This window comes from Methylobacterium sp. E-005 (genome assembly GCF_022829725.1).
Lineage (GTDB): Bacteria > Pseudomonadota > Alphaproteobacteria > Rhizobiales > Beijerinckiaceae > Methylobacterium.
The window spans coordinates 1-55,007 of sequence record NZ_JAKSYG010000065.1 but is presented as its reverse complement, the minus strand read 5'-3'; the positions used below and the strand labels follow the sequence as shown (position 1 = coordinate 55,007).

General features: G+C 70.4%; 53 protein-coding genes. 21 read left to right on the top strand and 32 right to left on the bottom strand.

From position 1 onward, the window contains the following. The 3 genes from MKK88_RS07220 to gntA all read right to left on the bottom strand — a co-directional run. Window positions 1-1,431 (bottom strand): methyl-accepting chemotaxis protein (locus MKK88_RS07220; protein WP_243998311.1); only part of this gene is annotated, 1,431 nt, incomplete at its 3' end. A gap of 386 nt (window positions 1,432-1,817) precedes the next feature. Then, complete coding sequence (locus MKK88_RS07215) at window positions 1,818-2,414, bottom strand: DUF1989 domain-containing protein (protein ID WP_243998317.1); 597 nt, start codon at window positions 2,412-2,414, stop codon at window positions 1,818-1,820. A 58-nt stretch (window positions 2,415-2,472) separates the two neighbouring features. After that, window positions 2,473-3,237 (bottom strand): guanitoxin biosynthesis heme-dependent pre-guanitoxin N-hydroxylase GntA, encoded by a 765-nt coding sequence (gene gntA, locus MKK88_RS07210; RefSeq protein WP_243998309.1) that lies wholly within the window; start codon window positions 3,235-3,237, stop codon window positions 2,473-2,475. Between the two features lie 52 nt (window positions 3,238-3,289). Between gntA and MKK88_RS33765 the strand changes: the two genes are divergently transcribed. Further along, a complete protein-coding gene (locus MKK88_RS33765; protein WP_279602126.1) occupies window positions 3,290-3,418 on the top strand; it encodes a hypothetical protein in 129 nt (42 codons plus the stop codon). Window positions 3,419-3,525: 107 nt separating this feature from the next. Here the strand turns inward: MKK88_RS33765 and MKK88_RS07205 are convergent, their stop codons facing one another. Continuing rightward, entirely contained in the window at window positions 3,526-4,311 is a 786-nt protein-coding gene (locus MKK88_RS07205; RefSeq protein ID WP_243998307.1) for a gamma-glutamyl-gamma-aminobutyrate hydrolase family protein, read from the bottom strand. A 255-nt stretch (window positions 4,312-4,566) separates the two neighbouring features. Continuing rightward, window positions 4,567-5,499 (bottom strand): alpha/beta fold hydrolase BchO, encoded by a 933-nt coding sequence (gene bchO, locus MKK88_RS07200; RefSeq protein WP_243998305.1) that lies wholly within the window; start codon window positions 5,497-5,499, stop codon window positions 4,567-4,569. 207 nt (window positions 5,500-5,706) lie between these two features. Here bchO and MKK88_RS07195 point away from each other — a divergent pair, with 207 nt between their 5' ends. Then, window positions 5,707-5,853 (top strand): hypothetical protein, encoded by a 147-nt coding sequence (locus tag MKK88_RS07195; protein WP_167627783.1) that lies wholly within the window; start codon window positions 5,707-5,709, stop codon window positions 5,851-5,853. Between the two features lie 18 nt (window positions 5,854-5,871). Here the strand turns inward: MKK88_RS07195 and MKK88_RS07190 are convergent, their stop codons facing one another. The 16 genes from MKK88_RS07190 to bchF form a co-directional block, all read right to left on the bottom strand. Further along, window positions 5,872-7,563: a magnesium chelatase subunit D gene (locus MKK88_RS07190; RefSeq protein WP_243998302.1), complete on the bottom strand. Its 1,692-nt coding sequence runs from the start codon at window positions 7,561-7,563 to the stop codon at window positions 5,872-5,874. A 318-nt stretch (window positions 7,564-7,881) separates the two neighbouring features. Then, complete coding sequence (bchI, locus tag MKK88_RS07185; RefSeq protein ID WP_243998300.1) at window positions 7,882-8,892, bottom strand: magnesium chelatase ATPase subunit I; 1,011 nt, start codon at window positions 8,890-8,892, stop codon at window positions 7,882-7,884. A 176-nt stretch (window positions 8,893-9,068) separates the two neighbouring features. After that, window positions 9,069-10,286 (bottom strand): 5-aminolevulinate synthase, encoded by a 1,218-nt coding sequence (gene hemA / locus MKK88_RS07180; protein ID WP_243998298.1) that lies wholly within the window; start codon window positions 10,284-10,286, stop codon window positions 9,069-9,071. Window positions 10,287-10,398: 112 nt separating this feature from the next. Then, the gene (puhE, locus tag MKK88_RS07175) at window positions 10,399-11,193 is read right to left on the bottom strand and encodes a putative photosynthetic complex assembly protein PuhE (RefSeq protein WP_243998297.1); all 795 of its coding nucleotides are present in this window, start codon (window positions 11,191-11,193) and stop codon (window positions 10,399-10,401) included. A 1-nt stretch (window position 11,194) separates the two neighbouring features. After that, on the bottom strand, window positions 11,195-12,283 hold the full coding sequence (gene acsF / locus MKK88_RS07170) for a magnesium-protoporphyrin IX monomethyl ester (oxidative) cyclase (protein ID WP_243998295.1): 1,089 nt from the start codon (window positions 12,281-12,283) through the stop codon (window positions 11,195-11,197). Next, window positions 12,280-12,576, bottom strand: coding sequence for a hypothetical protein (locus MKK88_RS07165; protein ID WP_243998315.1), 297 nt, complete (start codon window positions 12,574-12,576; stop codon window positions 12,280-12,282). Before MKK88_RS07165 ends, acsF begins: the two co-directional genes overlap by 4 nt. Continuing rightward, a complete protein-coding gene (puhC, locus tag MKK88_RS07160) occupies window positions 12,576-13,076 on the bottom strand; it encodes a photosynthetic complex assembly protein PuhC (RefSeq protein ID WP_243998293.1) in 501 nt (166 codons plus the stop codon). The genes MKK88_RS07165 and puhC overlap by 1 nt, the downstream gene beginning before the upstream one ends. A 9-nt stretch (window positions 13,077-13,085) precedes the next feature. After that, on the bottom strand, window positions 13,086-13,736 hold the full coding sequence (gene puhB, locus MKK88_RS07155; protein ID WP_243998291.1) for a photosynthetic complex putative assembly protein PuhB: 651 nt from the start codon (window positions 13,734-13,736) through the stop codon (window positions 13,086-13,088). Further along, window positions 13,733-14,512, bottom strand: coding sequence for a photosynthetic reaction center subunit H (gene puhA / locus MKK88_RS07150; protein ID WP_243998289.1), 780 nt, complete (start codon window positions 14,510-14,512; stop codon window positions 13,733-13,735). Before puhA ends, puhB begins: the two co-directional genes overlap by 4 nt. An 18-nt stretch (window positions 14,513-14,530) precedes the next feature. Next, window positions 14,531-15,958, bottom strand: coding sequence for a BCD family MFS transporter (locus tag MKK88_RS07145; protein WP_243998287.1), 1,428 nt, complete (start codon window positions 15,956-15,958; stop codon window positions 14,531-14,533). Further along, window positions 15,955-16,848, bottom strand: coding sequence for a magnesium protoporphyrin IX methyltransferase (gene bchM / locus MKK88_RS07140; RefSeq protein ID WP_243998285.1), 894 nt, complete (start codon window positions 16,846-16,848; stop codon window positions 15,955-15,957). Before bchM ends, MKK88_RS07145 begins: the two co-directional genes overlap by 4 nt. Next, window positions 16,848-17,741 (bottom strand): ferredoxin:protochlorophyllide reductase (ATP-dependent) iron-sulfur ATP-binding protein, encoded by an 894-nt coding sequence (gene bchL / locus MKK88_RS07135; RefSeq protein ID WP_020095252.1) that lies wholly within the window; start codon window positions 17,739-17,741, stop codon window positions 16,848-16,850. The genes bchM and bchL overlap by 1 nt, the downstream gene beginning before the upstream one ends. Then, a complete protein-coding gene (locus MKK88_RS07130) occupies window positions 17,738-21,442 on the bottom strand; it encodes a magnesium chelatase subunit H (protein WP_243998283.1) in 3,705 nt (1,234 codons plus the stop codon). The genes bchL and MKK88_RS07130 overlap by 4 nt, the downstream gene beginning before the upstream one ends. Continuing rightward, entirely contained in the window at window positions 21,417-23,006 is a 1,590-nt protein-coding gene (gene bchB, locus MKK88_RS07125) for a ferredoxin:protochlorophyllide reductase (ATP-dependent) subunit B (RefSeq protein ID WP_243998281.1), read from the bottom strand. Before bchB ends, MKK88_RS07130 begins: the two co-directional genes overlap by 26 nt. A 4-nt stretch (window positions 23,007-23,010) precedes the next feature. After that, a complete protein-coding gene (locus MKK88_RS07120) occupies window positions 23,011-24,288 on the bottom strand; it encodes a ferredoxin:protochlorophyllide reductase (ATP-dependent) subunit N (protein ID WP_243998279.1) in 1,278 nt (425 codons plus the stop codon). Continuing rightward, entirely contained in the window at window positions 24,285-24,788 is a 504-nt protein-coding gene (gene bchF / locus MKK88_RS07115) for a 2-vinyl bacteriochlorophyllide hydratase (protein ID WP_243998278.1), read from the bottom strand. Before bchF ends, MKK88_RS07120 begins: the two co-directional genes overlap by 4 nt. Before the next feature lie 327 nt (window positions 24,789-25,115). Here bchF and MKK88_RS07110 point away from each other — a divergent pair, with 327 nt between their 5' ends. The 8 genes from MKK88_RS07110 (at window position 25,116) to MKK88_RS07075 (ending at window position 33,766) form a co-directional block, all read left to right on the top strand. Beyond that, window positions 25,116-26,024, top strand: a complete 909-nt coding sequence (locus MKK88_RS07110; RefSeq protein ID WP_243998276.1) for a B12-binding domain-containing protein — start codon at window positions 25,116-25,118, stop codon at window positions 26,022-26,024. A gap of 30 nt (window positions 26,025-26,054) precedes the next feature. After that, window positions 26,055-27,500, top strand: coding sequence for a transcriptional regulator PpsR (gene ppsR, locus MKK88_RS07105; protein ID WP_243998274.1), 1,446 nt, complete (start codon window positions 26,055-26,057; stop codon window positions 27,498-27,500). A 351-nt stretch (window positions 27,501-27,851) separates the two neighbouring features. Beyond that, window positions 27,852-28,736: a chlorophyll synthase ChlG gene (gene chlG, locus MKK88_RS07100; RefSeq protein ID WP_243998272.1), complete on the top strand. Its 885-nt coding sequence runs from the start codon at window positions 27,852-27,854 to the stop codon at window positions 28,734-28,736. Then, window positions 28,736-30,067 carry a BCD family MFS transporter gene (locus MKK88_RS07095; protein WP_243998271.1) on the top strand — a complete coding sequence of 444 codons (1,332 nt, stop codon included), beginning with the start codon at window positions 28,736-28,738 and terminating at the stop codon, window positions 30,065-30,067. Before chlG ends, MKK88_RS07095 begins: the two co-directional genes overlap by 1 nt. A gap of 4 nt (window positions 30,068-30,071) precedes the next feature. Further along, complete coding sequence (locus tag MKK88_RS07090) at window positions 30,072-31,298, top strand: geranylgeranyl diphosphate reductase (protein WP_243998269.1); 1,227 nt, start codon at window positions 30,072-30,074, stop codon at window positions 31,296-31,298. Then, entirely contained in the window at window positions 31,295-31,792 is a 498-nt protein-coding gene (locus tag MKK88_RS07085; protein ID WP_243998266.1) for a TspO/MBR family protein, read from the top strand. The genes MKK88_RS07090 and MKK88_RS07085 overlap by 4 nt, the downstream gene beginning before the upstream one ends. Then, window positions 31,792-32,151 (top strand): hypothetical protein, encoded by a 360-nt coding sequence (locus MKK88_RS07080; RefSeq protein ID WP_243998313.1) that lies wholly within the window; start codon window positions 31,792-31,794, stop codon window positions 32,149-32,151. Before MKK88_RS07085 ends, MKK88_RS07080 begins: the two co-directional genes overlap by 1 nt. Before the next feature lie 22 nt (window positions 32,152-32,173). Next, complete coding sequence (locus MKK88_RS07075; RefSeq protein ID WP_243998264.1) at window positions 32,174-33,766, top strand: c-type cytochrome; 1,593 nt, start codon at window positions 32,174-32,176, stop codon at window positions 33,764-33,766. 35 nt (window positions 33,767-33,801) lie between these two features. Here the strand turns inward: MKK88_RS07075 and MKK88_RS34235 are convergent, their stop codons facing one another. Beyond that, window positions 33,802-34,200, bottom strand: coding sequence for an autoinducer binding domain-containing protein (locus tag MKK88_RS34235; protein WP_409566626.1), 399 nt, complete (start codon window positions 34,198-34,200; stop codon window positions 33,802-33,804). A 608-nt stretch (window positions 34,201-34,808) separates the two neighbouring features. On the opposite strand from MKK88_RS34235, the gene MKK88_RS33760 reads away from it, so the two are divergent. From MKK88_RS33760 to MKK88_RS07065, 3 genes are all read left to right on the top strand, one after another. Next, window positions 34,809-34,931 carry a hypothetical protein gene (locus tag MKK88_RS33760; protein WP_279602124.1) on the top strand — a complete coding sequence of 41 codons (123 nt, stop codon included), beginning with the start codon at window positions 34,809-34,811 and terminating at the stop codon, window positions 34,929-34,931. A 160-nt stretch (window positions 34,932-35,091) separates the two neighbouring features. Continuing rightward, entirely contained in the window at window positions 35,092-35,265 is a 174-nt protein-coding gene (locus MKK88_RS07070; protein ID WP_243998262.1) for a YqaE/Pmp3 family membrane protein, read from the top strand. Between the two features lie 154 nt (window positions 35,266-35,419). Beyond that, window positions 35,420-36,163, top strand: coding sequence for a dienelactone hydrolase family protein (locus MKK88_RS07065; protein ID WP_243998260.1), 744 nt, complete (start codon window positions 35,420-35,422; stop codon window positions 36,161-36,163). Window positions 36,164-36,199: 36 nt separating this feature from the next. On the opposite strand, the gene MKK88_RS07060 is transcribed toward MKK88_RS07065, so the two are convergent. Next, the gene (locus MKK88_RS07060; RefSeq protein ID WP_243998258.1) at window positions 36,200-37,705 is read right to left on the bottom strand and encodes a murein L,D-transpeptidase family protein; all 1,506 of its coding nucleotides are present in this window, start codon (window positions 37,703-37,705) and stop codon (window positions 36,200-36,202) included. A gap of 154 nt (window positions 37,706-37,859) precedes the next feature. After that, window positions 37,860-39,026 carry an MFS transporter gene (locus MKK88_RS07055; protein WP_243998256.1) on the bottom strand — a complete coding sequence of 389 codons (1,167 nt, stop codon included), beginning with the start codon at window positions 39,024-39,026 and terminating at the stop codon, window positions 37,860-37,862. A 98-nt stretch (window positions 39,027-39,124) separates the two neighbouring features. On the opposite strand from MKK88_RS07055, the gene MKK88_RS07050 reads away from it, so the two are divergent. From MKK88_RS07050 to MKK88_RS07035, 4 genes are all read left to right on the top strand, one after another. Next, window positions 39,125-40,036 (top strand): LysR family transcriptional regulator, encoded by a 912-nt coding sequence (locus MKK88_RS07050; protein WP_243998254.1) that lies wholly within the window; start codon window positions 39,125-39,127, stop codon window positions 40,034-40,036. Window positions 40,037-40,190: 154 nt separating this feature from the next. Next, window positions 40,191-40,832: a DUF47 domain-containing protein gene (locus MKK88_RS07045; protein WP_243998252.1), complete on the top strand. Its 642-nt coding sequence runs from the start codon at window positions 40,191-40,193 to the stop codon at window positions 40,830-40,832. A 14-nt stretch (window positions 40,833-40,846) separates the two neighbouring features. Continuing rightward, window positions 40,847-41,836 carry an inorganic phosphate transporter gene (locus tag MKK88_RS07040; RefSeq protein WP_243998250.1) on the top strand — a complete coding sequence of 330 codons (990 nt, stop codon included), beginning with the start codon at window positions 40,847-40,849 and terminating at the stop codon, window positions 41,834-41,836. A 186-nt stretch (window positions 41,837-42,022) separates the two neighbouring features. Beyond that, window positions 42,023-42,241, top strand: a complete 219-nt coding sequence (locus tag MKK88_RS07035; protein WP_243998248.1) for a DUF1640 domain-containing protein — start codon at window positions 42,023-42,025, stop codon at window positions 42,239-42,241. A 9-nt stretch (window positions 42,242-42,250) separates the two neighbouring features. Here MKK88_RS07035 and MKK88_RS07030 read toward each other — a convergent pair whose 3' ends face one another. From MKK88_RS07030 to MKK88_RS07020, 3 genes are all read right to left on the bottom strand, one after another. Then, entirely contained in the window at window positions 42,251-42,982 is a 732-nt protein-coding gene (locus MKK88_RS07030; RefSeq protein WP_243998245.1) for a DUF1796 family putative cysteine peptidase, read from the bottom strand. Further along, a complete protein-coding gene (locus tag MKK88_RS07025) occupies window positions 42,979-43,941 on the bottom strand; it encodes an acetyl-CoA carboxylase carboxyltransferase subunit alpha (RefSeq protein WP_243998243.1) in 963 nt (320 codons plus the stop codon). The genes MKK88_RS07030 and MKK88_RS07025 overlap by 4 nt, the downstream gene beginning before the upstream one ends. A gap of 105 nt (window positions 43,942-44,046) precedes the next feature. Further along, window positions 44,047-45,255: a DUF2252 family protein gene (locus tag MKK88_RS07020; protein WP_243998242.1), complete on the bottom strand. Its 1,209-nt coding sequence runs from the start codon at window positions 45,253-45,255 to the stop codon at window positions 44,047-44,049. A gap of 281 nt (window positions 45,256-45,536) precedes the next feature. Here MKK88_RS07020 and MKK88_RS07015 point away from each other — a divergent pair, with 281 nt between their 5' ends. Beyond that, window positions 45,537-46,226, top strand: coding sequence for an MgtC/SapB family protein (locus tag MKK88_RS07015; protein WP_243998239.1), 690 nt, complete (start codon window positions 45,537-45,539; stop codon window positions 46,224-46,226). Window positions 46,227-46,244: 18 nt separating this feature from the next. Here the strand turns inward: MKK88_RS07015 and MKK88_RS07010 are convergent, their stop codons facing one another. Then, entirely contained in the window at window positions 46,245-47,618 is a 1,374-nt protein-coding gene (locus MKK88_RS07010; protein ID WP_243998237.1) for a PleD family two-component system response regulator, read from the bottom strand. A gap of 122 nt (window positions 47,619-47,740) precedes the next feature. Beyond that, window positions 47,741-48,112, bottom strand: coding sequence for a response regulator (locus tag MKK88_RS07005; RefSeq protein ID WP_007560977.1), 372 nt, complete (start codon window positions 48,110-48,112; stop codon window positions 47,741-47,743). 80 nt (window positions 48,113-48,192) lie between these two features. Here MKK88_RS07005 and MKK88_RS07000 point away from each other — a divergent pair, with 80 nt between their 5' ends. Beyond that, window positions 48,193-48,489, top strand: coding sequence for a DUF3572 domain-containing protein (locus MKK88_RS07000; RefSeq protein WP_243998235.1), 297 nt, complete (start codon window positions 48,193-48,195; stop codon window positions 48,487-48,489). A 224-nt stretch (window positions 48,490-48,713) separates the two neighbouring features. On the opposite strand, the gene MKK88_RS06995 is transcribed toward MKK88_RS07000, so the two are convergent. Both MKK88_RS06995 and MKK88_RS06990 read right to left on the bottom strand, forming a co-directional pair. Next, a complete protein-coding gene (locus MKK88_RS06995) occupies window positions 48,714-49,652 on the bottom strand; it encodes a cell envelope integrity EipB family protein (protein WP_243998233.1) in 939 nt (312 codons plus the stop codon). A gap of 143 nt (window positions 49,653-49,795) precedes the next feature. Then, window positions 49,796-51,640 carry an ABC transporter ATP-binding protein gene (locus tag MKK88_RS06990; RefSeq protein WP_243998231.1) on the bottom strand — a complete coding sequence of 615 codons (1,845 nt, stop codon included), beginning with the start codon at window positions 51,638-51,640 and terminating at the stop codon, window positions 49,796-49,798. 101 nt (window positions 51,641-51,741) lie between these two features. Here MKK88_RS06990 and MKK88_RS06985 point away from each other — a divergent pair, with 101 nt between their 5' ends. Next, window positions 51,742-52,320 carry a helix-hairpin-helix domain-containing protein gene (locus MKK88_RS06985; RefSeq protein WP_243998230.1) on the top strand — a complete coding sequence of 193 codons (579 nt, stop codon included), beginning with the start codon at window positions 51,742-51,744 and terminating at the stop codon, window positions 52,318-52,320. A gap of 366 nt (window positions 52,321-52,686) precedes the next feature. Here MKK88_RS06985 and trpB read toward each other — a convergent pair whose 3' ends face one another. After that, on the bottom strand, window positions 52,687-53,928 hold the full coding sequence (trpB, locus tag MKK88_RS06980) for a tryptophan synthase subunit beta (protein ID WP_243998228.1): 1,242 nt from the start codon (window positions 53,926-53,928) through the stop codon (window positions 52,687-52,689). 141 nt (window positions 53,929-54,069) lie between these two features. On the opposite strand from trpB, the gene msrA reads away from it, so the two are divergent. Next, a complete protein-coding gene (msrA, locus tag MKK88_RS06975; RefSeq protein ID WP_243998226.1) occupies window positions 54,070-54,786 on the top strand; it encodes a peptide-methionine (S)-S-oxide reductase MsrA in 717 nt (238 codons plus the stop codon). The last annotated feature ends 221 nt before the right edge of the window (window positions 54,787-55,007 follow it).

Genomic DNA, 55,007 nt, shown 5'->3' with positions numbered 1-55,007 from the left:
CTCGCCCTGGATCGCCGCGATCTGGCCGGCGATCGTCTCGGTCGCCTTGGCGGTCTGCGCGGCGAGGGCCTTCACTTCGCCTGCCACAACCGCGAACCCCTTGCCGGCCTCGCCCGCCCGGGCCGCCTCGATGGTGGCGTTGAGGGCAAGCAGGTTGGTCTGCCCGGCGATCCCGGCGATCAGGCCCATCACCTCGCTGATCTGCTCCGTCCCCCGGGCCAGGACCTGCATCAGCGCGTTGGTCCGGGCGACGTCGGTGCTGGCCCGATCGGCCATCGACGAGGATTGGGTGACCCGGGTCGCGATTTCCTGGATCGAGGCCGACATCTCTTCGCTCGCGGCCGCCACGGTCTGGACGTTGCTCGACGTCTGCTCCGAGGCCGCGCTCACGCGCACCGACTGCTCGGTGGTGCGGGCGGCGGTGCGCGTCATCTCCTGAGCGGTGGCCTCCATCTCAACGGCGGCCGAGGCCAGACCCTGCGTCAGCGCGCTGACCTGTGCGTCGAACCGGGCGGTGACCGCGTCCAGCACCTGCGCGCGGCGCATCTTGGCCTCGTTCTCCGCCACGGCGGCGGCATCGGCGGCGCGCTTGGCGATCAGCGCGTCTTTGAAGACCTGCACGGCGCGGGCCATCGCGCCGACCTCGTCGCCGCGCTGCTGATCCGCTACCGCGACCGCGAGATCGCCCTCGGCGAGGCCGCGCATCGCGGCGGTCAGGCGGATGATCGGGCGCGACAGGCCGTTGCCGATGAGGAGGAGCAGGGCCAGGACCGGCAGGGCGAGGCCGGCGGACCAGAGCGCGATCGTGGTCGCACGGGCGCGCACATCCGCGTAGACGTCGTCGCGATAGAGGCCGGTGGCGATGATCCAGCCCCAGGGCTTGAACATCTGCACGCTGGCGATCTTTTCGACCGGCTCGGTCCCGCCGGGCCGTGGCTTCATGTAATTCACGACGCCCGAGCCGTCGCGCTTGGCGGTCTCGACCATCTCGGCGAAGTAGCGCTTGCCGCCGGGGATGTCGGTCTGATCCAGGACCTGCTTGCCGACGTTCTTGGCGTTGAAGGCGTTGGCGATCAGTTTTCCGTCCGAGGACAGGACGAAGAAGTAATCCTCGCTGCCGAAGCGCAGGGCGCTGATCGCTGTCAGCGTGGCCTGCTGGGCCGCCTCGGTGGACATCTGGCCCGATTTGGCCAGCGCCTCGTAATGGACGACGAGGCTCTGGGCCACCTCGGCGAGGCGGCGGATCATCAGTTCCCGATCCTCCAGCGCCGAGGACCGGATGTCGAGGAAGCTGAGGGTGCTCAGGGCGCCCATGGCGATGACCACCAGGGCCATCACCGCCGCGAGCTTGTGGCGTAGCTTGAGGTTCGCGAGGCTCCGCCAGGGCGCGCTGCTGCGGGCGTACGTCCGGGGTGTCTGCGTGAGGGTCATCCGAGCACCGAAACGAGGACGGCGATGGCCGTCGAGCCACCCGCATCGGGTCGGGACGGACCGCCGATTCGCTGGGCCGAGTGAAGCTCGGCTATTCAGGTTAGTAAATGGCAAACATTGGTGCGGGCTTGCGGCGGATGACGATCGTATGATGATGCTTCGATCCGTCGTTCCGGTTTGGCTCGATGTAAACTGAGGATCGCCAGCCCCTAATCTGGATTAAATATCAAATTCTAGTCGTCGTACGCTTGCCGTCGGTGCCAGCGCTCCATGACAAGAATCGCGGCTTGGTTTCGTGCCTTCACCGGTCGCAGGGGCACCGGAAGCGGTTCCAAGCCCTCCGCTCAACGGCATCCCCTGCCGCGGGGACCGCTCGCGCGGATCCGTCAGCCCTCGACCCGGTAGTCGATCGGCTTGAAGCTGCCGTTGTTCGACTGCAGGGCCGAGCAGGCGGTCAGGCCGATGATCAGGTCGGTTTCGGCCACGAAGACGATCCGGTCCCCGGCCCGACTCAGCGGCGGCTCGACGGTGAGCGCACCGGTCGCGCTGTCGATCGGCACGTTCATGAAGCAGTTGAACGCCACCGGGATCGCGTCCGGCGCGATGCCGTAGGGAGCGAGCGCCGCCGCGAGGTTGCCGAAGCAGCCCCGATGCGGATCGGTGTCGCCGTAGATGATCCGGAACGTGTCGGCCGAGCACGGGGTCAGCAGGAAATCGTGCCGCCCCACTGTGTCCTCGACGATGCGCAACAGCACGTTCGAGCGGTTCGAGTAGAGCGGGTCGCCGGTGGTGAGATAGATCCGGCTGGCATAGTCGAGGGTCCGCCCGGACGAGATCACCTCGCCCGTGTCGTGGCGGTTATAGGCCACCAGATCGGCCACCTGCTCGCCGGTCGGATCGATCACCGTGAGGCGCTGACCCCGGTCGAGGGTGAAGGCGACCCCCGAGCGCGGCGCGATCCGCTGCGTTGCCGTCTGACCCATGCTGCCTTCGCTCACGCCATCCGCTCCCGCACGCCCATCCCCGCCCCAAGCGCCCGCTTCAGGCCCCGGTTCCCGGCAGGGACAGATCGAGGGGCAGGGTCGGCGGATGCCAAGCCGTGTTGGGTTTTCCGGCGTCGGGCTTCTGCTCTTGGCGCCCCTGGAGCGGGCAGCGCCAGTCCGGCCCGACCAAGCGGCCGCTGTACTGGCGGGCCTCCGAGGCCTCGCCATGGCGCGCCAGCATCGGGTTCACGCTGCCGGCGAGCGCCTGATCGCGCTCCAGGATCGAGGCGCGCAGCTTCTCGTAGCGGCCCTCCGCGCGCAGCCGCTCGAACTGGGCATGCAGGTTGAAGACCAGCACCGGGGAGGAGAAGCGCCGCGCCGGGCGACTGGCGTTCGGGTGGAGGCCGACCACGAAGAACGCCTCGCCGCCGAAGCTCAGGGAGAAGTGCGGGTTGTCGGGATCGTCCGCCACGCGGGTGTCGTGCGGCTGGCCGAGCCACGCGTCCTTGTCGGTGAGCGATTGCGCCCGGGCCCAGAGATTCTGCTCGAACCCCTCCTCCGAGAGGTTGCCCGGACCCTCGAACACCACCGCAAAGCTCTGGAACAGGTCCGGATTCAGCCGGTAGCGCGCCACGAAGGCGAGCAAAGCCGGATAGATCCGCATGTCATCCCAACCCGAGGTGATGTCCCGGGCGACCACGATGGTCATGCGCCCACGCGACAGCGCCGACTTGGCGCCGACGCAGGGAAAGGGCGGGTTGCGAATGAAGTCGCGGAAGGCCTCGGCACGGGGGTGCTCTCGGTCGTCGCGGGGAAACTGCATGCGGTCCGTGCCCGTATTCTGCGCAAGGCTGCCACGCGCGGAGGCAGCTTAGGTGCGGGACTCCGGCAACCCGATCATCCGCGCTCTGTTCCGCGCTGCGACAGGTCGTCCACAGGATGTGGTGATTCAAATCTCGGCGGCGCAAGCATTGACCGCGAGCAGCAAGGATTTTTTCGACTGAGCGCAGGGGGATGAACATATGTTAGCGCAAAAGGAAACATATGTTATCTTGATAAATGTTCCGGCACGGCGCGCTGTCATCGAAGCACCGCCCTGGAATATGCGTGTTCAATCCCGGCACGACACCCGCGATCGGCGGTATTCCGCCGCCGCATTCCCGAAGGCCGTGAACAACGTCCGGTTGATCGGGTTGGTGGCCGGATCGTGCTCGGCATGCCATTGCACCCCGAGGGCGAAGCCCTCCGCATCGCGGATCCGGATCGCCTCGATCGTCTCGTCCTCGGCCACGCCCTCGATCACCACCCGCGCGCCGGGCTCCAGGATGCCCTGGCCGTGCAGGGAGTTCACCCGGATCATCGCGCGCTCCAGAAGCCGCGCGAAGGTCCCGCCGGGCGTCAGGCGGACCTCATGGCGGTCGGCGAAGATCACCTCCAGATCCGGATGGATCTCGCCGTTCTCCAGGCGCGGCATCCGGTGATTGAGCCGGCCCGGGAGGTCGCGGATCTCCGGGTGCAGGCTGCCGCCGAAGGCGACGTTCATCTCCTGGAAGCCGCGGCAGATGCCGAACAGCGGCACGCCCCGGGCCACGCAGGCCTCGATCAGCGGCAGCGCCACGGCATCGCGGGCCTCGTCGTAGGGCTCGTGCGCCGGACAGGGCTCGGCCCCGAACCGGGTCGGGTGGACGTTGGCCCGGCCGCCCGTGAGCAGGATCCCATCCACCGTGTCGAGGAGGTCGCCGAGCTCGGTGATCGCCGGGGCGGCGGCGAACATCAGCGGCAGGGCGCCCGCCACAGTGGCCAGCGCGCGCATGTTGTTCTCGCCGACGATCTGCGCCGGGAACCGATTGTCGAGCAGGCGCGCATTGCCGATGACGCCGATCACGGGTCTCGCCATCGTCTCGGGGGCTCCTCAGTTGATATCCGGCGGGCTGTGGCCCGCAGCAGGCTCTATGGCCCAGGCAAGGGCGGCGCCAGTCCCGCGGTGGGCTGGACCAGGGGAACCCTGATCCTGGTTTCGAAAGGTCGAGACCTTTCGCGGGTCCAGGGCAGAGCCCTGGTGCCGGACTTCGCCCGCTCTCAGGGCTCTGCCCTGAGCACCCGCCCAAGGGCTTGCCCTTGGGGAACCTCGGACTCTCGGTCCGGCCCACGCTTACGCGGTGGTCTGAGGGTCGGATGGGCTCTCGGGCACGACGCCCATGGCCCGCGCCTCCGCGCGAAGCACCTCCGCGACCTTCTCGGGGGCCTCCTCATGGGCGAGGTGGCCGAGGCCGCGGATCAGCGCGACCCGGGCGTCGGGCAGGCGGTCGCGCACTCCGAAGGCGGTGTCGGGCAGGATCGCCCGGTCGTCGCCGCCGACAATCAGCACAGTGCGAGTCTTCAGGTCCGGCAGGGCCCGGTGCAGACTCTCGAGGTCCCAGTTGGCCATCATGCCCAGCGCCCCGCGGACATGGCCGGCGCGGGCGAAGAGCCGCCGATAGAGCTCGACGCTCTGCGGATCGAGGCGCGAGCCCGTCCCCTCGATCAGCCGCTTGGCCGCCGAGCGATCCGCCGTCCAGGCGAAGATCTTCGGGGTGAACGGGTTGAGGAACAGCAGCCGCGCCATGCTGGGGAAGAGCAGGCTCGCAGCCCCCGGCAGGGGCGCCAGGGCACCGTTGAAGGCTGCGAGCAGCCGGGGCGCGATGGCGCCGTCGAGGCACATCCGCGCCAGCACGGCCGCGCCCGCCGAGTGGCCGGCGGCGAGCACCGGCGGTCGGCCGAGCGCCGTCACCAGCCCCGCCACCGCCCGCGCCATGCCGGGCAGCGACAGGTCGGCACCCGGCAGCGGGTCCGTGAAGCCGTGACCCGGCAGGTCCGGGGCCGTGACGTGGAAATCCGCGGCCAGCAGCGGCGCCAGTCCGCGCCAGGAATGGGTCGCCGCCCCGGTTCCGTGCAGCAGCAGCAGCTCCGGCGCGTCCGGAGCCCCGAATTCCTGGACATGCCAGCGCAGGCCCGCCGCCTCGACGAAGCGGCTCGCCGCCCGGTGTGGCCAGTCCCGACCCTCGACGTCCCAGTCCGGCCGATCCGCGTCGAAGGGATTCAGCACGCCCGCGCCTCCCGCACCGCATCAAAACACGCGGCCGACCGCTCGCGTGCGCTATCCTGCAGCCGCGGAAGTATTTCGTAAACCATTGATTTTCCATGCGGTCGCCGCATGCCACGGCTGACCGAAACGCGTTTGTTGCGCTGCGGCAGAATCGGCATATTCCGTCCCGACAAGAACAACACACACCCCCCGACTTTGGAGCAGGCCATGATCCTCTTCACCTCCTCGACCCAGAACATCGCCGCCCCGGCTGCCGGCGGCTGGAACCTGCGCGCCATCGTGCGCGATATGCTGAATGCGTGGCTCGCCCACCACCAGCGCGTGGCCGATATCGGCGGCGCCGGCCACCTCTGAGCCCACCGGTCGCGGCGCTCAGAGCGCCGCCCGCACCGCTGCGCTGAGCTGTCCGGCTTCGGCGCGCGGCAGTTTGAGATAGCGGGCGCCCATCGCGTCCGCGACCGCCCGGGCCTCCTCGCCTCGGCTCCCGGTATCGACCACGAGGGCCGGCAGACCGGCGGCCCGCAAGGCCCGGGCCGCCTGCAGGGCCTCCGCCCCGGCCCGGGCGCGACCGCCCTCCCCCGAGCGTGCGACATTGGCGCGCCCGTCGGTCAGCAGCACGATCGCCGGCCGGCTGCCGCCCCGGCGCACCCCCAAAGCCACCGCGACCGCCGCGTCGATCCCGGCGGCCAAGGGCGTTCCGCCACCGCCCGGCAGTCCCGAAAGCCCGCGCTTGGCCCGGGTGAGCGAGCGGGTCGGCGGCAGGACCAGCTCGGCGCCCGCGCCGCGGAACGCCACCAGCGCCACCCGGTCGCGCCGGACATAGGCCTCCGCCAGCAGCAGCTCGACCGCGCCCTTGGCCTCGGCCAGCCGCTCCAGGGCGGCCGAGCCCGAGGCATCGACGCAGAACACCGTCGTGGTCTCGGTCCGCTGCCGCAGGACCCGGATCCGCAGATCGTCGCGCCGGACGACGATACGGCGCGTCTCTCCCTCTCTTTGGCGGATCGCCTGCCAGGGTGCCGCCGCCCGCAGGGTGCCGAGCAGATCGAGGCGCCCCCGCCGCGGGTCGCCCCGCCGGCTGCCAATCGGCCGCCCGGTCCGGGACGCCGCCGCCTGACCGACCCGGCCCGCCTTCGCGGCCGTGAGCCGTGGCCCGCCCGCCAGCAACTGATCGAGCAGGTTCGGCGGGATCGCCGCCCGCACCGCCTCCAGCACGACCGCGTCGGGCGAGTCCGCGGCGGCGGGTTCCGATGCCTCGTCCGGCGGGGGCTCCGCGCGTGGCTCCTCCGGCGGCGCCTGATTTTCGGAGGCCGGCTCCTCCGGGGCGGGCAGGCGCGTGGCGCGGGGCGCCAGGACGAGACGCGCGGCCGTGACGATCTCCCGTTGGCCGATCGGCCTGTCCCCCGCGAGCCTGCGCGCCACCCGGGCCGCCAGGATCGGGCCGCGCAGCGATGCGACGCCGAGGACCTCGGCCAGCGCGCAGAGATCGCCGACCGGATCGGGCGCTGCGGGGTTGGGTTCGGGATCCGGGGGCTCCGCCCGCGTCTCGGCGAGGCCGATCCCGCTCAGGTCGATCCGGAAGGCGAGGCGGTCGGCCAGGGTCTCGGCGACGGTCTCGTCGCCCTCGCCCTCATCGAGGAGGATCAGGCCGAACCGGGCGGGCCGGTCCGAGGCGGTGCCAGTGTCGAGGGCGGCCGCGAGGCGGGACGCCGTGCCGGGGGGCAGGCGCTCGGCCATGGGCACGACGACGATCCCGCCATCGGCCTCCGCCAGCAGGCCGGCCCGGGCGATCGCGCGGCCCGCCGCCAGGGTGGCGGCGAGGTCGAGCCCGCCGAGCAGGGCGTCGTCGCCGATGTTGGGCGGCAGGCGGCGCCAGGGTGTTTCGGGGGGGAGCGCGGCGCGTAAGATTTCGAGCCAGCGCTCGCGGATCGGGCCGGGGGCAGCGCGAATTACGGCGCCGCCGCAGGCGGGCGGGTCGGCGGCAAGCAACAAGGCGGCACGATGAGCATCGGCCCAAAGATCGGGCGCCGTCCCGCCCCCCGCTGCGGAGCTGCGATGGTCAGGCATTGGCTTGAGTCGAGCGCTGCGGAAGCCCTCTCCCGAGCGGACTACGCAGGCCACGCGTATCCATGGGACGAGGATGCAGGCGATGGCGCGCGACCTGCCCCCTCTCCCGTGCGGGAGAGGGTTGGGGTGAGGGATGAGAAGGCTCAGGATCGCGAACGCCATCGAAGTGCCGGTCGGCCGAGCCATGGTCTGAAAGTTCGCGCCCCTCACCCTGTCCCTCTCCCGAACGGGAGAGGGGACCCGCGCTCCGTCCGGACGCGGCTCGGCTCAAGCCGTGCGATAAACGCGCTCGCGCTTCGGAGACGCGCGGCACGCCCATCACAAAAAAACCTCCGCCAGCGCCCGCTCCACCCGGGCGGTGGAGCCGGATTCGTCGAGCGGATTGCGCCGCAGCCGGTGGCGCAGGGCGGCCGGGGCGATGCGGCGGAGGTGATCGTCGGTGACCGTCCCGGCGCCGTCGAGGGCGGCCAGCGCCCGGGCGGTGCGCATCAGGGTCAGCTCGCCGCGCAGGCCATCCGTCCCCAGCGCGAGGCAGAGCCGCGCCGCCCGCTCCAGGGCGGCATCCGGCACGGTCACGGACGGCAGCCGCTCCCGCGCCAGCAGGATCCTTTTCTGGATTTTCCGCTCTTCGCCAGCGCGCGCCGCGCAGAACCCCTCCGGGTCGCGCTCATAGGCGTCGCGGGCGCGCACCACGGCGATGCGGGTCGGGATGTCCTTCGGGGTCGCGACCTCGCAGGCCAGCCCGAACCGATCGAGGAACTGCGGGCGCAACTCCCCCTCCTCCGGGTTGCCGGAGCCGACCAGCACGAACCGCGCCGGGTGGCGCAGCGACAGCCCCTCCCGCTCCACGGTGTTGATTCCGGAGGCCGCCACGTCGAGCAGCAGGTCCACGAGGTGGTCCTCGAGGAGATTGACCTCGTCGATATACAGGAACCCGCGATTGGCCCGGGCGAGCAGCCCCGGCTCGAACGCCTTCACGCCGGCGCCGAGCGCCCGCTCCAGATCGAGGGTGCCGACCACCCGGTCCTCGGTGGCGCCGAGGGGCAGGTCCACCACCGGCACCGCTTTCTTGTGACTCTTGCGCGGGCCTCCGTCCGCGCAGTGCGGGCAGGATTCCGCCGGGCTGTCGGGGTCGCAATTGTATGGGCAGCCGACCACCGCCCGCATCGGCGGCAGCAGGGCGGCGAGCGCCCGGATCGCCGTGGACTTGCCGGTGCCGCGGTCGCCGAAGACCAGCACGCCGCCGACCGCCGGGTCCACCGCCGCGATCAGCAGCGCCTGGCGCATCTCGTCCTGGCCGACGATGGCCGAGAAGGGGAAAGTGGGCACGGGGGTGACTCGATGCTGCGGGGGGCATCCAACCCACCCCCCTCATCCTGAGGTGCCGCAGCGCAGCGGAGGCCTCGAAGAGGTCTCCAGGAATCGCGCGGCCGGCTGGAGACCTCCTTCGAGGCCCGCTGGCGCGGGCACCTCAGGATGAGGGTGTAGGCGGGAGAAGGAAACCCCTACTCCGCCGCCTTCTGCCGGAGCCCGATCCGCCCCCAGATCGTGGTGAGCGCCTCGACCAGATGGGCGATGTCGGCATCGCTATGCAGCGGCGACGGGGTGATCCGCAGGCGCTCGGTGCCGCGGGCGACCGTCGGGTAGTTGATCGGCTGCACGTAGATGCCGAACTCGTCCAGCAGGGTGTCTGAGATCCCCTTGCAGAGCACGGGATCGCAGACCATCACCGGCACGATGTGGCTGTCGTTGGGCATGGTCGGGATGTCGGCGGCCTCCAGGGCCTGCCGGACCTTCGCCACCCGCTCCTGATGCCGGGCGCGCTCGACGCCGCTGGCCTTCAGGTGGCGGATCGAGGCCGCCGCGCCCGCCGCCACCGCGGGGGGCAGCGAGGTGGTGAAGATGAAGCCCGAGGCGAAGCTGCGCACGAAGTCGCACAGCTTCTCGGAGGCCGTGATGTAGCCGCCATGGACCGCGAACGCCTTGCCGAGCGTGCCCTCGATCACGTCGAGCCGGTGGGCGACGCCGTCCCGCTCCGAGATGCCGCCGCCGCGCGCGCCGTAGAGGCCGACCGCGTGGACCTCGTCGAGATAGGTGAGCGCGCCGTGGGCCTCGGCCACGTCGCAGATCTCGGCGATGGGAGCGATGTCGCCGTCCATCGAGTAGACCGACTCGAAGGCTACCAGCTTCGGCCGGGCGGGATCCACGAGCCGCAGCTTGCGGTCGAGATCCTCCGGGTCGTTATGACGAAAAATGTGGCGCTCGGCGCGGGAGAACCGGATGCCCTCGATCATCGAGGCGTGGTTCTCGGAATCCGAGAAAACCGCGCAGTTGGGCAGGCGCGACGCCAGGGTCCCGAGCGCCGCCCAGTTCGACACGTAGCCGGAGGTGAACAGCAGGGCCGCCTCCTTGCCATGGAGGTCGGCGAGTTCCTGCTCCAGCAGCACGTGGTAGTGGTTGGTCCCCGAGATGTTGCGGGTGCCGCCGGCGCCGGCGCCGCAGCGGTCGATCGCCTCGTGCATCGCCCCGGTGACGGTGGGGTGCTGGCCCATGCCGAGATAGTCGTTGGAGCACCAGACCGTCACCGGCCGGGTGCCGCCCGGGTGATGGTGGGTGGCGTGCGGGAAGTTGCCGGCATGGCGCTCGAGGTCGGTGAAGACCCGGTAGCGGCCTTCCCGGTGGAGACCGGCGATCTCAGCCCCGAAGAACTTGTCGTAGTCCATGTCGCCTCTCCCCGAATCCCCGATGCGGGTTGATCCCGCCTGTGACACCGGATTTCGCACAAGACCAGTTCCAGATTGGTGGACGTGCGCCGCCCGGCTGTGATCCCTCGTCCTACACTTGGTCCCGCGGCCTGACCGCTTCCCCGGAGGCCCGCGCCGGCAGGCTCCAGCGCCACAGCTCCGCGGAGGGGAGCGGCAGCATCAGGAACCAGTGCTCCAGGGTGGCGAGCGCGGTGAGCGTCGCCAGGACCGTGAAGCCGATCAGCTCGTGCTCCAGCAGGTCGGCACCGAGGGCCGCGCGCCCGAGCAAAGCCGCCGCGATGGTCCCGAGGCTCACCGAGACCGGGAACAGCAGGTTCATCGGCTTCCGCGACAGGTAGCAGGCGAGGTAGCCGAGATGGTCCGGCAGGAACTCGGCGTGGAGGTTGCGTACGCCGAGGAACAGGTTGAGCCGGGCCGAGAGGTTCATCACCACCAGGGCGCCGTAGGTCCAGAGGGCGAAGCGGTTCGGGCTGCCCCAGACCAGCGCCAGGATCGCGAGGCCCCCGATCACGATGGCGAATTCGTGCCACAGGCTGGTGGCGAGCGCCGCGAAGAACCGGTCCATGCCGCGCAATCCCGGCGCGCAGGCGACGGGCCGGGGCCCCGACAGGAAGCCCATGTAGTAGCTCATCTCCTGCCAGCCCCAGACGACGAGGGCCGCCGTGAAGGCCGTGTAGGCCCCCGTGGCGCTGGTATCCCCGGCGCTGGTGCGGATCGCCACCAGGGCGGCGGCGAGGAGCAGCGTCGCCCCGGCCATGCTCCACGGATGGGTTCGCCGCGGGGCATGATCGAGCAGCAGGATCAGCCCGGTGGAGAACCACCAGAGCAGCACCGCGTAGAGCACCGGGGTGGCATAGGTCGCCATGCTACCAGACCGGCTGGAGGCGGATATCGGCCGGCAGGGCGTTGGCCTTGACGGGCAGCAGGTAGAGCCGCGCGAAGGTCACGGCCGCCCGGGCGGCGTGGAAGCCCTGCGAAAGCTTGCCCATAAGGCCGCCCTTCGCCTTGGCGTCGGCGATCGCCCGGGAGCAGGCGAGCAGCCGGTCGAGCCCCGCCTTGAACTTCGGGTTGTCGAGGTCGAGCTCCAGCGGGAAGGTCTGGCGGGAGATCTCCGACGTGATCCGGAACACCTTGAAGTCGTAGTCGCTGGGATCGACCCCGAGCGCCGCGTGGAAGGCCGGGCGGTGATGGTCGCGCACGTACATCGTGGCGAAGACCGCGAGCAGGAAGAACCGGATCCAGTAGCGGTTCACGCCGCTGGTCAGCTTTGGGTTCGCCCGCATCAGCAGCGCGAAGGCCTCGCCGTGACGGAACTCGTCGTTGCACCACAACTCGAACCACTTGAAGATCGGGTGGATCCGCCGCTCCGGGTGCCGCTCCAGCTCGCGGAAGATCGTGATGTAGCGGGCGTAGCCGATCTTTTCGGACAGGTAGGTGGCGTAGAAGATGAATTTCGGCCGGAAGAACGTGTATTTTTTGGACTTGGTGAGGAAGCCCAAATCCACGCCGATGCCGAAATCCTTGAGCGTGTCGTTGATGAAGCCAGCGTGGCGCGCCTCGTCACGGCTCATGAAGCCGAACAGCTCTTTGATATCCTTGTTCTTGGCCCGCTTGCGCATCTCCGCATAGAGCACGCAGCCGGAAAATTCCGCCGTGATCGACGACACCAAGAAATCCAAAAACTCCTTCCGCAGCTCGGGCTCCATCCGCGACAGGTCGCAGTCGAACTCTTCGTTGCGGGTGAAGTGGCGCTTGTTCGGGTCGGCGCGCAATTCGGCGATCAGGATGTCCCAGTCGCGCCGCACCGGCTCGACGTTGGTGCGGTCGAGCTCGTCGAAATCGGTCGTGTAGAAGCGCGGGCTGAGGAAGGTCGTCTCCTGGGCGGCCTTGGTCGATTCGTTGACCGGAGTCTTCGGGATCGGCTGGCCGGTGGGGGGCGCAACGGGAGCGTTCACAGCTTCCTCCTCTCGGAAAAGCTGACCTCGTAGAGTTCGGTCAGCTCGAGATGGGCGATGAGCTTGGTCCAGGCCCGCTCCAGCGCGCCGGCCCGGGTAATCGTGGCGGTGCGCTGCACGATGAGGCGCTCGCCGTAGGGCACCGCGGTCGGCGCGTCGTGGACCTGGACCGCGTCGCCGGGCTCGATGTCGAAGCCGGCCTCCAGGGTGACGTGCGCGTGCAGGCTCTCGGGCGTCTGCTCGATCTCGACCGTGCAGGGCACGGTGACGGTGCGGCTGCCGAACAGGCCCATCACCGGGTCTCCGTGGCGGGCGCGCCCGGGGCGGGCATCAGGCGGGCGAAGGCGCCGGCATTGGTCGGCCCGAAGGCTTCGAGCGGCACCCGGCGCCCGGTGGCCTCGTCGGCGAGCGCGAGGCGGCCATCGTCGTAGCGGGTCAGGCTGAACGGCTTTTCCGGCCCGAGGCCGTCGCGCTGGCGGGCCTGGGCGAGGCCCCGCAGGGTCCCGCGAAGGAAGCCGTCCTCGCCGGGGCGGATCCAGGCGACGATCTTCTGATCGGCGACGTTGCGCAGGGCGATCGAGCCGTCGACCTGATCCTCGGCCCGGAATTCGAGCTGCGCCACGGGCTTCGCCGGCGGCAGGGCGACGAGGCCGACCCCCTCGCTGCGGCCGATCAGGACCGCCAGCATGGTAAAGCCCATCAGCGCCCCGGCGCCGATCATCAGCAGTGCCGGCGCCGGTCCCGCGGCAACCCGACCCGGTGCTCGGCCGGCGTGATCCGCCCGCTCGCCCATCGTTCCCTCCTACTCGGCCGCGACGAGGCGGCCGGGATTCTCGTTCGCCGGGCCGAGACGCGCCACCCGGACCGGCGGCGCGGCGCCATCGGCATGGGCGGCGAGCGCCTGTCCCAGCACAGCCGCCGCGGCGTCGGCGTTCGGCACGGACCGCAGCATGGGCTCAGTCCGCGACAGATGCCAGGGCCGGGCATGCGGCCAGAGCTGAAGGTAGGCGATACGCAGGCCCGGCCGCAACCGCAGCGGCAGGTCACCGGTGCCATCCGTGAAGGCGCGCAACGCCGCAGTGTCGATCTGCGCGAAGGGCAGGTTGTGGGTCACCTGCAGGGCGATCCCGGCCTGCAGCACGATCCGGCGGTTGGTGATCGTGTAGAGCGTGGTGCGATGGGTCAGCCACGCGAGCAGCCAGAGCAGGGCCACGCCGCCCGCGCCGATCACCAGGGTCGGCAGCACCACCTTCAGCGCCGCGGGGGTCGAGCCCGCCGCGAGGGCGAAGGCGAGGCCGCAGATCCCGAACCACGCGATCACGAGGCGGGCGTGGAACACCCGCACCAGCAGGCCCGTGGTGGTGGGCGCGCCCTGCCACAGGATCTGCTCACCCGCCGGCAGCGGGCCGGGCAGTCCCCGCAGGGTGCCCTCGGGAATGAAGTCGCCGCTCATATCAGGGGCTCCGCCCGGGCCGGCGTGGCGTAGAGCGTACCGGCGCCGAAGTAGGACATGATCCGCTCCTCCTCCAGGAAGGTCACGCTGTCGGGGTCGCGGGTCTCGGGGATGTCGGCGAACTGGCTGGCGAGCAGCGCCTCGGACTTGACCGTCTTGGTGAAGCCGCCGGCCCGGCAGAAGGTGGTGGGCATCAGGCGGCGGCCGCCCGTGGGGAGTTCCACCTCGTAGTAGCGGATCAGCGATTCACCGCGATCGACCCAGACGTCACTGACGACGCCCGCCACGGCGTTGTCGGTGCCGAACACCGTCATGCCGATCGGGTTCGGGCCGTCCTCGTGGATGACGAAGTTCGTCGCCACCCGCAGGGGCACAATCCGGATCTCGTTGTCCCAGGTCCTGTCGTGGACGTTGTGCCGGAGCACCCAGGAGCCGGGGCCGACGCCGGCCTGAAGCGAGGAGTCGGTGCGCTCGTAGGGGGCGCCCGGCCAGGGCTCGACCTTGCGGGCCGGGATGCCGGTCTCGACGTCGTCGCGGCCATGGACGGCCTGCGGCGCGTAGGTGGTCTCGCCGCCCGGCAGGTGGAACGCCTTGGAGCGGGGGATCAGGAACGGATCGACCGACTTGCGCCGGCCGACCGCCTCGTTCTCCAGGGGATAGCCCTCGCGCCGGTCCTCGCGGCGCAGCCAGAAGACCAGCCCCGCGAAGAAGAGGAAGAAGGCGTAGAGCACGACCTGGGCGACGTCGACGTAACCTGTCAGTGCGCCGGTTGGCATGGTTGACCTCCCCGTGTCTCAGGCCGTCCGGCCGGCAAGATCGCCGCCGAGCCGGAGTTGCGTCTCTGCCCGCGCGTCCTCCCGCACCAGCGGCCCCAGGGCGAGGAGGGCCGCGAACAGGAGGGCGATCTCGATGTGGTAGACGATCAGGTAGCCGATGGCGGGCTCGTTCATGCCCTCACCGAGCACGCCCGACTGAGCGATGGCGCCGCCGACGTCGCGCACGAGGCCGCTCACCGCGATCGACAGGCCGGCGGCGGTGGCCTGCACGGCGCCCCAGGCGCCGAGCGCCAGCCCGGTATCCTCGGGGCCGGCGCGGTTCATCGAGGCGGTGAGCGTGCCGTGGGCGAACAACCCGCCGCCGAGCCCGATCAGGCTGACGCCCGCGGCGAACAGGTCGGCGGAGGCGAGCGGGGCGGCGAAGACCACCGCCGAGAAGGCGAGGATGCCGATCGCGACGCCGACCGCCGACACCCGGAACGGGTCGCCGCCGCGGTTGAGCCAGCGCGCGGCGATCAGCAGGCCGAGCCCGCCGCCGGCGGCGAGCAGCGCGGTCAGCGCCGTGGTTGCCCCCACGGAGAGGTGCAGGATCTGGCCGCCATAGGGTTCGAGCAGGATGTCCTGCATGGAGAAGCCGGCCGTGCCAAGCCCGATCGCCACGAGGCGGCGCCGGGCGGTGCCCTCCCCGGCATAGGCCCGCCAGGAGGCGCGGAAGTCGCGGGCCGGCGCCTCCCGGGTGCGGTTGGGGTCGCGCGGCTCCTGCTTCCACAGGGCGAAGCCGTTGAGGATGATGGTGACGAGCGCCGCGCCCTGGATCACCTGGATCAGCCGCACGGGCGAGAAATGCGCGAGGAACAGGCCGAACAGCACCGCGCTCGCCATCATGCCGAACAGCAGGGCCGCGCAGAGCAAAGCCACCACCTTCGGGCGGGCATGGGCGGGGGCGAGGTCGGTGGCCAGCGCCAGCCCCACGGTCTGGGTGGTGTGGAGTCCTGCGCCGACCAGCAGGAAGGCGAGCGCCGCCGCGAGGTCGCCGACCCAGAGCGGCCCGGTCGTGTCGCCCGACAGGATCAGCAGGGCGAAGGGCATGATCGCCAGCCCGCCGAACTGGAGCAGCGTGCCGAACCAGATATAGGGCACCCGCCGCCAGCCCAGGACCGAGCGGTGCGTGTCCGAGCGGAAACCGACCAGCGCGCGCAGGGGGGCGAAGACCAGCGGCAGCGCCAGCATCATCGCGACGATCCAGGCCGGGACGCCGAGTTCGACGATCATCACCCGGTTCAGGGTACCGATCAGCAGCACCGCGGCCATGCCGACGGTGACCTGGAACAGGGCGAGGCGGAGCAGGCGGCCAAGGGGCAGCTCGACGGTGGCGGCATCCGCGAAGGGCAGGATCGCCGGGCCGAGGCGCATCAGGGCGCGGGTGAGTTTTTGGGATGCGGTCATGATCGCACCCCGGTCGCCACTGCATCCCCTCCCCCCTCTGCGGGGGAGGGTGGGCCGGCCGTCAGGCCGGGTCGGGAGAGGGGAAACCGGCTTCCGGAAAGGTCGCTTCGCGAGCCGAAACCCGCATCGTCGCGCTGCCCCTCTCCCCCCCTGCTGCGCAGGGTACCCTCCCCCGCAGAGGGGGGAGGGAGGGTGCGCGTGAGCGCGATGGCGTTCGACAGGTAGAAGCCGCTGTTGATCCGGTGGCTCTGCGCCCAGGCGAAGCCGTCGAGGGCCTTTTCCGAAGAAATCCGCCGCCGCAGCCCGCGCTCCGTCACCGGCACGATGGCCGGCGAGCGGTCGCCCCGCGGGAAGAACTTGCCGGCGGCGTGCATCACGGTGAGCAACGCCGTGCGCGGCGCCACGGTGAACAGCACCGACCCGTCCGTCCGCGCACCCAAAGCCGCCAGCGCCCGGGCGATGTCGGCGGCGCGGTAGTGGATCAGCGAATCCATCGCCACCACGTGGTCGAACCGCCCGAGCCCGGGATCGAGCATGTCGCCCACGCGAAACTCGATGCGCCCCGCGCCCGGGATCGCCGGCAGCCGCTCCTGGGCCAGCCCGATCAGCGCCGGCGAGACGTCGATCGCCACCACGTCCGCACCCCGCCGTGCCGCCTCGACGCTGAGCGCCCCGGTGCCGCAGCCGGCATCGAGGAGGCGTAAGCCCGTCATGTCGGCCGGGAGCCAGGAGAGCAGCGTCGCCCGCATGGCGTCGCGCCCGGCCCGCACCGTGGCGCGGATCCGGCTCACCGGGGCGTCCGAGGTCAGGCGCGACCACGCCTCGACCGCGGTGCGGTCGAAATAGGTGGTGAGTTCGCCCCGGCGGGTGTCGTAGCTGGCGCTGGCCATCAATCGAATCCCAGAAACTCGAACAGGTCGCGGTCCTTCATGGGGATGGCCTCGCAGGGCTCGCCCCCGGCCCAGAGCGTCTCGGCGAGCCGCATGTACTCGGCGGTCACGGCGTCGAGCTCCGGTGAGGAGTCCATCTCGAACAGGGTCGACTTCTTGAGCCGCGAGCGGCGGACCACGTCGAGATCGGGGAAGTGCGCGAGCCGCTTCAGCCCGACCGCGTCGTTGAACCGGTCGATCTCGTCGGTCTTGGCCGAGCGGTTGGCGATGACGCCGCCGAGCCGCACGCCGTAGTTCTTGGACTTGGCGTGGATCGCCGCGACGATCCGGTTCATCGCGAAGATCGAGTCGAAGTCGTTGGCGGTGACGATCAGCGCCCGGTCGGCGTGCTGGAGCGGGGAGGCGAAGCCACCGCAGACCACATCGCCCAGCACGTCGAACACGACGACGTCGGTATCCTCCAGGAGGTGGTGCTCCTTGAGGAGCTTCACGGTCTGGCCAACCACGTAGCCGCCGCAGCCGGTGCCGGCGGGCGGGCCGCCGGCCTCGACGCACATCACGCCGTTGTAGCCCTCGACCACGAAATCCTCGACGCGCAGCTCCTCCGAGTGGAAGTTCACCGCCTCAAGGGCGTCGATCACCGTGGGGGCGAGGCGCTTGGTCAGCGTGAAGGTCGAGTCGTGCTTCGGATCGCAGCCGATCTGCAGCACCCGCTTGCCGAGCTTCGAGAAGGCCACCGACAGGTTCGACGAGGTGGTCGACTTGCCGATCCCGCCCTTGCCGTAGACCGCGAAGACCTTGGCGGTCTCGATCTTCAGATCGGGATCGAGGGCGACCTGAAGACTCCCCTCCTCCTTCCGGGCGACGACCGGATTGCGGATGGCGATGTTCATGCGGCGACTCCTGCGGTGACGCCTTCGAGACGGTCTTCCAGTTCCTCCTCGGCCCGGTCGAGGGCGTCGCGCATCGCTGCGTCGGGGGTCCAGAAGCCGCGGCGGTGCGCCTCGATCAGCCGTTGAGCGACCTTGGCGGAGGCGGTGGGGTTCAGGGACGCCATGCGCTCGCGCATGGCGGGGTCGAGGACGTAGGTCTCGGTGATCCGCTCGTAGATCCAGGGCTGGACCGCGTTGGCGGTGGCCGACCAGCCGACCGTGTTGGTGAGATGCGTCTCGATCTGGCGGACGCCCTCGTAGCCGTGGCCGAGCAGGCCCTCGTACCATTTCGGGTTGAGCATCCGGGTGCGCGTCTCCAGCGCCACCTGCTCCTCCAGGGAGCGGACGCGCCCCTCCCCGCGGGTCTGGTCGCTGATGTAGATCGGCACCGACTCGCCCTTGGCCCGGGCGACCGCCCGGCCCATGCCGCCGAGCCCGTCGAAGTAGTGGTCGACCGAGGTGACGCCGACCTCGACCGAGTCGAGGTTCTGGTAGGCCATGTCGACGGAGGCGAGCACCGCCTGCATCAGGGCGCGCTGCGGCGCCGGGCGGCCGGTGCGGCCGTAGGCAAAGCTTTTGCGGCGCGAGAAGGTCTCGCAGAGTTCCGCGTCGTCGTCCCAGTTGCCCGAATCGACCAAGTGATTGACGTTGGCCCCGTAGGCGCCCTCGGCGTTGGAGAAGACCCGGAGGGCGGCCGTCTCCAGATCGCAGCCCTGCTCGGCCTGGATCGCCAGGGCATGCTTGCGGACGTAGTTCTGCTCCAGGGGTTCGTCGGCGGTGGCGGCCAGGAAGGATGCCTCCGCAAGAAGTTTCGTCTGCAGCGGCAGCAGATCCCGAAAGATGCCCGAGAGGGTCACGACCGCGTCGATCCGCGGGCGGCCGAGGGTTTCCAGCGGGATCAGCTCGGCGCCGCTCAAGCGGCCGTAGCCGTCGAAGCGGGGCGCGGCGCCGATCAGCGCAAGCGCCTGGGCGATCGGGCCGCCCTCGCTTTTGAGATTGTCGGTGCCCCACAGGATCAGGGCGACGCTCTCCGGGCAGGGCTTTCCGTCCGCGGCGAAGCGTTCGAGGATGCGGGCGACCTGCCGGGCGCCGTCGGCCACCGCGAAGGCCGAAGGCAGGCGGTAGGGGTCGAAGCCGTGGAGGTTGCGGCCGGTCGGCAGCACGGCCGGGTTGCGCAAGAGGTCGCCGCCCGCCACCGGCGGCACGAAGCGGCCGTCGAGCGCCCGCAGCAGGGCGGGAACCTCGTGGTCGTGGGACAGGAGCCGGTCGGTCTCGGCCAGGCTCGTAAACGCTGCGCGCGCCGTGTCGTCGGCCGGCACGCCTGAGGCCTTCAGCGCCGCCTCGATTCCCTGCCCGGCGACCAGGGCCTCGATCCCGGCCCGCTCGGGCCGCACGCCGTGCGCCGATTCGGCGAGCGCCAGGAGCAGATCGACCCGCTCCTCCTCCGGCGTCCCCTGCCCGACCACGTGCAGGCCGTGCGGGATCAGGGTCTGCTCCAGCTCCTGCAGGGCGGTCCAGAGCCCGGAGACATGGGCGCCGAGGTCGCCGCCCCAGGCCGGCGCGGCCGCCACGAGATCGACCGCCGCGCCCTGGTCCTGGATCAGGCGGGCCAGCGTCTCGCGCTCGCCCCCCGCCTCGGGGCCGAGGCCGCGCCAGCGCTCGATCGAGCTCTTGAGGTCGAGCAGCCCGCGATAGAGACCGGCCGCCGCGAGGCTCGGGGTCAGGTAGCTCACGAGCGTCGCGGCCGAGCGGCGCTTGGCGAGCGTCCCCTCGGACGGGTTGTTGGCCGCGTAGAGGTAGACGTTCGGCAGCGCCCCGATCAGCCGCTCCGGCCAGCAGGCCTCGGACAGGCCGGTCTGTTTGCCGGGCATGAACTCAAGCGCCCCGTGGGTGCCGAAGTGCAGCACGGCGTCGGCGGCAAAATCCTCGCGCAGGTAGCGGTAGAAGGCCGAGAACGCGTGGGTCGGCGCGAAGCCGCGCTCGAACAGCAGTCGCATCGGATCGCCCTCGTAGCCGAAGGCCGGCTGGACCCCGACGAAGACGTTGCCGAACTGCGCGCCCAGCACGAAGAGTTCGGGGCCGTTGGTCTGATGGCGGCCCGGCGCCGGGCCCCACTGGGCCTCGATCTCGGCGAGGTAAGGCTCGCGGCGCAGGTGGTCCTCGGCCGGAATGCGGGCGTGGACGTTGGCCTGGGTGCCGTAGCGCTTCGCATTGCCGTCGAGGATCTTGTCGCGCAGGGCGTCGACGCTCTCCGGCACGTCGACCGTGTAGCCGTCTGCCGCGAGGCCCTTCAGGGTGTTGAGCAGCGAGGCGTAGACCGACAGGAACGCCGCCGTGCCGGTGGCGCCGGCATTGGGCGGGAAGTTGAACAGCACCACGGCGAGCTTCCGCTCAGCCCGCGCGGTCCGGCGGAGCGACACCAGCCGCGCGACCCGCTCGGCGAGGCGGGCGGCCCGCTCGGGATGGACCCGCATGTCCCGGGCGTTGTCGCTGCCCGAGGCCGAGGAGCGGCCGCCGAACACCATCGGGGCCGTGGCGCCGTCGAGTTCGGGGATCGCGACCATCATGGTCGCCTCGACCGGCGACAGGCCGCGGTCGCCCGCCTCCCACTGCTCGAGGGTCTGGAATTCCAGCGCCTGGGCGGCGAGGTAGGGCACGTCGAGCCGGGCCAGCATCGCCTCGGCGGCAGCGGCGTCGTTGTAGGCGGGGCCGCCGACCAGCGAGAAGCCGGTGAGCGAGACCAGCGCGTCGATCGCTGCGCGCCCGTCCTTCATGAAGAAGGCTTCCACCGCCGGGCGGTTGTCGAGGCCGCTGGCGAAGGCCGGCACCACGTCGAGGCCCTGCGCCTCCAGGGCGGCGATCACGCCGTCGTAATGGGCGGTGTTGCCGGCGAGCACGTAGCTGCGCATCACCAGCAGCCCGACACGGCCTCTCGCGTTCGCGAGGCGGGGCAGCCGCGACGGGTCGGCACCGATCCGGCCGGGCAGGCGGGGGTGGTAGAGGCCGGTCTCGGGGTAATCGAGGGGCGCCGGCGCCGCCGGCCCGTCGCGCCAGGCGGCGCGCTCGCCGGCCGCGTAGCGGTGCACGAGAAAGCGCACCAGCGCGGCGACGTTCTCGTCGGAGCCCGCGAGCCAGTATTGCAGCGTGAGGAAATAGGCGCGCACGTCCTGGGCCGAGCCCGGGATGAAGCGCAGGATTTTCGGCAGCTTGCGCACCAGGGCCATCTGGCGCCCGGCATTGCCCTGCTGGCCGGGCTTGCCGCGCAGCTTCTTGAGGAAGTCGAGGGCGCTGCGCTTGGTGCCGCTCATGTCGAAGCGGCCGAGCTTCGTGGTCTTCACCACCTCGCCGGCCGAGAGGCAGCCGACCATCGCGTCGCAGGCCTCGCGCCGGGCCGCCAGCGCCGGCAGGATCGCCCGGACATGCTCGTCCATGAACAGCATGGCCGAGAGCACGATGTCGGCCTGCGCGATGTCGGCCCGGCAGGCTTCGAGGGTGGCGGGATCGTTCTCCCACTCGGCGGCCGCGTGGAAGCCCAGCGCCAGTTCGGGCATCTCGGTCCGGAGACGCAGGCGTGCCCGCTCCACCGCGCTCGCCAAGTGATTGTCGAGCGTGACGATGACGACGCGAATCGTGGGCCTAGCGGCCGTAATGCGCTTTGGCATCGTAGAGGGTCTCGAGGGTGATGAGCGGCAGGTGCCGCTCCCGGGCGAAGGTCTCGGTGTTGGTGCGCGCCTTGCCCCGCACGAAGAACGGGATTTTTTTCAATTCCTTCTCGGCCTCGGGTGACCAAGCCGCCCGGTCCAAAAGAATCGGAACGGGCGCCGGCGTCGGAGGGGGGTCGGCCGGCGCCCGTTCCGCGGCCTCGAGCGCCCCGTCCGCCGGAGTCCCGTGGGACTTGCCGCCGAGATGCGAGGGGCCGACGCCGTCGTGGAATTCGGGATCCTCCCGGAACATGCCGAGGAGGTGTTCTTCGAGGCCCATCATCAGCGGATGGACCAGGGTGTCGAACAGGACGTTGGCACCCTCGAAGCCCATCTGCGGGGCGTAGCGGGCGGGGAAATCCTGGACGTGGACCGGGGCCGAGATCACCGCGCAGGGGATGCCGAGCCGCTTGGCGACGTGGCGCTCCATCTGGGTGCCGAGCACCAGTTCCGGCGCCGCCGCGCGGATCGCCGCCTCGACGACGAGGTAATCGTCGGTGATCAGCGCCTCGATGCCGTGCAGGGCGGCCTCCGCGCGGACCTCGCGGGCGAATTCACGGCCGTAGGTGCCGAGCCCCACCACGGTGAAGCCGAGTTCCTTCGCCGCCACCCGGGCGATGCCGATCGCGTGGGTGGCGTCGCCGAACACGAAGACGCGCTTGGCCGTGAGATAGGTCGAATCGACCGAGCGGGAGTACCAGGGCAGCCGCGAGCCCGGCCCGTCGAGCAAAGGCGCCGGATCGATCCCGGCGAGGCCCGCCACCTCCTCGACGAACCGGCGGGTGCCGCCGACGCCGATCGGGATGGTTTGCGTGAACGGCTGGCCGAAATTCTTCTTGAGATACTCCGCGGCCGACCGGGCGGTCTCGGGATAGAGCACGACGTTGAAGTCGGCCTCCCGAAGCCGGCCGAGATCGGCGGGCGTGGCGCCCAGCGGCGCCACGACATTCACCGCGATGCCGAGGGTGTCGAGCAGCCGGCGGATCTCGATCAGGTCGTCCCGGTGGCGGAAGCCCAGGGCCGTCGGCCCGAGGATGTTGCAGAGCGGGCGTTGCCCGGGCTCACGCGCGGGGCGCGGCGCCGGCGGCCCGGCGAGCGCGCGGACCAGCCGGTAGAAGGTTTCCGACGCGCCCCAGTTCTCCTTCTTCTGGTAGGCGGGCAACTCCAGGGGGATCACGGGGATCGGCAGGTCGAGCGCCTTGGCGAGGCCGCCCGGATCGTCCTGGATCAGCTCGGCGGTGCAGGAGGCGCCGACGATCATCGCCTGGGGCTGGAACCGCGCGTGGGCGGCCGAGACCGCCTGCTTGAACAGCTCGGCGGTGTCGCGGCCGAGATCCTGGGCGCGGAAGGTCGTGTAGGTCACGGGTGGGCGGGCGTCCCGCCGCTCGATCATCGTGAACAGCAGGTCGGCATAGGTGTCGCCCTGCGGCGCGTGCAGCACGTAGTGCAGCCCGGACATCGCCGTGGCGACGCGCATCGCGCCGATATGCGGGGGGCCCTCGTAGGTCCAAAGGGTGAGCTGCATGGCGCTACACCTCCAGCAGGGCGCGGCGCCGGAGCGGGCGCACGAACAGCTCGGCGAGGTCGCCGGCCTGCTCGTAGCCCTGCACGGGCGTGAACAGCAGCTCGATCGACCACTTGGTCGACAGGCCCTCGGCCTCCAGCGGGTTGGCGAGGCCGAGGCCGCAGACCGTCAGGTCCGGCCGGGCGGCCCGGCAGCGGTCCATCTGGTCGTCGAGGCTCTGGCCTTCCGTGACCCGCGTGCCTGCAGGAAGAAGCTCGATCTCGGCGGCGAGGTGTCCCCGGTGCAGGTAGGGCGTCCCGACCTCCACCAGCTCAGCGCCGAGTTCCCGGGCGAGGAAGCGGGCGAGCGGCACCTCAAGCTGCGAATCGGGGAAGAAGAACACGCGCTTGCCGCCGAGTTTTTCCCGGTGGGGCGCCAGCGCGGTCTCGGCGCGGGCGCGGCCCGGGGCGGTTGCGGTCTCGAAGGCTTCGTCCGAGACGCCGAACGCCTCGGCGGCCGCCCGCAGCCAGCCGGTCGTGCCCTCGGCGCCGAGGGGGAACGGGGCGGCGAGCCGGCGGGCGCCGCGCTCCTCGAGGGCGCGGGCGGTGTCGGTCAGGAACGGCTGGGCCAGGAGATACCGCGTGTTGCGGCCGATGGCCGGCATCGCGCCGGCCCGGCGGGCGGGCAGGAACCGGACATCCGCGATGCCCATCGCGGCAAAAATCCGAAACAACTGGTCTTCGACCACGTCGGCCAGCGCCCCGACGATCAGGAGCGACGGCGCGGCGGCCTCCGCCTCGTGGGGCAGGTCCGGCACCAGGGCCGCGAGACAGGCATCCTCGCCCTGGGTGAAGGTCGTTTCGATGCCGGAGCCCGAATAGTTCAGCACCCGGACCGGATTCAGGCGGCTCGACAGGCGCTGCGCCGCCCGGGACAGGTCGAGCTTGATCACCTCGGACGGGCAGGAGCCCACCAGGAACAGCAGCTTGATGTCGGGCCGGCGCTCGATCAGCCGGGTCACCACCCGGTCGAGCTCCTCGTTGGCGTCGGCGAGGCCGGCGAGGTCGCGCTCGTCGATGATCGCGGTGGCGAAGCGCGGCTCGGCGAAGATCATCACCCCGGCCGCCGACTGGATCAGGTGCGCGCAGGTGCGCGAGCCGACCACGAGGAAGAACGCGTCCTGGATCTTCCGGTGCAGCCAGACGATGCCGGTGAGCCCGCAGAACACGGCCCGCTGGCCCTGCTCCTGATGCAGGTCGATCCCGCCGCAGGCGGCGGCCGAGCGCGGCAGCGGCGCGTTCATGACAGCGCCTCCGCGAGGCGCAGAGCCGGACCGGAGCCCTGAAGGCGGGCGGCCCGCAGCTTCAGCACGAACTGGCCGGCATTGACCACGTAGGTCGTGTAGGCGGCGAGCGCGAGGATGAGGAGTGCTTCGCCCCCGAGGGCGCCGGTGGCCAGCGCGGCGAGATAGGCGGTGTGGAGCGCCAGTACCAGCATGCTGACCACGTCCTCCCAGAAGAAGGCCGGGGCGAACAGGAAGCGGCCGAACACCGCCTTCTCCCAGATCGAGCCGGTGATCATGATCGCGTAAAGCGCCAGTGTCTTCACCACGACCGAGATCTCAGCGGCGGCCAGACCCTCGCCGGTCGACAGGGTGCGCAGCACCAGGACCAGGCTCACCAGGAAGATCGCGAATTGCAGCGGGGCCAGCACGCCCTGAACCAGGGTCCAGGGCGACGCGTCGCGCCGACGCCGTTCGGCCTGCGTGTAGAGCGGTCGTGCCGGCCGGTCCTCGGGACCCATGCATCCGCCCCCCTGATCTCGGCGGTGCCCGGGGCCCCGTCGTTGGCAGAGGCTAGGGCGCTGAGCCTCAAAGTGTCAAGTGCGCTTGACGCTTTGAGGCTCTGACACTGACCTGTGATGTTTTTCTTGGTCTTGGATGATTGCCAAGATCGTCAAGAAGCGTATCGTCAGGCTCGACCACAGACGGCCGGTGACAGGCCGGTGACTTGGCATATTGAGTGCCGAGGCAGTCAAAGCCGAAGAATAGACGGGCGAGTAATCCCGCACCCGAAGGTGTGAGCGGAGCTGTCGGTTCCTCGAACCGGAGCCGTTTCAGGGAGGGTGCCGATGGGACACTGGAGGCATTTCGGCGAGCACTTGGAACTGGCTGCGGGCGGGTGCGGCGCCGTGAGCGATGTCGCCCCGGCCTTCCGCGACCAGCCCTCGGCCTTCCGCGACCAGCCTCCGGCATGGTCCGAGCCGGTGCGCCCGCTGCCCGACACCCTCGCCCGCGTGATCGAGGCCGAGATCCTGCCCCGGCTGATGCTGGCCCACCGCCCGGGCGCCGGGCGCCGGGACCAAGTCGACCGGGCGGTGACGCCGCAGGAGATCGCTGCCTTCAGCACACTCCTCCTGGCGCCTGGGCCGGTGGATCTCGATGCCGAGATCGCAGCGTTGCGGGACGGTGGCCTGCCCCTGGCCCGGCTGCTCCTCGATCTGCTCGCCCCGGCGGCCCGGCATCTCGGGGGCCTGTGGGAGGAGGATGCCTGCGATTTCCTGGCCGTGACCGAGGGGCTCGGGCGGCTGCAGGCGATCAGTCGGCACCTCTGTCTGGAACTGGAGAGCGAATCGGCCCCGATCGGCGGGCGCAGCGTGCTGCTCCTGCCCTGCCCCGGCGAGACGCACCGATTCGGCCTCTCGATCGTCGCGAGCTTCTTCCGGGAGGCCGGCTGGGACGTGACCACGGTGGTCCCGGCGCCCGGCCTCGATCCCCTCGCCCTGCTGGCGACCGACTGGTTCGAGGTGGTCGGCCTGTCGCTCTCCGCCGACGTCCTGCTGCCGGTCCTGACGGAGACGGTGGCGGAGGTGCGGCGCGCCTCCCGCAATCCGGGAATCCGCGTGCTGGTGGGAGGACCTTATTTCGCGCGCCACGGCGGCGAAGCTGGCTTCGTGGGGGCGGACGCCTGTGCCCTCGATGCATGCCTCGCACCTGCCGCCGCGGAAGCTTTGCTGGACAGACGGGCATTGGCCTGTTGAAAGGGTTGTGATCCACCCCATCACATCACGGTGATCGTGTCGCTTCAGCCGCACCCCATCCCCCCGGGACCACCCGCGGTGCTGGACCAGGTGGCCGGCCACCTCGATGGCGAGGCGGTCGGGCGCATCGTCGCGGCGTCCGCCGATCTCTCCCTCGTGATCGATGCGGACGGCGTGATCCGCGACGCCTCGATCGGGACCGACCTCGAGGCGGAGAACATCCCCGGCTGGCTGGGCCGGCGCTGGGTCGACACCGTGACGGTCGAGAGCCGGCCCAAGGTCGACGCCCTGCTGCGCGACGCCCGGCCGGAGGGCATCACCCGCTGGCGCCAGATCAACCACCCCTCCCCCAGCGGCATCGATCTGCCGATCCGTTACGCCTCGATCCGCCCGGCCAAGGGGGGCCCGATCCTTGTGCTCGGGCGCGATATGCGGGCGGTGGCGGGCCTCCAGCGCCGCCTGATGGAGACCCAGCAGGCGCTGGAGCGGGATTACGAGCGCCTGCGCGCGGTCGAGACCCGCTACCGGCTCCTGTTCCAGATCTCCGGCGAGCCGGTGCTGGTGGTCGATGCCGGGACACGGCGGGTGGCGGAGGCGAACCCGGCCGCCGCGCGGCTGCTCGGCCGCCCCGCCAAGCGGGTCGCCGGCCAGGACGTGGTCGAACTCTTCGATGCCGGCAGCACGCGGGCCCTGGAGGCGCAGTTCGCCGCCCTGCGGGCGACCGGGCAGGCCGGGGAGATCCGGGCCGCCCTGCCGCAGGGGCGCGGCGAGGTCTGCGTCTCGGTCTCGCTGTTCCGGGGCGAGGGCGGCGCCAGCGCGTTAATGCGACTCGTGGCCGACACGGCGCCCGCCGAGGCCGGGCCCGGCCAGGACGTCCCGACCCAGACGGTGATCGAGGCGATGCCCGAGGGGTTCGTGGTCACCGATCCGAGCCGGCGGATCCTGACCGCCAACGCCGCCTTCCTGGAACTGGCCCAACTCGCCACCGAAGGGCAGGTCCGCGGGCGGACCGTGGATCACTGGCTCGGCCGCGACGAGACCGAGGCGCAGGCCCTGTTCGCGACGCTCGCCGATCACGGCGCGGTGCGGCGCTTCGCGACGGTCATCCGCGGCGCCTATGGCGGCGTGGAGGATGTGGAGGTCGCGGCCGTCTCGGTGGCGGGCGCCCGCCCCTGCCTGGGCTTCGCGATCCGCCCGGCCCCGCGCCGGATCCCGGAGGGCCGATTCGGCGGCGGGCGCGAGGTGCCGCGCTCGGTTGAGCAGATGGCCGAACTGGTCGGCCGGGTCTCGATGAAGACGCTGGTCCGCGAAACGACCGACCTGATCGAGAAATTGTGTATCGAGGCAGCCCTGCGGATCACCCGGGACAACCGGGCCTCGGCCGCCGAGATGCTGGGCCTCAGCCGGCAGGGCCTCTACGCCAAGATGCGCCGCTACGGCGTCGGCGATCTGGACGGGCCGATCGAGGCGGAGTGATCGCGGGGCGGTCCCGCGCGCGTACGGGCTGGCCGGTTCGCCGATCCGGGCTTCGGGATCACCATCCAGTCGACAGGACTGGCGGTCCAGACCTCCCGTGCGCCGTCCCTCCCCCCCTCTGCGGGGGGGGAGGGAGACGCGCGGATCCCGCCGCTCGTTCCGCGCCGCCGGCCCGCGGTAAGGCGCTCTCCGACTGCGCCAAAACCCCCCCCGGCACACAAGATTTCGTGTTCATCTGCATTTTGTATTCTCAATCTCTGGATGTATTCGCCCGACAAACCGATCGGACATTCGGTTGCCCCGGTGTAAATCTAGCTTGACACTCCGGCGGGGCCCGGTAGCCTCTCCCGCATGGCCGCCACGCCCGCCCCGAGCGCAGTCATCGAGCTGCTGAAGCCGATCACGTGGTTCGCGCCGATGTGGGCGTTCGCCTGCGGCGTGATCTCGTCGGGTCAGCCGGCGCACGGCCAGTGGCCGGTGATCGCCGCCGGGGTGCTGCTGGCCGGACCCCTGGTCTGCGCCACCAGCCAGGCCGCCAACGACTGGTTCGACCGGCACGTCGACGCCATCAACGAGCCGAACCGGCCGATTCCCTCCGGGCGCATCCCCGGCCGCTGGGGCCTCTATCTTGCCTTCGCCTGGACGGCGCTGTCGCTGGCCGTCGCCGCGGCGCTCGGACCCTGGATCCTCGGGGCCGCCCTGTTCGGGCTGGTGCTGGCCTGGATCTACTCGGCGCCGCCGGTGCGGCTGAAGCGGAACGGCTGGTGGGGCAATGCCGCGGTGGCGCTGTGCTACGAGGGGCTGCCCTGGTTCACCGGCGCCGCCGTGATGGCTGCGGCCCTGCCCGACCGGCGGGTCCTCGCCGTCGCCCTGCTGTACGCGGCTGGCGCCCACGGCATCATGACGCTCAACGACTTCAAGTCGGTGGAGGGGGACCGGCGGATGGGGCTTCTGTCCCTGCCGGTGCAGATGGGGTCGCAACGCGCCGCGCGCTTCGCCTGCCTCGTGATGGCCCTGCCGCAGGTGGCGGTGATCGGCCTGCTCGCCGGCTGGGGGCGGTACTGGCACGCCGGGATCGTGGCGGCGCTGCTCGCCGGGCAGGTCGCCCTGATGATCCGGTTCCTGGAGAATCCGCGGGAGCGGGCCGCGTGGTACAACGGTACCGGCACCACCCTCTACGTCCTCGGCATGCTGGTCGCCGCCTTCGCGCTGCGGCCGCTGGTGGGAGGGGCGTGATGGCGTCCGATCCGGAAAGCGGCCTGTCCTGGCCCCAGATCGTCCGCCTCGGCCTCGTCCAGACGGCGCTCGGCAGCGTCGTCGTGCTGATGACCGCCACCCTCAACCGCGTGATGGTGGTGGAGCTGGCCCTGCCCGCCTTCGTGCCCGGCCTGCTGGTCGCCCTGCACTACGCCGTTCAGGTGCTGCGCCCGCGCTGGGGCTACGGCTCCGACCGGAGTGGCCGGCGCACCGCCTGGATCCTCGGTGGCATGGCGGCTCTCTGCCTCGGCGGCTTCGGGGCGGCCTGCGGCACGGCGCTCGCCGGCACGCACCTCGCCCTCGGGCTGGTGCTCGCCGCCCTGTCCTTCCTCTGTGTCGGGATGGGCGTCGGCGCCGCCGGGACCTCGCTCCTCGTTCTGCTGGCCGGCGGCGTCGCCCCGGCCCGGCGGGGGGCGGCCGCCACCGTCGTCTGGGTGATGATGATCGTCGGCTTCGCCGTCACGGCGCCGCTCGCCGGCCATTTCCTCGATCCGTTCTCCGGGATGCGGCTCGTCGCGGTGTCCGGCACGGTCTCGCTGATCGCCTTCTGCGTCGCCGCCCTGGCGGTCGCCGGTGTGGAGCGCCGCCTGCCGACCCGCGCGCCCGAGCCCGCCGCGGCGCGGCGACCGTTCGTCACCGTGCTGCGCCATGTCCTGGCCGATCCGGTGGCCCGGACCTTCACGATCTTCGTCTTCGTCTCGATGCTGGCCTACAGCGCCCAGGAGCTGATCCTTGAGCCCTATGCCGGCCTCGTCTTCGCGATGAGCCCGGGCGCCACGACCAAGCTCGCCGGGCTCCAGCACGGCGGGGTCCTGGCCGGCATGCTGCTGGTGGCGGCGGTGACGCTCGCGGCCCGCGGCACCCCCCTCGCCTCTCTGCGGCTGTGGATCGGGATCGGCTGCGCCGGCTCGGCGGCGGCCCTCTTCACCCTGGCGAGCGGCGCGGCAGCGGGGTCGGACTTTCCCCTGCGTGCGACGGTCTTCGCCCTCGGGCTGGCCAACGGCGCCTACGCGGTCGCGGCGATCGGCTCGATGATGGCGCTCGCCGGTCGGGGCGACGCCCGCGAGCGCGGCACCCGCATGGGCGTCTGGGGCGCCGCGCAGGGCATCGCCTTCGGGGCCGGCGGCTTCCTCGGGGCGGTCGCGGTGGACGGGGTGCGGCTCGTGACGGCCGAGCCGGTCCAGGCCTACGCGGCGGTGTTTGCCGCGGAAGGCGTGCTGTTCCTCGTCGCGGTCGCCCTGGCGGCGCGACTCGAATCCGCTCCGGCACCGGCATCGGTGCCGCTCGATCCTGCCTTCAGCGCGAGGTGACGCCATGGCCCGGTTGGATGATGGGCACAACGACGAGCGGACCTACGACGTCGTCGTGGTCGGCGGCGGCCCCGCCGGCGCGACGGCGGCGACCGACCTCGCCCGGGCCGGCCACGCGGTGCTGCTCCTCGACAAGCCCGGCCGGATCAAGCCCTGCGGCGGCGCGATCCCGCCCCGGCTGATCCGCGATTTCGCCATCCCTGATTCGCTGCTCGTCGCGAAGATCCGGTCCGCCCGGATGGTGGCGCCGAGCGGCAAGGCCGTCGACATGCCGGTGGGCGAGGGCTTCGTCGGCATGGTCGACCGCGAGCGGTTCGATCCCTGGCTGCGCACCCGCGCGGAACAGGCCGGGGCCGAGCTGCGCGAGGCCGCCTTCGAAACGATCACCCGTCCGGATGACGGACCGGCCCGCGTCCATTTCAGCACCGGCGCGGGCGAGGCCCTCGCCCGCCACGCCGTCCGGGCGCGCCTCGTCATCGGGGCCGACGGCGCCTGCTCGCCGGTCGGCCGGGCCGAGGTGCCGGGTCACGCCAAGATGCGGCAGGTCTTCGCCTATCACGAGATCCTGCGGGTGCCGCAGGCTGGCGCCCCCGGGGCCGAGTCGGTCGAGGCGACGCGCTGCGACGTCTACTACCAGGGCCGCCATTCGCCGGATTTCTACAGCTGGATCTTCCCGCACGGGGACACGCTGAGCATCGGCACCGGCAGCGCAAAGAAGGGTTTTTCCCTGCGCTCCTCGATCCGGGCCCTGCGCACGGCGACCGGGCTCGATCATGCCGAGACCGTCCGGCGCGAGGGCGCCCCCCTGCCGCTCAAGCCCCTGAAGCGCTGGGACAATGGCCGCGACGTGCTGCTGGCGGGCGATGCCGCGGGCGTCGTCGCGCCCGCCTCCGGCGAGGGGATCTACTACGCGATGCTGGGCGGGCGCCTCTCCGCCGAGGCCGCCACCGTCTTCCTGAAGACCGGCGACGCCAAAGCCCTCGCGCGTGCGCGCAAAAGCTTCAAGAAGCTCCACGGGCGCGTGTTCTGGATCCTCGGGATGATGCAGTGGGTCTGGTACCGCAGCGACGGGTTGCGCGAGCGCTTCGTCTCGATCTGCCGGGACAAGGATGTGCAGCAGCTCACCTGGGACAGCTACATGAACAAGGAGCTGGTCCGGGCGAAGCCCGCCGCCCACGCGCGGATCTTCTTCAAGGACCTCGCCCACCTGTTCCGCTGGGTCTCGCCATGACGCTCCTCGGCGCCGGCTGGGGACCGCCCGCGGTGGCGGCCATCGTGGCCCTGCTGGTGGCGTTGGCCGGCGGTCTCGCGACCCGGACGGATGCGTGGTACCGGCGCCTGCGCGTCCCGGCCTGGAAGCCGCCGGACTGGGCCTTCGGGCCGGTCTGGACCGTCATTTTCCTGCTCACCACCATCGCCGCCGTGATGGTCTGGAATGCCGATCCCGATCCCGCCGCCCGGGGCGTGCTGCTCGCCGCCTATGCGATCAACGGGCTGCTCAACATCGCGTGGAGCGTGCTGTTCTTCCGGTTCCGCCGGCCCGACTGGGCCCTCGCCGAGGTCGCCGCCCTGTGGCTGTCCATCGCCGTGCTGGTGCTGGTCGCCGGCCGCGTCTCGACCACGGCGGGGCTCCTGAACCTGCCCTACCTCGCCTGGGTCAGCGTCGCCGCCTGCCTGAACCTGCGGATCGTGCGCCTCAACGCGCCCTTCGGAGAGCCGGCGTGATGGAGGGCTGGTTCGCGTCCTGGTTCGCCTCCGGCCGGATCATCGACGCGATCCTGCTGCTCGTCGCCGTCGAGGCGCTCGTCCTGGCCTGGATCGGCCGCCGGAGGGGGCTGTCGCTGCCGTCCCTGATGGCCAATCTCGCCTCCGGGGCCGCGCTGATGCTGGCCCTGCGGGCGGCCCTGGTCGGGGCGAGCTGGATCGCGGTCGCCGGGTGGATGCTCGCTGGACTGGTCGCCCATCTGGCCGATCTGAACCTCCGGTTCCGGGCGGCCACGGCACAACGCCGCACGCCCGCTCAAACCGGAACAACGTCGCAAACGGCCGCGTTCACGCGCGTCACCCGCTTGAAACAACTCTAAAGTCCGCCCGGGAGAGGATGCCATGAAGCGCACGAACGCCCTCCCCTCGGGATGGGCCTCCGCCCCGATTCTGGCGGCCATGGTTTTGGCCAGCCCGGCCTGGTCGCAGGACGGGTCCTCCGATCCGATCGAGCGCGGCAAGTACCTCGTCACGATGGGGGATTGCGCGGCCTGCCACACGGCGCCCGGCGGAAAATATCTCGCCGGCAACTACGCGCTGGCCATGCCCTTCGGCGTGATCATGACGCCCAACCTCACCCCCGACAAGGAGACCGGGCTGGGCAACTGGAGCTACGACGACTTCGATAAGGCGTTCCGCCACGGCTACAGCAAGAATGTCGGCTACCTCTATCCGGCCTTCCCGTTCGGCTGGTTCACCAAGGTCACCGACGACGACACCAAGGCGATCTGGGCCTATCTCCAGTCGGTCCCGGCGGTGAACGAGAAGCGCCAGGAGAGCCAGATCCCGTTCCCGTTCAGCGTCCGCACGGCGCTGGTGACGTGGCGGACGGCCTTCTTCACCGAGGAGCGCTTCAAGCCCGATCCGAACGCCAGCGCCGAGGTGAACCGCGGCGCCTATCTCGTGGAGGGGCTCGGCCACTGCGCGATGTGCCACAACGAGAACAAGCTCGTCGGCAATTCGAGCTTCGCGGGCCGGTTCGGCGGCGGCGTGATCGACGGCTGGTACGCCCCCAACATCACCCCCGACGGCCACCAGGGCATCGGCGCCTGGACCGACGAGCAGGTGGTGACCTACCTCAAGACCGGCACCGCCCCGGGCGACCGGCCGGGCGTCGCCGCCGGTCCGATGCGCCAGACCATCATGGAATCCCTCTCCAAGGTGAAGGAGGAGGATCTGAAGGCGATGGTCGCCTATCTGCGCACGGTCCCCGCCAAGCAGACCTACAAGCCGAAGGACCTCGCGGTCTTCGACACCGCCAACGCCCCCGGTGCCTCCACCTACCTGACCTACTGCTCCTCCTGCCACCAGCCCGACGGCAAGGGCATCGAGGGGGCGGTGCCGAACCTGGCGGGGAATACTTCGGTCATGTCGGACGGGCCCGAGACGGTGCTGCGGGTGATCTATGGCGGGCTCGCGGCCCAGAGCGGCCTCGCCCCGATGGTGGCGATCGGCCAGCAGATGACCGATGTCGAGGTGAAGAACGTCACCGACTACATCCGCAATTCCTGGGGCAACAAGGCTCCGGTCGTGACCGGCGAGAAGGCCTCGGAGGCGCGCGCCGCCACGCGGACGATGCTGGCCGGCACGGCGCCCTGCGCCGAGATCGAGCAGGACAAGCTGAAGGCCGCCTTCGACCAGCTCGGCGTGCAGGACACCCTCAAGGGCCTGAAGCAGCAGGATTTCGTGCCGACGCTGGTCCGGCTGGTCCCGCAGATCAAGGGCGCCTCGACCGGGGCCAACGACGACGATGTGGTCAACGCCCTGACGACGGCCTTCTGCAAGGTCGGCCGCGACGACCCGCAATACGGCAAGCCGAGCTGGCCCGCGGTGATCGGCACCTTCGCCAATGTCGCCTACAGCCAGGTGAAGAACCCGGAGAAACAGGCGGCGAACGTGCCTGCGGCCATCACGCCGCCGGCCAGCAAGCCGTGAGCCCGGAGGCGGCGCGGATCAGGCCTGCGGCTTGGCTAGGCCTGCCGCAGGCTTGACGCGACCGGGGGGGCAGCGTCTCGACGTCTCGGCTGGTCTCGATCAGCCGTCCGCCATGACCGAGGTCGGTCTGAACGCGGAAACTTTCGTCCTCGTCGAGCCAGAACAATCAAACTGTCCCCGGCCGTCTTTCCGGCGGCCGACCAGTTCGGGCATTCCACTGCGCCCATCGTCACGTGGCTTCGCGTGACCGGCTTGATCCGCCCGCGGAGATAGGTGATCGCCTTCGCGCTGGACGCAGCGTCGATCGCGATCATGTGCCGGGCGGCGCGCTCGCCCGGGGAACGTTCCGGACGCGATCCGCTAAAGCTGAGGCAGGCCTCTTTGCCGTCGTGTCGATGGACGGGGACGCAGACGCCCTGGCGCAATCCGGACACGCGCGTCGTCCATCACGATGCAGCCATCGGCCCGACCCGCCGGCGCCCCATGCCGGAAGACACGAGCGATGACGCTCTTCAGGCGTCTCAGGACCGGATCGCTGTGAATAAAGCCCTTGGCTTGAGAGCGCTGCATCCCCGTGCGAGGCCAACCTGAGATCGAAGTGCTGTCCCGAAGGACCTGTTTTGGCGATCTTGGTAGATTTCTCAGTACAAATGCGTCGTCACAGAACGTCCTTGTGTGAAAATATAGGTTGCTCCGTGTCTCGGTCGGGAATTTTAATGATCTGATTTCATCCAAGATATCGCGCGTAATTTGACTAATGCTCGTCATTGGCGCATCATTTGGGTTATGGAGTCGATGAGATCTCCAGAGTGATGCCTTCATGCAAATCTTCAGCGACCGGAAAAGTTTCGGAAAAATTCCTTCAAGTTAAGCAAGAATTCTTCGCAGGAGAATTTACTTGTACACGAATGGATTGACTTTAAGTTTGCTGGAGAGAATCGCGGCGGCAAACGGAACTGATATCGATGCCTTCCTGAGGCCCCGTCGAAGACCGGGCCGGGACGCCGGATCGCCGCGTTGCGGCGTGTACGAGAGTGTGGCGATGCTGCTCCGTATCGTCCGTGCCTATCGCGCCTTACCGGGTATCGAGAGCCGACGTCACGCGCTCTGGATGATGGAAGCGATGGCGGCGCGCGCCAAGGACATGCCCGGCAAGGCCCTGTGATCCGGGCGGCCGGCAGGGTTGCCGGTCGGTACTCCGCGTGCATCGTTCGGCGCGGGCGGCGCCGGGATCGGAGGGCGCCTACCCGGAGGCTCTCCGGGAACGGACAATGCCGCGCTTCGTTTGAGCGTGACGCCCTCAGGATTTCAGCCCCGGAGTGTCCGTGTCCAGCCTGATCCGCATCCTGCTCGCCATCTTCATCCCGCCGATCGCGGTCCTCGTCACCAACGGCTTCGGGCTGCAGTTCCTGCTCAACATCGTGCTCTGGATCTTCGGCTGGCTTCCGGGGACCGTTCACGCCCTGTGGTTGATGAACCGCGACCGCCCGCTGCTCTGAAGCCGCCTGCGGGCCGAGGCCGGGGTGCCCAGGCCCGGCGGTGGGCGGCGTAGAACGCGTGGGTTCGGCGACCTCGGGTGATTTGCGGTTGAGCCGCTCGTGGACGTAACGCCGTCGCGGCGGACATCACGGATGTCCGGCCCGGGAGCATATGATGCCGACCGAACACATCACGATCCGGACGCACGAGGGGGAATGCCGGGCGCATGTCGTCACACCGGCCGGTGCGGGCCCGTGGCCCGCGGTGATCCTCTACATGGATGCTGGTGGCATCCGGCCGGCGATGATCGACATGGCCGAGCAACTCGCTGCGGCCGGAACTGCCGTCCTGCTGCCGGACCTCTTCTACCGCTACGGTCCCTACGGGCCGTTCGTGCCCAGGGAGGTGTTCAAGGGTGACTTCCGAGCCATTCTTGGCCCGCTGATGGCCACGACGGGGAACGACAAGGCCGCGGCGGACACGGGAGCCTTCCTCGCCTACCTCGACACGCGCGGCGACATTGCGGGAAGCGGGATCGGTGCGGTGGGTTTCTGCATGGGCGGCGGCATGGCGCTGGCCTCGGCTGGGACTTACCCAGATCGGTTCGCGGCGGTCGCGAGCTTTCACGGCGGCAACCTCGCGACCGACGCACCGACGAGCCCGCACCTGTTCGCGCCGAAGCTGAAGGCGGAGGTCTATATCGGTGCCGCGGAGAACGACGGCAGCTACCCGCCCGCGATGGCCGCGCGGTTGGAAGCGGCCCTCACCGAGGCCGGGGTGCAGTTCACCACCGAGACTTATCCCGCCGCGCACGGTTGGATGATGCCTGACTTTCTGGTCTATGACCCAGCCGCGTCCGAGCGGGGCTGGGTGTCGATGCGGGACCTGTTCCACCGAACCCTGCGCGCGGACCCGTAAGACAGGGGGGCGTCACGAGCCCGGGCACGCTCTCGCTCAGGGCTTGGCCTTGTCGACCTCACCTTTCCTGAGGGCCGGCTTGGCCCCCGCCTTGCCGTCGCCGGTCCCATCGGCCTTCGCGGTCTTGACCGCATGCGCCTTGGCGGCCGGCTTCGGCGCCACCTTCTCGGCGGCATGCGCGAGCTTGACGGGCTCCGGCACGACGAGGGCATCGACCGTCGGGGTCGGCGGAGCGGGCTTGGGCGCCCGATCGTCCTTGATGAACAATTGACCGAACAGCTTCTGATAGCTGCTCGGATCTCCGTCCGCGTCGGCCACGGCGATCCGGGCGGGCTTCGCGGGAAGCGCCGCGGTCGTCTCGACCTTGGCGTCGGGCTCGGCCCGGTTGGCCATGAGGGTGGCGACGGCCGGTTTGGCGGGTTCCCTGTCCCTGCCGGAGGGGCGGCCCGCCTTGGCGGCCTTGACCGGAGTCGCCGTCTCTGCGCCGGCCAGCATCACCGGCTGGCCCTTCGGACCCACCTCGATCTCCTGCGGCCCGGCCGCCAGGGTCTCCGGCCGGCTCACGTCGCCGAGATTGTGCCGGCCATACTCCTTGGCATCGTAGGGCAGGACCGTCTCGGTGCCGCCCAGGCTCGCGAAGGCGCTCGTGTTGGCCGGCGGCCGGAAGACCGGGTTCTGGCCACCGTCCTGGTAGACCACCCGCACGGCCGGGGTGCCCTTGGCGACGAGTTCTGCGATCGCACGCGCGTCGCGCGTGGTCTTCTCCGCAACCTCCGGCTCGACCCTCGGCTTGCACGAGCCGGCGGCCGCGTCGGCGCCTCCGAACACGTATTTCGTGCCGCATTGGCCGACCTTCGGCTCCTCGCGCAGGGCCTCGAAATAATCCGAGCCCTCCTTGAGATTCTGCCAGAAGCCGATGTTCGGGTCGTTGCGGAACTTGGCCATGTTCTCGGCCGTCATCCGGAACGGGTAGGACTGGAACTGGAAGCTGCGCTGCCCGCCGATGAACGCCTCGCGGGCGATGGCGTAGATCTCCGCGATGGTCGCGTCGGTCATGGCGAAGCAGCCCGCCGACGAGCAGGTGCCGTGCACCATCAGGTAGCGGCCGGTGCGCCCGTTGGCCCGGTCGACGGCGTTCGGGAAGCCGGTATCGAACGAGAGATAGTACGCGGAATTCGGGTTCATCAGGCCCGGGGTGATCGTATAGAACCCCTCCGGCGCCTGCCGGTCGCCCTCGCGGGTCTTGGGGCCGAGCTGCCCCGACCAGCGGCAGATCGGGTAGGTCTTCAGAAGGGCGTAGCGGCCGTCGCTGCCCTTCTTCCAGACCTCCATCTCCGCCTCCTTCTTGAAGGCGCGGATCAGGATCGGGTCGGATTGCTGCATCCCCTTGGATTGCATCAGCGCGACCGTCTGCGGCGCGACCGGCGCGAGGCTGCGCGCACTCGGCCCGTTGATCCCGGATCCGTCCTGGCAGGCGGCGAGGGAGAGGGCCAGCAGGGAAGCGGCCGCCAGCATCCGCGCAGTCGCGAGACGCGCCGTCATGGGGAACCTCAATCGTCCTACGCGCACCCGCGGGCCTTTTCGGCAACCGTCGCGTGCCACTCCCCAACCCAATAGGCTCGTTAAGCTTGCGCCTTCCTTACCGCAAGGACGCACGTGCAACACTGGACGGCTTCCCCAGGGAATTGCGCCCGGATCAACAGGCCGCGGCGATCCGCCCCCGGGCCCCACGGCGCAGCCCCGGCAGCAGGGCGAGGCCGATCGCCGCCATGGCGGCCCCGGCGAGCGACACGGCCGGGAGTCGGAACCCGGCATCGATCACGCCGCCGCCCACGGCCGCCCCGATGGCGTTGCCGAGGTTGAAGGCGCCGATATTCATCGCGGAGGCGAGGTTGGGCGCCTCGGACGCCTTCTCCATCACCCGCATCTGGAGCGGCGGCACCAGGGCGAAGCTGCCCACGCCCCAAAGGAAGATCAGGATTGCCGCGGGAATCGCCCCGTGCATGCCCGCGGCAAACAGCGCCAGGACGATGGCGAGCCCGGCGAGGGAGCCGATGATCGTGCCGTCGACCGAGCGGTCGGCGAGCCGGCCGCCGAGCCAATTGCCGACGGTGAGACCGATTCCGTAGAGCACCAGCATCGCGGTCACGAAGGGAGTCGCCGCGCCGGTCTCGGTCCGCAGGATCGGCACGATATAGGTGTACACCGTGAACATCGCGCTGGCACCGACGACGGTCAGGGCCAGGGCGGCGAGCACCGGCCCGCGCCCGAGCACGCGCAGCTCCGCCCGAAGGTCGTCGCCCGCCGCGGGCTTGAGCTCCGGCAGGGCGAGACGCAGCGCCAGCATGGCGAGGAGGCCGACGCCCGCGATGCCCCAGAAGGCCGTGCGCCAGCCGAAGAGCTCGCCGAACCACGCGGCGAGCGGCACGCCACCGATCAGCGCGATGGTGAGGCCGGAGAACATGGCGGCCACCGCGGCGGCGCGGCGCTCCGGCGGCACGATCCCGGCCGCCACCACCGAGCCGACCCCGAAGAACGCGCCGTGGTTCAGGGATGTCACGAGTCGGGCGGCGACCAGCATGGCGTAGCTGTCGGCGAGGGCCGCCATCACATTGCCGAGGGTGAAGATCGCCATCAGCCCGACCAAGAGGCGCCGCCGGCCCATACGGGCGGTCGCCAGCGTCATCAGGGGCGCGCCGACCAGAACGCCGAGCGCGTAGGCGCTGACCACGAGGCCCGCTGCGGGGATCGACACGGTGAGGTCGTCCGCGATGACGGGCAGCATCCCCATCGGGGTGAATTCGGTCACCCCGATGCCGAACGCGCCGACCGCCAGGGCCAGCAGGGGTGGGTTGAGCGCCATGTGTATCGCCTCCGGTTGTTCCGGACACGCAGGTGGCCGATTCATGCGATGGACAGTAGCCTCTGGGACGGATCAGGATCTGTGCCTGGACGTCACGAATGCAGCACGATAGGGCCGACCGGGCCGGCGAGATGGCGGTGTTCGTGGCGGTGGCGGAGGCCGGCAGCCTCTCGGGCGCCGCACGCCGGCTCGGTCTGACGCCCTCGGCGGTCAGCCGGATCGTCGCCCGGATCGAGCTGCGGCTGGGGGTGCAACTCCTCGTCCGCACGACGCGGAGCCTGCGGCTTACCGCCGAGGGCGAGACCTACGGACGGGCGGCCCGCCGCATCCTGGCGGATCTCGACGAGACCGAGGCGGCGCTCGCCGACCGGGGCTGCCCGCGTGGGCGGGTCCGGGTCAGCGCCGCCACCGCGCATGGCCGGCTGGTGATCGTGCCGCTGCTCGCCGACTTCGTGGCGCGCCACCCCGGCATCACGGTCGAGATCGACCTGAGCGACGAGATCGCCGACGTGCCGGGCGGTCGCGCCGATGTGGCGGTCCGGTTCGGACCGCTCGCCGACAGCCCGCTCACGGCCCGTCGTCTCGGCGACACCGGCCGGACCGTGGTGGCGGCGCCGGCCTATCTCGCCCGGGCCGGTACGCCGGACCGTCCGGCCGATCTGGCACGCCACAACTGCCTCAACTTCACCTTTCGCCGGGCCGAGCCGGGCTGGCCCTTCCGGGAAGACGGGCAGGATTTCATCCTTCCGGTCACCGGCACCGTCGCCGCCAATAACGGCGAGACCCTGGTGCAGCTCGCCCTGCGGGGCGTCGGCATCACCCGGGTCGGCAATTTTCACATCGGGGACGACCTCGCCGCCGGCCGACTGGTGCCGCTCCTGGAGCCGTTCAATCCGCAGGACCGGGAGGCGATCCACGCGGTCTTCGTGGGCGGTCCGGCGATGCCGGCCCGGGTGCGGGTGCTGATCGATTTCCTGGCCGAGCGGATGCGTGGGGGCAGCATCGGATGAGCGCCGGTCCGAACAGGGCCGCGCGAAGACCCTAGCCGGCTTCAGTTCCGCCCTTACGTTGTGGCAGCACCGTGCTTGCGCCGCGGTTGTCGCAATGCGACGGCTGGCGCGATCGCGGCCGTCGACCCCTCCACCCTCGGGACCTGGACTTCACATGCTGGCTTGGTTCCGGGCGCTGATGCCGAAGGAAGACCGGTTCTTCGACCTGTTCGAGCGCCATGCCGCCACGCTGGTCGATGGGTCGGCGGCCTTGCGCGCCCTGCTCGACGGGACGCAGGATGTCCCGGAGGCCTACCGCGCCCTCGCGGAGCACGAGGACAAGGCCGACGCGATCACCCGCGAGGCGCTTCTCGCGGTCCGCCGGACCTTCATCACGCCGTTCGACCGCGGCGACATCCAGGCGCTGGTCGGCTCCCTCGACGATGCCATCGACCAGATGCTCAAGACCGCCAAGGCCGTGCAGCTGTTCGAGGTGACGACCTTCGAGCCGGCGATGCGCGAGATGGGGGCGGTGATCGAGGAGGCCGCCGCCGTGGTGGCTGAGGCGCTGCCGCAGATGCGTGCCCTCGGCGAGAACGCCACGGCGCTGAACGCCCTGACCGAGCGCGTGATCCAGTTGGAGGGGCGGGCCGACGACCTGCACAATGCCGGCGTGAAGGCGCTGTTCAGGGCCTCCCGGCAGGATCCCATGGCCTTCCTGATCGGCTCCCAACTCTACGACCACCTGGAGAAGGTGATGGACCGGTTCGAGGACGTGGCGAACCAGATCAGCAGCATCGTCGTCGAACACGTCTGAGCCGCGGGCCCCTCGTGATCCTCCTCATCATTCTGATCGCCGTCGCGCTGCTGTTCGACTTCCTGAACGGCCTGCACGACGCCGCGAACTCCATCGCCACCATCGTGTCGACCCGGGTTCTGGCGCCCCGCTACGCGGTGTTCTGGGCGGCATTCTTCAACTTCGTCGCGTTCCTGGTCTTCGGCCTGCACGTGGCCGGCACGGTCGGATCGGGCATCATCGACGTCACGGTAGTCGACGACCGGGTGATCCTGGGCGCGCTGGGCGGCGCGATCACCTGGAACCTGCTCACGTGGTATGCCGGGATTCCCTCCTCCAGCTCGCACGCCCTGATCGGCGGCCTCCTGGGGGCCGGCCTGACGAAAGCGGGCTTCGGCGCGATCGTCTGGCCCGGCGTCATCACCACGAGCGCCGCCATCGTGCTGTCGCCGGCGCTCGGCTTCGTGCTGGCGCTGATCCTCGTGCTCGCGGTGTCCTGGATCTTCGTCCGCTCCACCCCGGCCGCCGTCGACGGCCTGTTCCGGAAGCTGCAATTCGTCTCGGCCTCCCTCTACTCCCTCGGCCATGGCGGCAACGACGCACAGAAGACGATGGGCATCATCGCCGTGCTCCTCTACGCCCATGGCGAGGAGACAGGCGGGTTCCACGTGCCGCTCTGGGTGGTTTTGTCGTGCCAGAGCGCCATGGCGCTCGGCACATTGCTGGGCGGTTGGCGCATCGTCCACACGATGGGATCGAAGATCACGCGCCTGTCGCCAATGCAGGGGTTCTGCGCCGAGACCGGCGGTGCCTTGACCCTGTTCACGGCCACGGCCCTCGGGATCCCGGTCTCCACGACGCACACGATCACCGGGGCGATCGTCGGCGTCGGCGCGGCCCGGCGCGTCTCCGCGGTCCGCTGGAACGTCGCCCAGGGCATCGTGGTCGCCTGGGTGGTCACGATGCCGGCGGCCGCGCTCGTGGCGGCCCTGGTTTACGGCCTGTCCGGATTCGTGCTGCCGTGAGGTGAGGCCCCGATCACGCGGGTCGGCGAGGCCGGACAGGCCGAATGCCCGTCCCGCGGCGTGCCTCCGGGGGAGGATGGCGCCAACCTGGCGATGGCCATTCTCCGGACTCGGCCGAATGATAGTCCAGGCTACAGGAAGGCCGGCGTCACCTATGACGGCCCTCTCGCTCGATACGCATGCCCCGTGCGTCGGCTCAAGGCCACGGGCCTATCCGGGGATCGGGCCGAGGCAATCACCACCGCAATTCGCGAGAGCCGCGACGCCGGCCTGACGAATCTCGTCACGAAGACAGACTTGGCTGGAGCCAAGTTCGACATCATGAAATGGGCGATCGGCTCGATCGGATTCCAGACGATCGTCATCGTCGGCGCGATCGTCGCCCTGTCGGGCGCCAAACACTGACGCGGACGCTCAGCCGAACAGCGCCGGCCGCCGGGACGCCTCCGCGCGGATGATCTCCACGAGCTGGGCGTCGTCCGTTGGATCGGCCAGGCGCAGGCCGACCGGCTCGGACGGGGTCTGTACCGTGAGCCAGCGCAGGGTCGGCCGCAGATCGACGGCCTCCACCACCGTCATCCGCGGATGACCGATCTCCAGTTGCAGGAAGGTCAGGTGGTTGCGACTCGCCCGCGCCCCCAGAGCCTCGTCGATCGCCTCCACCATGTCACGGGGCGTATGGAGATGGGTCATCATCCACAGCCGGTTGTCGGTGCCCGGCGTGTCGAGGGCCGTCCGGATCCGGCGCACGCCCTCGGCGAGGAAGGCGTAGTCCGCGGCGTTCGCCGCCGGGTCATGGTGGTTGAACACGCATTCGAGCCCGTGCCGCTCCCGGTAGAGCCGGTGCCGACCGCGCCAGATGTCGGGGCCGCGCCGCTCGGCTTCCGGAATGCTCTCCAGCTGGTCCCGGTCGAGGAGGGAGGAAAAATCATCCGCGAGACAATCCCGGGCCATGCCGGGCATCGAAAAGATCCAGTCGAGCGGGCCCGACCACTGGCGCAGGTCCAGGGTCTTAAGCACATGCGCCATCTGGCAGTTGCAGCCGAGGGAAATGTGGTTGTGCGGGCCCGGCTCCCGCGCGTCGCGCCGGCCAAGGAGCCGCCCGATCGCGCCGAACAGCCCCCCGGTCGCCCCGGGCGCGCTCACAGGGTCCGGCCGATCGCCAGGAATTTTTCCGCGCGCCGGTCGCGGATCTCGTCCGGGCCGAGGCCCTCGAACTGCCTGAGCGAGTCGGCGATCGCGTCGCCCGCCATGCGGATCGCCGCCTCGCGGTCGCGATGCGCCCCGCCGGTGGCTTCCGGGATGATCGCGTCGATCACGCCGAGGCGCAGGAGATCCTGGGCAGTGATCTTCATGGCGGTGGCGGCGTCCGCGGCGCGGCCCTGGTCGCGCCACAGGATCGAGGCGGCGCCCTCGGGCGAGATCACCCCGTAGATCGCGTGTTCCAGCATCAGCACCCGGTTGGCGGTGGCGAGCGCGATGGCACCGCCGGAGCCGCCCTCCCCGATCACCACGGCGACGTTGGGGACGCCGAGCGCCAGGCAGGCCTCGGTGGAGCGGGCGATCGCCTCGGCCTGGCCGCGCTCCTCCGCCTCGATGCCCGGATAGGCGCCCGCCGTATCCACGAAGGCGATGACGGCTAAGCCGAACCGGTTGGCGGTCTCCATCAGGCGGACCGCCTTGCGGTAGCCCTCGGGCCGGGCCATGCCGAAATTGTGCCGGAGCCGCGCCTCGGTGGTGGCGCCCTTCTCCTGGCCGAGCACCAGCACCGGCCGACCGCGGAACCGGCCGAAGCCGCCGAGGATCGCCTCGTCCTCGCCGAAGCTGCGGTCGCCCGCGAGCGGCGTGAACTCGGTGATGAGGCCGCCGCAATAATCCACGAAGTGCGGCCGCTGCGGGTGACGGGCCACCTGGGTCTTCTGCCAGGGGGTGAGATTCGCGTAGATCTCGGCCAGCGCCTGACCAGCCTTGGCCTCCAGCCGGCCGACCTCCTCGGAGATCGACACCGCGCCGTCGCGTTCGCCCACGGCCCGCAATTCCTCGAGCTTGGCCTCCAGCTCGGCCACGGGCTTCTCGAAGTCGAGGTAGGTGCGCGTCACCGCCATCGTGTCACAGGTCTTCCGGCATCCGCCGCAGCGAGGCGGCTGGCGCGCGGTGTTGGCGATGGCGGGATTGGTGTCAACCGGGCTGTTGGCCGGACGGTGGTGGGCTCAGCCGTGCGACAGGTCCTCGCGGGCGATCCGGTAGCAATGCTCCAGGTAGCCGCGCTGGTGCGCGCCCATCAGTTCGGTAACCACGGACCACAGCCAGCCGGGGGCGTCGGGACCCGGGCCGGGTTCGCGCACCGTGTCGATCCAGGTCCGCCGGGTCGCCTCGTCCATCTGGCGGCCATGGGCCCGGCCGAGGATTGCGGCGAGGTGGCCGGCGACGCGGACCGCCTCGCGCCGCGAGAACTGCTCGGCGTCGATCTTGAGATCCTGGGGCATCAACTCGCGGACCGTGACGGGTTTACCCAGGACGTGGCCCGCCACCATCCGGTCGCCGAGATGCGGCGACAGCGCCCGGGCGCCGGCTACGACGCGCTCGGCATGATCGGCCGGCATGGCGGCCGCATGGGCGGCCGGGGCGAGGTGCGGCACCGCCTCCTTCACGTCGAGGAGGGCGCGGTGCGGGTGCCCGCCGCCGCGGATCTCCACGAGGCCGGCATAGCGCAGGCGGCCGAGCGAGCTGCAGCCCTTGATCCAGTAGGCGGCGTCGAGGAGCCGGATCTCGGCACCCTTCGCGTCGCTGCCGAGCGCCAGAACGAGCCGGTGCACCGCCGGATCCCGGATGAGCGCCGTGACGGAATCCTGCTCGTCGGGCTCGAGGTCGAAGAACCGGTGCCCCCGGGGCAGGTGGTCGGTCTTGCCCTTCAGGCGCTCGCCGGACAGGTGGCGCCAGCGCCGGCCGAGCGCCCGATGCTTCGTCGTGGCGACGATGTCGGATTCGGCGATGTCCCGCTCGGCGCCCTCGGGATCGGCGATTCCCTCGGCGTAGCCGATCGCCATCGCGTCCATCATCCGGGCGGTGACGATGCCGGGCAGCGTCGCGTTCAGCGCCGCGGTGACCAGGGACAGGGCCAGCCGCACCAGATCGAAGGCGGGGTTGGCCACCACGGTCTGGTCGAGGTCGCGGATCTGGATGCCGATCCGCCCGTCGGAATCGGCCACGGCGCCGAGATTGCCGAGATGGGCGTCGCCGCAGATCCAGACCGGCGGCCCCGCCGGCAGGGTCCCGGCCGGCATCTGGGCGATCAGGTCGTAGAAGCGCGCCGTAGTGCCGCGGACATAGGCGTGCGGCGAGGAGGCGATCTTGCACAGGCGGCGGTGCTCCAGCACGCTCGCGTCGCGGCCGGATCGTGCCGGCACCTGCATATCCATTCGGTCGTTCGCTCCTCGCCCTGCAGCCAATGCATGCGGCGCTCGATAACGCGTGCCGCGACGCAGTGTTTGCCACCGGACATTAAATTCGCGTTCATCGGCCGGATTGGAGCTTCCTGACGAAGCCGGCAGCTATACCTCGCGGTGATGCGAAAGACATTGTATCGAGCCGCCGGGCGCCGGCCGCTCTTCGACGGGTCCAAACCTGTTCACCGGATCTCCGGAACTTGCCCGAAGCTTGCAGTTTGTCAAAGAATTGCAACTTGTGCGGGATCCGCGCGATGAGCGGCGATCCTACCGTCGAAACCATTGCGGTCCGCCTCGGCCTGAGCTTCCTGGCGGCCTTCGTGCTCGGCTGGGACCGGGAGGAGCTCGGGCATCCGGCCGGCCTGCGGACTCTGGTGCTGATCTGCCTCTCGGCCTGCACGGCGATGCTGCTCGCCGACTGGTTGCTGGCGCAGAATGCCGGCGCCGGGGGCGGCCTCATCCGGCTCGACCTGATGCGGCTGGCGCAGGGCGTGCTCGGCGGCATCGGCTTCATCGGTGCCGGCACGATCCTCAAGCAGGGCAACATCGTCCGCGGCGTCACCACGGCGGCGACCCTGTGGCTCACTACGGTGATCGGGCTCTGCTTCGGCAGCGGCGCCTGGCCGGTCGGCCTCGCCGCCACGCTCTCGGGGCTCGTCACGCTCCAGGCCCTGCGCCGGCTCGAAGCGGTCCTGCGCCAGCGCAGCTACGGCACGGTGACGGTGGAGTTCGGCCCGGAAGCCGATCCGGCGGCTCTGCTGGCTGAACTCGACGCGCTGGGTCTGACGGTGAAGGCCAGCACGCTGGTTCAGGGGGACGAGGGCGGCAGCCTGCGCTGCATCGGCTCGCATCGGGGGGAGGACCGGGCCTGGACCCTCGCCGCCATGGCGCGGCTGCGGGCGGCGCGGGCCGTGACCAAGGTCAGCTGGGAGGATCTGAGCTGAAGGCGCCGAGGCCTGGCCTCAGGCGGCCTGGTGCTCCACCCGGTTCCGCCCCGCCGCCTTGGCCCGGTAGAGGGCGAGATCGGCCCGCCGGAGCATGGCGCTGGAATCCACGTCGTCCGCCTGCCGCACCGCGACGCCGATCGAGACCGTCACGCCGATGGACCGGGTCGCCCGCTGCACCGGGAACGGCGCCGCCTCGACCCGCTCGCGGATGCGCTCGGCGATCGCCTGCGCCTCGGCGAGGCCGGCTTCCGGCAGGATCACCACCACCTCCTCGCCGCCGTAGCGCGCCACGATGTCGACCGGCCGCGTGTGCTGGCGGACCCGGTCGGCGAAGCCGCGCAGCACCTCGTCCCCGGCCTCGTGGCCGTAGCCGTCGTTGATCCGCTTGAAATGGTCGATATCGAGGATGAGGGCGGCGAGCGCCGCATGCCGGGCGCCCGGCTCCGCGAACAGCGCGCCGAGGTGGTTGTCGAGGTAGCGCCGGTTGTGCAGGCCGGTCAGCGCGTCGGTCACGGCCATCTGCAGGGAGGCCTGCATCGCCCCCCGGAGCGCCTCCGTGAAGCGCTTGCGCTTCACCTGGGTGCGAGCCCGGGCCATCAGCTCGTTGCGATCGACCGGGCGCATCAGGAAGTCGTGCACGCCGAAATCGAGCCCGCGCACCACCCGGGCCCGGTCGTGCTCCTCCGCCAGCATAATCAGCGGCATGGCGCGGGTCCGGTCCAGCGACCGGAGCTGGCTGCACAGGCGCAGGCCGTCGAACCCACCCAGGTCGAGGCTCACCAGGGCGAGGTCGAACGCCCCCTCGGCGGCCAGCACGAGGGCGGCCTGCGGATCCGACTCGATCGTCACCGCGTGGTTCTGACGCAGGGCGCCGGCGAGGCGCTCGGCCGATCCGGGGCGATCCTCGATCAGCAGGATCCGGGCATCGAGGCCGGTCTCGGCGGCAGCGAGCGCCAGGGGATCGCCGATCCCGAATTCGCGGGAGGCCAGCGCCCGCTGGCGCAATTCGTCGGTGACCGCCTTCAGCCGCACGAGGCTGCGCACCCGGGTGAACAGGGCGGTGTCGTCCACGGGCTTCGTCAGGAAGTCGTCCGCCCCCGCATCGAGGCCGCGCAGGCGGTCCGAGGGCTGGTCCAGGGCCGTGACCATCACCACCGGGATATGGGCGGTGACCGGGTTGCCCTTGAGGTGGCGGCAGACCTCGAACCCGTCCATGCCGGGCATCATCACGTCGAGCAGGACGAGGTCGCACAGGCCCTTCTCGCAGATCGCGATGGCGTCCGGGCCGTTCATGGCGACGAGGGTGTCGAAATATTCGAGCCCGAGCTTCGTCTCCAGAAGCTTCACGTTCGGGAACAGGTCGTCGACGATCAGGACGCGGGCCGACATGGTTCCTCGCTGACGCGCGGCAGGGCGGCCCGGGGCGGGATACGGCCGCGCATCGAGACAGACGGTTCAGGCGGTCCCCCGGATCGGTCGGGGGGCCGCCTCAACGGTGTGCCCCTGTGAGGTCACCGCGGCTCTAGATACGCGCGAACCGTTGCCAAAAACTTCGCGACCGAGATTGGCTTCGACAAATAAGCCTCGCAGCCGCCCTCGCGAATACGCTCCTCGTCGCCCTTCATGGCGAAGGCCGTGATGGCGATGACCGGGATGGACTTGAGGTCGTCATCCTCCTTGAGCCACTTGGTGACTTCGAGGCCCGACACCTCCGGGAGCTGGATGTCCATCAGGATCAGGTCGGGGTGATGGGCGCGCGCCAGCTCGATCGCCTCGATGCCGTGGGCGGTCTTCAGCGTGGCGTAGCCGTTCGCCTCCAGGAGGTCGTTGAACAGCTTCATGTTCAACTCGTTGTCCTCGACGATCAGCACCGTCTTCTTCATGATCCGTTGTCCCGGTGCTCGCCGATCATGATTAGCGGGCGGTGAAGCCCCTCCATCACCTTTGTAGCGTTGACATGTTGATGAATGGCAAACCTCTTCAAGGGGATGAGGCCGCAGAGCGGCTCGCCCTCGACGTTCTGCTGTGGATCACGGGGGAGGAGGACCGCCTCCTGCCGTTCCTGGCGGCGACCGGTCTCGATCTCGATACGCTGCGCGCCAGCGTCCGGGAGCCGGCTTTCCTGGTGGGCGTGCTCGACCACGTGATGGGCGACGAGAACGTGCTTCTCGCCTGTGCACAGGCGCTCGACGTGAAGCCTGAGCGGATCGCCGCAGCATGGCATCGACTCACGCCGCGCCCGGATGACGAGTGGGCCTGAGGCCCTCCTCCGCGACGGGCGCAGCCCTTTCCCGGGCCCATAAATCTGCCCGGGCCCATGGAACGGCGTGGAATGCGATCCTGGACCCAGCGTGGGGATCCGCGAAGCGTCCAATGAGACAATGCCACTGTCGCGGCTTGGTTCTGCGCTGGATCCCGGATCGGGTTCGGCTTCGCTCCACCGGTCCGGGAAAGAACGCACATCCTGTACCGGGGCGGCCCGTCTCAGGGCGTGCAGCCCTTCCCGGCCTCCTTGTCGCCCTTCCCCCCGGCGGCATCGATGTCCAGGGTGGTCATGTCGCCCAGGATGGCGAAGTCGCCGTAATCGAGCTTGAGCGCGCCGCTCACGCCGTTCTCGTAGAGGTCGAAGCCGAGGGTATAGATCGGCGTGCGCTCGCCGGCGCCCTCCGTGTAATAGCTCAAGCGCACCGGCCAGTGCGGCATGCTGGCGATTGCCCCCTCGCGCAGGGGCTTGTCCCGGGTCGAGCCGGAGGCCGGTGCCGGACCCGTCTCGGTGTGACCGATCACCGCGAAGGTGTCGTACACCTTCTTCCCATCGTCGGACCCATCGAAGACCTTGACCGAGAGGGTCGACTGGCCGGCCCGCGCGGCCTCGATCAGGCGGCGCATATGCTCGCTCGGGAACAGCACCGGTCCCTCGACGGTGAAGGGCTTGGCGCCCCCCTTCAGCTTCACCGTGACGGCGTTGCCCTGATCCGTGGCGGTCCCGTCCACCGGGGCGGCGGGCTGGTTGTTGGTCAGCGTCGTCGTCTTGAACCGGAACTCCCGGGCCTGGCCGCCCTCGAAGGTGGTGCTGCGCATGTCGGACAGGCGGGAACCGGTCTCGCCGGAGGACAGCTCCGTGACCTGTCGGGTCAGCATCGTGTAGCCGCGGCAGGCATCACCCCGGAAGTCGATGACGATGCGCCCGCGGGCGCTCTCGACCGAACGGCTGCTGCCATTCTCGTCGAGCGACAGGTCGTAGACGGCCCGGTGGTTGGCGAGCACGATTGCGGCGGGCGCCGGGACCGGAGCCTGCGGCGGGGCCGGGCTCTGTGCCCCGGTCCCGGGGGTGGGCGGTTCGGTGACGACGGGGGCTGCCTTCGCGCTCCAGGCGGAGACGAGAAGGCCGGCGGTCAGAAGTCGGTGGAGGCGCAGGCGCATGGATGACCTCGGTTCGGAGCACCTCACAAAACGCCCGGGCACCGGGCGTTCTCCCTCTGGCCGCGACAGCGCAGCGGGCGTTCTGTGAGAGGCTCTCAGTCCGCCGCAGATAGCAGGCTCCGGGAATCGGGCAATCCTGGGGATTACCGGTAGCCCTCCGCCTGGAGGGTGAACAACTCGGCGTAGCGACCGCCATGGGCCATCAGGGCGGCGTGACTCCCCTCCTCCAGGACCTGGCCGCCCTCCAGCACCAGAATGCGGTCGGCCATCCGCACTGTGGAGAACCGGTGCGAGATCAGCACGGTGGCGCGCCCCGCCGAGAGTTCCCGGAACCGCGCGAACACGTCGTGCTCGGCCCGGGCGTCGAGGGCGGCGGTCGGTTCGTCGAGGATCAGGATCTCGGCCTCCCGCATGTAGGCCCGGGACAGGGCGATCTTCTGCCACTCGCCCCCCGAGAGGTCGAGGCCACCCGCGAAGCGCTTGCCGAGCGGCTGGGCGTAGCGCTCGGGCAGGCGCTCGATCACCGGGGCGGCCAGGCCCCGGGCGGCGGCGTCCGCAATGCGCTCTGCATCGGCGGCGGCCTCGATGCGGCCGACCGCGACATTCTCGCCCGCGGTGAGGTCGAAGCGGACGAAATCCTGGAAGATCGCTCCGATCCGCGCCCGGAGCTCCGCGAGGTCATAATCCGGCAGCGGCACCCCGTCGAGGAGCACGCGGCCCTCCTGCGGGTCGTAGAGCCGGGTCATCAGCTTGACGATCGTGGTCTTGCCGGCGCCGTTGCCGCCGACCAGCGCCACCGTCTCCCCAGCCCGGATCGCGAAGGACAGGTTGCGCAACGCCCAGTTCTGCGTGCCGGGATAGCGGTAGCCGACATCCTCGAAGACCAGACCGGCGCCGATCGGGCTCGGCACCGGACGGGGGTACGCGGGCGTCCGGATCTGTGGCTCGATCTCGAAGAACGTATAGAAATCATCAAGATACTGGGCTTGGTTCGTGATCTGGGTGAAGCCGAGGAGCATCTCCTTGATGCCGCTGTGCAGGCGCTGGAACGCCCCCGCCAGGAAGGCGAGATCGCCCACCGAGAAGGCGCCCGCCACGGTCCGCCAGACGATCACCGCGTAGGCGCCGTAATAGGCGAGGGTCCCGAGGCTCGCGAAGGCGAAGCCCCAGCGGGCGCGGGCGACGGCGAGGCTCCGGTTCTCCGCGAGCAGCCGCCCGGCCACCTGCGCGTAAAGATCGGTGACGTAGCCCGACAGGCCGAAGAGCTTGACCTCCTTGGCGGTCTCGACGCTGGCGCCGACGTAGCGCAGGTAATCGAGGCGCCGCCGCTCCGGGCTGCGGAACCACGCGAGGCGGTAGCCGGCCTTGGTGAAATGCCACTCGTTGAGCACGGCCGGCACCAGGGCGGCGGCGATCAGGACCATCAGCCACGGGGTGAAGGCCGCGACGCCCACCGCCAGGGAGGCCAGGGTCACCACCGACTGGAACTGCCACAGCACCGTCCCGATGAGGCCGGTGCGGCCGCTGACCTGCCGGCGTGCCCGCTCCAGCCGGTCCTGCTGGGCGCTGTCCTCGAACTGCGCGAGGTCGAGGGCCGCGGCATGCGCCATCAGCCGCAGGGAAGCCGCATTGGCGTAGAGATCGCCGATCAGGGTCTCGGTGAGGTTCGTGAGGCGCCCGGCAAGGTCCGACAGCAGGGCGAGCCCGAGCTCAGCCGCCACCAGCCCCGCAAGGCGCGCCCGACCGGGATCGGCGAACCACGCGGCGAGCCCCGGTTCCGGGGCCGGCCGGGCGTGCTCGGCCACGATGCCGTCGAGGATCAGCTTGGCGAGGTACAGCGACAGGACCGGCAGGCAGGCCGCCAGGAGACGCAGGGCCAGGCTCGCCGCGAGCATCCACGGGCTCGCGGCGGCGATCTCCCGGACCAGGGTCGGCAGGTGGCGCAGGGCCCCGAGACGCGCCCCTGAACGGGCCGCCGGCTCCGTCATCGCCGCGCCATCCAAGGCCGAAGTGCGCCGACAGGTTGGCCAATACGCGACGAAAGCATAAACTGTAGCATGATAGTGGTTTAGACCTCGTCGAGTGATGCGTGCTCAGCGGACCTGCGATTCTCAGAATTTCACTACTTCTCATCATCGCCGGCATCCTCGCCGCGGTGGTGCAGGTCCTGTTGCCGAGCCCGAATCCCGCGCCGGTCTCCTCATCCGCGCCGCCGCCCGGGCCCGCTCCAGTGGCCGAGTCTCCGGTCGTCGTCCAGCCGGCCGCGCCGAGCCCCGTCCCGGTTCCGCCCCCCGGGTCTGACCCGGGGGGCAACGTCCTGCCTCAGGCCGCCGCTCCGCCTCAGAAAGCCGCAGCCCCGATCCAGTTGCCGTCCGACGCCCTCGCCTTCCCGTCCGATCCGGCCGCCCCGGCTCAGCCGCAGGGCGTGGACGCAGCCGGACAGGCCGAGATCGACAAGGCGGAGGACAGCGCCGGGCCCCGGGCCCTGGCGGTGGTCGACCTGAACACCGCCTCGGTGACCGATCTCAACCGCCTGCGCGGCGGCGGCGCCATCGGCCGGGCGATCGTCGCCAAGCGCCCTTACGCGTCGGTGGACCAGCTCCTGTCGAAGCGGGTGCTCAGCCGGTCCGTCTACGAGCGGATCAAGGATCAGGTGACGGTGCGGTGAGGCGGCCGGGGGTATCGCTTAGGGCGCCCCAGGATCCACAAAGAGATGCGCTTGCGACGGACCTTATGACTCCGCCGGATACGCATGACACGGACGCGGTGTGCCGCAGCCGCCATAACAAGATCAACCGTCAGACGGGGCAGCGCGATCTGGTCGACCGGACGGCCGATTTTGTAAGCGCGCTCCACAAACGAGGCGGACCGGATCCGAAGCCGGCCGACGCCGCGTTCATTGACACTCTCTACGAGCGCCGTTGAGGCAGCGCGAATTCGGTGGACGCTCGCGTCGACAAGGGGCCTGAACCCGATTGGCCTTCCTACTTTGGGCGGCCGTGACACGATTCAGGCCGAGGGGTGAGCCGCGCCCTCAGAGCGTCGTCCCAAAAATCTCCGCCACCTGCGGGATATCCTTGTCGCCGCGGCCCGACATGTTGAGCACCATCAGGTGCTCGGCCGGGCGCTGCGGCGCGAGTTCCAGGATCTTCGACAGGGCATGGGCCGGCTCCAGGGCGGGGATGATCCCCTCCAGCATCGAGCAGAGCTTGAACGCCTCCAGCGTCTCGGAATCGGTCGCCGACAGGTAGGTGACCCGGCCCATCTCGTGCAGCCACGCGTGCTCCGGGCCGATGCCCGGATAATCGAGGCCCGCCGAGATCGAGTGCGCATCGGCGATCTGGCCGTCGGCGTCCATGAGCAGGTAGGTGCGGTTGCCGTGCAGCACGCCCGGCTTGCCGCCCGTGAGCGAGGCCGCGTGCAGGCCGGACTGGACGCCATGGCCCGCCGCCTCGACCCCGAAGATCTCCACCTCGCGGTCGTCCAGGAACGGGTGGAACAGCCCCATGGCGTTCGAGCCGCCGCCGATGCAGGCGACGAGGGAATCCGGGAGCCGGCCCTCCTGGGCGAGCATCTGTTCGCGGGTCTCGCGGCCGATCACCGACTGGAAGTCGCGGACCATGGCCGGGTACGGGTGCGGCCCCGCCACCGTGCCGATGCAGTAGAACGTGTCGGCGACGTTGGTGACCCAGTCGCGCAGCGCCTCGTTCATGGCGTCCTTGAGGGTCTTGGTGCCGGATTCCACCGGGACCACCTCGGCGCCGAGCATCTTCATGCGGAACACGTTGGGCGCCTGCCGGGCGACGTCGACCGCGCCCATGTAGACGACGCATTTCAGGCCGAAGCGCGCGCAGAGGGTCGCGGTGGCGACGCCGTGCTGGCCGGCGCCGGTCTCGGCGATGATCCGCGGCTTGCCCATGCGGCGGGCCAGCAGGATCTGGCCCAGCACGTTGTTCACCTTGTGGGAGCCGGTATGGTTCAGCTCCTCGCGCTTGAAATAGACCTTGGCCCCCTGCCCGGCCGGCGCCTTGGCGCGCAGGTGCTCGGTAAGGCGCTCGGCGTAGTAGAGCGGGCTCGGCCGGCCGATATAATGGGTGCCGTAGCTCTCCATCTCCGCCTTGAAGGTGGGATCCGTCTTGGCCGTCTCGTAGGCCGCCTCCAGTTCGAGGATCAGCGGCATCAGCGTTTCGGCGACGAACCGGCCGCCGAAGATGCCGAAGCGGCCGCGCTCGTCGGGGCCGGTGCGGAAGGAGTTGGGCTCGGGGGCGATGGTCACGGGACGGATCCTGCGCGCGAGGGTCGATCGTTTGCCGGGTGCCTAGACCCATGTGGCCGCCGCCGCAATGCGGCCTGCTGTGCGCGTAACCGGATCGGGTGCCGTGGCGAACAGCCTGTCAGTATCCGGCAGGAGGACAGCATGGCTCTTCGCGACACGATCCGCCCGCTCCCCGGGGCAGCCCTCGGGCTCGGCCTCGCGACCGCACTCCTGCTGCCGCGCCTGCCGGCGCTGGCCGAGGAGGCGCCCCGGCGCCTGCCGGAGCCGGCGATCCACACGGCCGAGGCGCCGGGCTCGCACGTCGCGGTGTTCGCAGGCGGCTGCTTCTGGGGCGTGCAGGGGGTGTTCCAGCACGTCCGCGGGGTGAGCAACGCGGTCTCGGGCTATGCCGGCGGCACCCGGGCCGACGCCGATTACCGGACGGTCAGCGGCGGCGGGACCGGCCATGCCGAGGCCGTGGCAGTCACCTACGATCCCGCGGTGATCCGCTACGATGACTTGCTGCGGATCTTCTTCTCGGTCGCCCTCGATCCCACCCAGGTGGACCGCCAGGGCCCCGATACCGGGCACCAATACCGCTCGGCCCTGTTCCCGCAGGATGCCGAGCAGGCGCGGATCGCCAAGGCCTACATCGCCCAGCTCGACGCGGCCAAGACCTACGCGCGCCCGGTCGCCACCCGGATCGAGCCGGGGGCGGCCTTCTACCCGGCGGAAGCCTACCACCAGGATTTCATGGCGTCGCACCCGGGGCACCCGTACATCGCCGCCAACGACGCGCCGAAGCTCGAAGCCCTGCGCGCCCTGTTCCCGGAGCGGACAGTGGCGCAGCCGGTGCTGGTTAGCCGCCCGCCGGCGTGAGGCTTCGGGCACTATCTCCCGCTTGTGTGACGGAGTGAGGCGCCCTCCCTCCCCCCCCTCTGTGGGGGAGGGTGGCCCCCGAAGGGGGTCGGGAGAGGGGAGCGACGCTGCCGGATAGGTCACGACGGGCCCCACGTCCTGAACCGTCGCGCTGCCCCTCTCCCGACCCGGCCTTACGGCTGGCCCACCCTCCCCCGCAGAGGGGGGAGGGAGATGCGCGG

What these genes read in the sequence shown, in the direction of transcription:
- MKK88_RS07010 (WP_243998237.1), bottom strand. Translation starts at nt 47,618, where the DNA reads ATGTCGGCCCGCGTCCTGATCGTCGACGACCTGTTCCCGAACGTGAAG.
- MKK88_RS07055 (WP_243998256.1), bottom strand. Translation starts at nt 39,026, where the DNA reads ATGGCGCTCAACCCACCCCTGCTGGCCCTGGCGGTCGGCGCGTTCGGC.
- MKK88_RS33760 (WP_279602124.1), top strand. Translation starts at nt 34,809, where the DNA reads ATGCTGCTCCGTATCGTCCGTGCCTATCGCGCCTTACCGGGTATCGAG.
- bchL (WP_020095252.1), bottom strand. Translation starts at nt 17,741, where the DNA reads ATGAACATCGCCATCCGCAATCCGGTCGTCGCCCGGAAGGAGGAGGGG.
- MKK88_RS07005 (WP_007560977.1), bottom strand. Translation starts at nt 48,112, where the DNA reads ATGAAGAAGACGGTGCTGATCGTCGAGGACAACGAGTTGAACATGAAG.
- MKK88_RS07205 (WP_243998307.1), bottom strand. Translation starts at nt 4,311, where the DNA reads ATGGCGAGACCCGTGATCGGCGTCATCGGCAATGCGCGCCTGCTCGAC.
- MKK88_RS07085 (WP_243998266.1), top strand. Translation starts at nt 31,295, where the DNA reads ATGACGCTCCTCGGCGCCGGCTGGGGACCGCCCGCGGTGGCGGCCATC.
- MKK88_RS07015 (WP_243998239.1), top strand. Translation starts at nt 45,537, where the DNA reads ATGAGCGGCGATCCTACCGTCGAAACCATTGCGGTCCGCCTCGGCCTG.
- MKK88_RS07065 (WP_243998260.1), top strand. Translation starts at nt 35,420, where the DNA reads ATGCCGACCGAACACATCACGATCCGGACGCACGAGGGGGAATGCCGG.
- MKK88_RS07215 (WP_243998317.1), bottom strand. Translation starts at nt 2,414, where the DNA reads ATGGGTCAGACGGCAACGCAGCGGATCGCGCCGCGCTCGGGGGTCGCC.
- MKK88_RS06995 (WP_243998233.1), bottom strand. Translation starts at nt 49,652, where the DNA reads ATGCGCCTGCGCCTCCACCGACTTCTGACCGCCGGCCTTCTCGTCTCC.
- MKK88_RS07050 (WP_243998254.1), top strand. Translation starts at nt 39,125, where the DNA reads ATGCAGCACGATAGGGCCGACCGGGCCGGCGAGATGGCGGTGTTCGTG.
- bchF (WP_243998278.1), bottom strand. Translation starts at nt 24,788, where the DNA reads ATGGGTCCCGAGGACCGGCCGGCACGACCGCTCTACACGCAGGCCGAA.
- MKK88_RS07090 (WP_243998269.1), top strand. Translation starts at nt 30,072, where the DNA reads ATGGCCCGGTTGGATGATGGGCACAACGACGAGCGGACCTACGACGTC.
- msrA (WP_243998226.1), top strand. Translation starts at nt 54,070, where the DNA reads ATGGCTCTTCGCGACACGATCCGCCCGCTCCCCGGGGCAGCCCTCGGG.
- bchM (WP_243998285.1), bottom strand. Translation starts at nt 16,848, where the DNA reads ATGGCCAGCGCCAGCTACGACACCCGCCGGGGCGAACTCACCACCTAT.
- puhC (WP_243998293.1), bottom strand. Translation starts at nt 13,076, where the DNA reads ATGGGCGAGCGGGCGGATCACGCCGGCCGAGCACCGGGTCGGGTTGCC.
- MKK88_RS06990 (WP_243998231.1), bottom strand. Translation starts at nt 51,640, where the DNA reads ATGACGGAGCCGGCGGCCCGTTCAGGGGCGCGTCTCGGGGCCCTGCGC.
- MKK88_RS07130 (WP_243998283.1), bottom strand. Translation starts at nt 21,442, where the DNA reads ATGCCAAAGCGCATTACGGCCGCTAGGCCCACGATTCGCGTCGTCATC.
- MKK88_RS07195 (WP_167627783.1), top strand. Translation starts at nt 5,707, where the DNA reads ATGATCCTCTTCACCTCCTCGACCCAGAACATCGCCGCCCCGGCTGCC.
- puhA (WP_243998289.1), bottom strand. Translation starts at nt 14,512, where the DNA reads ATGCCAACCGGCGCACTGACAGGTTACGTCGACGTCGCCCAGGTCGTG.
- MKK88_RS07165 (WP_243998315.1), bottom strand. Translation starts at nt 12,576, where the DNA reads ATGGGCCTGTTCGGCAGCCGCACCGTCACCGTGCCCTGCACGGTCGAG.
- MKK88_RS07025 (WP_243998243.1), bottom strand. Translation starts at nt 43,941, where the DNA reads ATGGCGGTGACGCGCACCTACCTCGACTTCGAGAAGCCCGTGGCCGAG.
- MKK88_RS07145 (WP_243998287.1), bottom strand. Translation starts at nt 15,958, where the DNA reads ATGACCGCATCCCAAAAACTCACCCGCGCCCTGATGCGCCTCGGCCCG.
- puhB (WP_243998291.1), bottom strand. Translation starts at nt 13,736, where the DNA reads ATGAGCGGCGACTTCATTCCCGAGGGCACCCTGCGGGGACTGCCCGGC.
- MKK88_RS07060 (WP_243998258.1), bottom strand. Translation starts at nt 37,705, where the DNA reads ATGACGGCGCGTCTCGCGACTGCGCGGATGCTGGCGGCCGCTTCCCTG.
- MKK88_RS07000 (WP_243998235.1), top strand. Translation starts at nt 48,193, where the DNA reads ATGAATGGCAAACCTCTTCAAGGGGATGAGGCCGCAGAGCGGCTCGCC.
- MKK88_RS07110 (WP_243998276.1), top strand. Translation starts at nt 25,116, where the DNA reads ATGGGACACTGGAGGCATTTCGGCGAGCACTTGGAACTGGCTGCGGGC.
- puhE (WP_243998297.1), bottom strand. Translation starts at nt 11,193, where the DNA reads ATGGCGACCTATGCCACCCCGGTGCTCTACGCGGTGCTGCTCTGGTGG.
- MKK88_RS07080 (WP_243998313.1), top strand. Translation starts at nt 31,792, where the DNA reads ATGGAGGGCTGGTTCGCGTCCTGGTTCGCCTCCGGCCGGATCATCGAC.
- MKK88_RS07020 (WP_243998242.1), bottom strand. Translation starts at nt 45,255, where the DNA reads ATGGATATGCAGGTGCCGGCACGATCCGGCCGCGACGCGAGCGTGCTG.
- hemA (WP_243998298.1), bottom strand. Translation starts at nt 10,286, where the DNA reads ATGGACTACGACAAGTTCTTCGGGGCTGAGATCGCCGGTCTCCACCGG.
- MKK88_RS07095 (WP_243998271.1), top strand. Translation starts at nt 28,736, where the DNA reads ATGGCGTCCGATCCGGAAAGCGGCCTGTCCTGGCCCCAGATCGTCCGC.
- MKK88_RS07190 (WP_243998302.1), bottom strand. Translation starts at nt 7,563, where the DNA reads ATGCCTGACCATCGCAGCTCCGCAGCGGGGGGCGGGACGGCGCCCGAT.
- bchB (WP_243998281.1), bottom strand. Translation starts at nt 23,006, where the DNA reads ATGCAGCTCACCCTTTGGACCTACGAGGGCCCCCCGCATATCGGCGCG.
- gntA (WP_243998309.1), bottom strand. Translation starts at nt 3,237, where the DNA reads ATGCAGTTTCCCCGCGACGACCGAGAGCACCCCCGTGCCGAGGCCTTC.
- MKK88_RS07045 (WP_243998252.1), top strand. Translation starts at nt 40,191, where the DNA reads ATGCTGGCTTGGTTCCGGGCGCTGATGCCGAAGGAAGACCGGTTCTTC.
- MKK88_RS07120 (WP_243998279.1), bottom strand. Translation starts at nt 24,288, where the DNA reads ATGAACGCGCCGCTGCCGCGCTCGGCCGCCGCCTGCGGCGGGATCGAC.
- chlG (WP_243998272.1), top strand. Translation starts at nt 27,852, where the DNA reads ATGGCCGCCACGCCCGCCCCGAGCGCAGTCATCGAGCTGCTGAAGCCG.
- MKK88_RS07075 (WP_243998264.1), top strand. Translation starts at nt 32,174, where the DNA reads ATGAAGCGCACGAACGCCCTCCCCTCGGGATGGGCCTCCGCCCCGATT.